Source organism: Shimia aestuarii (assembly GCF_022814865.1).
In the GTDB taxonomy this organism is placed as follows: Bacteria; Pseudomonadota; Alphaproteobacteria; order Rhodobacterales; family Rhodobacteraceae; genus Shimia; species Shimia aestuarii_A.
This window is the reverse complement of record NZ_JAKVRD010000012.1, coordinates 56991-99639: the sequence shown is the minus strand read 5'-3', so window position 1 is coordinate 99639 and position 42649 is coordinate 56991. Positions and strand designations below refer to the sequence as shown.

Sequence of the window (42649 nt, the reverse complement as noted above, 5' to 3'; positions counted from 1 at the left end):
GCCCCACCCCTTGGAATACGGCCACCGCCCCCTCCCCAAAGAGCTCGAAAACGCCCTTCCCAGCGCGGTCACAATCGAGGATTTATTCAGCGGTCGCGGATATGCTCGGTTCTGTGAAAGCGGCGTGGTCAGAGACTATATCAGAGACTATTCCGCCTTAATTGGCACTTTATGCGCCTTGCTCGCCAACGCGTTTTCGCCTCGCGACGGCATCTCCCTCGCAGGTGGCGTCGCCCGCTCCGTCCTGACTGCGGCCCCCGCCGCTTTCGCCGAAAGCTATCACGCGCATTTCGCACCGCAGGACCCTATCCCGCCAGTCTCTCTGATCCTGTCAGACGACGCAGCGCTCCTCGGCTGCCACGCGGCCCTTAGCCAAACACAGCGCGTCGCACGAGGTTGAGCGCCGCCAACAAAAGCACCACGAGGGTTGCCCGCCGAAAGCTCTCCTGATCGATGCGGTCATGGATACGCCCACCGATCCACATCCCCATCACGGCGGGCGGCACAAGGCTCAGCGAGAACAGGAACGTCGCCCAATTCAACACCCCCGAGGCGATATGCGCGAAGAAAAGCGCCACGGCCCCAAGCCCATAAATCACGCCCTGCACGCGGATTTGCTCGGTTTTCTCCGTATTGAGCGCCGTCAAGTAGAGCACCGTCGGCGGCCCCCAAACCCCCGAGATTCCGCCAATCACCCCGGCAAACCCGCCGATCAGCACCTCGAGCCGCGCTGAGGCCGCCTCGAGATGCAGGCGCAGGCCAAACAATTGCACCAGCACGAACACCGCCACAGGCGCCCCGATCAGAAGCAGCATGATATCCCCTGGCAAGGCCCGCACGAATTGTGCCGAGACCAGGAGCATGACAAACCCCGCCCCAAGGAACACACGGAATTTGCGCACTGACGCAATCGCCGCACTGCTGCCCTGTCTCAAGGATTGCATCCCGTTGGTGACAAGCGTCGGAACGATCAGCCCCGCAAGCGCAAGCTCTGGCGCCATGATCGAGCTAAGGCCGGAGATCAGGATCATCGGCATGGCAAAACCCACCATGCCCTTGACCACCCCGGCGCCAAGGGCGATGGCATAGGCAAGCCCAATGAGCGCGAAAGACATGTCGGAGAAGATTGTTTCCATCCCCAAGCTATATGTCCGTTAGCGCCGCAGCGCAAAAAATCAACGCGCAACAAACGAACAAATACCTGCAAAGCTTGGCATTAATGTTGCGCTGCATGTGCGAAAGAGCTATGTCACACTGCAGCAAGATGAAGGACATGATTCATGGCCCATGACGGACAGGACCTGACGATGACAAACTCCGCTCTTCTCCCCGACCTGACGGCACTCACCGCCGCCTCGGTCGCCCCGGCAGAGAAAATTCTGGAAACCGCAACCGACGCCCTGCGCGCGCTCGTGACCGAAGATGGCCGCGTCTCCGCTGGCCTGATCGAAGCCAACCAGGCGGCTGCACACGGCCTGTCGTGGCTCGCAACCTACGTTGAGGCGCTGCGCCAGATGCAGAAATGGTCCGAGCGCCTCGCCGAAGACGGCAAGTTCGGCAAGATGGAACAACTGATCCTCCAGATCGGCTTTGGCGAGTACCTGAACCACATTTCCGGCGGCATCCCGATGAGCCAGAACGAAATGTTCCGCCTGACCGACCTTGGGCTTGGCCTCGATGCGCTCGCCCCGCTACAAACCGACGCGATACAGACCCTGATGACCAAGGGCAACACGCAGGCCGCGCGCATGGAGCTCGTCGCCCTGATGCAGGACAACGCAGGCCATGCCACCTTTGGCGCCACCGGCCTCGACGAAGACCTCGAGATGATCCGCGAGCAATTCCGCCGCTACGCCGACGATCGCGTCGTCCCGAACGCCCATGAGTGGCACCTCAAGGATGAGTTGATCCCGATGGAGATCATCGAGGAACTCGGCGAGATGGGCGTCTTCGGCCTGACCATCCCCGAAGAATATGGTGGGCTTGGCCTTTCCAAAGCGTCGATGGTGGTCGTCTCCGAAGAACTCTCACGTGGCTATATCGGCGTCGGGTCCCTCGGCACGCGCTCTGAAATCGCCGCAGAGCTTGTCGAAGCAGGCGGCACGGAAGAGCAAAAACAATACTGGCTGCCGAAATTCGCGTCTGCCGAAATCCTGCCGACCGCCGTCTTTACCGAACCGAATACCGGCTCCGACCTTGGGTCTCTGCGCACCCGCGCTGTGAAGACCGAGGATGGCAACTGGGAAGTGACGGGCAACAAAACCTGGATCACCCACGCGGCCCGCACCCATGTGATGACGCTTCTGGCCCGCACCGACCCGAACACAACCGACCACCGCGGCCTGTCGATGTTCCTCGCCGAAAAGACACCGGGCACGGACGAGAACCCGTTCCCGACCGAAGGCATGACCGGCGGCGAGATCGAAGTCCTCGGCTATCGCGGCATGAAGGAATACGAGCTTGGCTTTGACGGCTTCAAGGTCAAGGGCGAGAACCTCCTCGGCGGAGAAGAAGGTCAGGGCTTCAAACAGCTTATGAAAACCTTTGAAGCGGCCCGTATCCAAACCGCCGCCCGCGCCATCGGTGTGGCCCAGAACGCGCTTGAGGTTGGCATGCAATATGCCGAAGACCGCAAGCAGTTCGGCAAATCCCTCGTCAACTTCCCGCGCGTCGCAGGCAAGCTCGCGATGATGGCCGTAGAGATCATGATCGCGCGTCAGCTCACCTACTTCTCCGCATGGGAGAAAGACCACGGCCACCGCTGTGACCTCGAGGCCGGGATGGCGAAATTGCTCGGTGCCCGCATCGCATGGGCCAGCGCCGACAACGCGCTGCAGATCCATGGCGGCAACGGCTTTGCCCTCGAGTATCAGATCAGCCGCATCCTCTGTGATGCGCGAATCCTCAACATTTTCGAAGGCGCCGCAGAGATTCAGGCACAGGTTATCGCCCGCCGCCTGCTCGGTTAAACCGCTCGAAATCGCTAAGAACAAGGAGACCCCGGCCGTTGTGCCGGGGTTTTCTTGTGATTCCGCCACAGTTTTTCTGCAACTGCACAATGCGGCAATGCTGCACTTGCACAATGGGCCGAATCTCCCTTACCCCTAAGGCATGGCATCGACACGTCTCTCTCCCGATAGCTGGATCAACGCTGGCTTTCATGCGCTCGTCGCGCAAGGGTCTTCCGCTCTCAAGGCCGAAGCCCTCGCTCGGGGTTTGAAGACGACCAAAGGCTCCTTCTACTGGCACTTCAAGGATGTGCCTGCCTTCCATGAAGCCATGCTACGGCACTGGGAAGATACGAGCCTGCACGCGCTCGATGTGGCATTGCATAGCGAAGGCACTCCGGTGCAACGCCTGCGCCACTTCGCCCAAGCCGACCCCCGCGCCGCGAATGGCCTCGCCACGCACGGCACCGCACTTGAGCCTGCAATCCGTGCCTGGGCGCATGAGAACGCGACAGCGGCAGAGGCCGTCGCCCGCGTCGATGCGCGCCGGATGGAGGCGCTCGACCATCTCCTAGCAGAGATCGACCTCTCCAACCCTGAGCTGTCCCGTATCCTCTACGGCGCCCGCCTCGGCATGGCCGAGATGTCGGGCCGTGATGGTGTCGACAATGAAAACGCGCTCGGCACGCTGGTGGACTTGATCCTCGCACTTTATGGTTGAGCCATGTTGCGCTTTGCCCTTGCCTTACTTTTCGCCCTGCCTCTCTCAGCCTGTTTTCAGGATGAAACCGTGACCGGCTATGGCGGGGATCGTCTCTGGGACTTGACCGAAATTGATGGCGCCCCCTTCACGCACCGCGCCACCCTGCGCTTTGAAGAGGGTGGCAACGTCTCCGGACAGGCCCCCTGTAACCGCTTCTTCATGCGCCAAACAGCGCCCTATCCGTGGCTTGAGTTTAGCCCGATCGCCGGGACAAAGATGGCTTGCCCGGACTACAAGGCCGAAGCCGCCTACCTCGACTCCCTGCGCGAGATGACCCTTGTCGAGATCAGCGGTGATGTGATGATCCTAAGCAATGAGGCCGGGCGCAAGATGGTGTTTAGCGCGGCAGAAGCCGACGGCTGAAGGCGTCCACCAACCGTCCACGCACCTCTGGCAACGGCTTGTGCCCGAGCTCCGGCGCAAGCTTTTGTTCGAGGAAATACCCTGTCGTCTGAAGCGCAATGAGGATTTCTTCGTCCTCGGCATCGCCCTGCCCAAGAAGGCACGGCGGCAAGGGCAACATCCGATCCGCCCATTCCCCTGCCCCTTGCGCCGACACGGCGCGCCCGCTCTTGGGCGAGACATAGCATAGGCCCTCCGTCGCCCCCGTCACCGCGCAGACACTCAGGTCAAGGCCGAACCCCAACTCCTCAAGAAGTGCCTGTTCCCAGCGCAAGTAGGCCAACGGCCAGACTTCGCCATGACCAAGCAAATCGAGAAGCTGTTCGCTACGTTTGTAAAGCTTCGGGTGCGGTTCGCGTTCAGGCAAGCAAAAGGACAATAGCCCGGTCACCGCGTTCAGCCCGGCCAATGACATACGGTCCGACAAGACAGCAGCCCGGCTGCGCACCGGCTCAACAGTGAATGACCCAATATGCGCCTCAAGCCGTGCTCGCCACGCCACATCGACCTGTCCGCCCGGTTGAAGAATCGGTGTCATCTTGCGGCTCGTTCCGCCCCGCACCACGCCCGCGTGACGCCCATGATCCGGCGTGAACACATCAAGGATCACCGAGGTCTCGCCGTGTTTGCGACAGCTCAGAACGATCCCCTCGTCTCGCCAATCCATCAGGCTTCCAACCCCGGCTCGTCGAGCATGTGACGCCCCTGCCGATCCTCAACCTCAACGACCCAGACATCCGGGTCGAATTCCCGCTGCCGGCCAAGCGCGGCATCGACCGACGCCTCGTCCCCGTCGGCAAGGACAACCCACTTGCGGTCCCCGGACATAAGATCGAAAGAGCGCTGATAGGCAACGGCCTGCCCGTCAAGCGTTGCGAGTTTCACAAGAACCGCGCCCGCCGTATCATCCCCATGCGCCACAACATAGGCCGGTATCCCGGCAAACTCGAGCCGCGCCATATAGGCCTGAACCCAGAACTTCGCGGCGAGCCGGCTCATGCATTCCCGTCGCGGAAATCGAGCCCCATCTCGGAGTAGCGCTCTTTTTCCTCAAGCCAGTTCGGACGCACCTTCACCTGAAGGAACAAGTGGACCTTGCGCCCAAGAAATTCCTCAAGTTCTTCCCGCGCCGCCTTGGACACGGCCTTGATCGTCTCGCCCTTGTTGCCAAGCACGATGCCCTTATGCCCGTCGCGCGCCACATAGATCAGCTGATCAATCCGCGCCGAACCGTCCTTGCGCTCTTCCCAGTTCTCGGTTTCCACGGTGAGCTGATACGGCAATTCCTGATGCAAGCGCAGCGTCAGCTTCTCGCGCGTCATCTCGGCGGCGATCATCCGCATCGGCAGGTCCGCAATCTGATCCTCCGGGTAGAGCCACGGCCCTTCGGGAAGTTCCTCTGCAAGCCATTCCTTCAAGTGCTGCGCCCCATGCCCCTTCTCGGCGGAGATCATGAACGTTTCGGCAAAGGCGAAACGCTCATTAAGGTCTTTCGCCAATCCGAGAAGCACCTCGGACTTCACCTTGTCGATCTTGTTGATGGCAAGCGCGACCTTGCGGCCCTTGGGCAATTCGGCAAGCCCCTCGAGGATCGTCTCGACGCCTTCTGTCACACCGCGATGCGCCTCGATGAGCAGGACAATGATATCCGCATCCGCCGCCCCACCCCAGGCTGCCGCGACCATCGCGCGATCAAGACGCCGGCGTGGGCGGAAAAGACCGGGCGTGTCGACAAAAACAAGCTGGCTCTCTCCCTCGAGCGCCACGCCACGAATGCGGGCGCGGGTCGTCTGAACCTTATGGGTCACGATAGACACTTTCGCCCCCACCATGCGATTGGTCAGGGTCGATTTGCCTGCATTGGGCTCGCCGATTAGGGCAACGAATCCGGCACGTGTGGTCATGTGAGGCCTTCCAGGATGACGTGAAGACGTGTTCCTAGACGATAGCCGCGGCAGGCGCCATAGGAAAGCGCCTTAGCCCTGCTCGAGCCGCTCCAGAAGCGCCTTTGCCGCCGCCTGCTCTGCCTTGCGCTTGGAGGTATCGCTCGCTTCGGCGCTTTCGCCGCTATCAAGGCGCACAACGATGTTGAAGACCGGTGCATGATCTGGTCCCGACCGATTCAACATCTCATAGGTTGGTGGCTTCATGCCTCGCCCCTGCGCCCATTCCTGAAGGCTGGTCTTGGGGTCGCGGGCATCGGCCTCGACCTGATGCACCCGCGCGCCCCAAAGCCGGATCACCATGGCCTTGGCCGTCTCGAACCCCGCATCAAGGTAGACGGCCGCGATCAGCGCCTCCATGGCATCGCCAAGAAGGGCCTGTTTTCTTCGCCCACCCGAGAGCATTTCGGACCGGCCAAGTTTCAGCGCATCGCCAAGCGCGATTTCCCGCGCCACATCGGCGCAGGCTTCTTTACGCACCAAAGCGTTGAACCGCGGGGCAAGTTGGCCTTCCGTAGCCTTGCGATCCTGCGCCAAAAGCGCCTCGGCCATAACAAGCCCAAGAACCCGGTCCCCAAGGAACTCGAGCCGCTGATTGTCGTCGCGTGTCGGTGACGACATCGAGGAATGCGTCACTGCGCGCACAAGAAGCTCCGGGCGGGAAAACTCGTGCCCGATCCGCGCCTCGAGCGCCTTCAGCTCCGCCGCAAGTTTCACTGGATCGCCTTAAAGAACCGATCGCCGCGCCATGTCCAGAAGAAGAACATGGACCGGCCCGCCGAGGAGAACATGACGCGATCCGCGCGCCCAATCAGGTTCTCGTAGGGCACGAACCCAACCCCACGCGCCACTTGCGGCACCCGGCTATCGGTCGAGTTGTCACGGTTATCGCCCATAAAGAAGTAGTGCTTCTCAGGCACGGTATAGATACCGGTGTTGTCCGAAGATTGGTTGGTGATGTTGAGGATCGCGTGTTTGACACCGCCCGGAAGCGTCTCGATCTGACGTTCCTTGAGACATTGGCCGCCATCGCCCACCGGCCCGTTGGCACAACGCGGGCGCAAGCCTTGCGGCCCCTGTGGCCCGGCCGTCTCTTCAAAGATGCCGCCATCCTCAAGCTCGACCGGCTTGCCATTGATCTGCAGCACGCCCGCGATGACCTGAACCTTATCCCCCGGCAAGCCTACAAGGCGCTTGATATAGTCGAAGCCGGTCGCCGGATGGCGGAACACCACGACATCACCACGCTCGGGTTCGGAGCCGAGGAACCGCTTGTTGTCCCCGTCGAAGACACCACAAAGGGTCTTGGCGTCGATATTGACCCCGAACTGCGGCAGGCGCACGGACGGGCAGGACGCATAGGAATAGCCATAGGCGAACTTGTTGACGAAGAGGAAATCCCCGATCAACAAAGTGTCCTTCATCGACCCCGAGGGAATCCAGAACGGCTGAAAGAAGAGAGTCCGGAACACACCTGCGATCAGGAGCGCGTAAACGACTGTTTTGACGGTCTCGATGAACGCGTTCTGCTTCTTGGCTTCGCCTGCCATATGCCTGCCTCTCGGGGTGCTGAATGATGCGGTTTACATGCGGCTCAGGCGCTCAGGTGTCAACCCAACTGCGCGAGAGGCCGCGCCTCGATGACGACAAAGGCCTGTGCCCAAGGGTGGTCGTCGGTGAGCGTGACGTGAATGATCGCCTCATGCCCGTCCGGTGTCATGTCGCGCAGACGCTCTGCTGCCCACCCCGTGACCTCCATCACGGGCTGTCCCGTGCGCAGGTTTGAGACCGCCATATCTTTCCAGCTGATCCCCATGCGAAGTCCGGTGCCAAGCGCCTTAGAACAGGCCTCTTTCGCGGCCCAGCGTTTCGCATAGGTGCCAACGCTGTCTCGTCGCCGCTCTGCCTTGGCCTGTTCGACCTCGGTAAAGACGCGGTTGCGGAACCGATCCCCGAATCGATCGAGCGTGTCGGATATCCGGTCGATATTGGCGAGGTCCGTGCCGATTCCGAGGATCATCTCAGGCCCGCGCTTCGTCCATGAGGCGGCGCATTTCCTTCAGCACCGGCTCCAACCCGACAAAGATCGACTCGGCAATCAGGAAATGCCCGATATTGAGTTCGACAACCTCCGGGAAGGCCGCGATCGGCTTCACCGTGTCATAAGTCAGCCCATGCCCGGCATGGACCTCAAGGCCAAGCGAATGCGCATAGCTCGACATCTCGCGCAGCCGCTCCAACTCGGCGTCGCGCTCTTTGAGACGCCCTTCGTAATGCAGGTCGCAATAGGCCCCGGTATGCAGTTCCACAACCTGCGCCCCAATCCGCGCTGCCGACTCGATCTGCGGCTTGTCCGCGGCGACGAACAATGACACGCGGCACCCCGCCTCGCGCAAAGGCGCGATGAAATCACCGATCCGATTTTCTTCGCGCGCGACCTCGAGACCGCCTTCCGTCGTCCGTTCCTCGCGTTTCTCCGGCACGATGCACACCGCATGCGGCACATGGCGCAGCGCGATCTGCTGCATCTCCTCGGTCGCCGCCATCTCAAAGTTGAGCGGCACCGTTAGGTTTTCCATCAAGGCATCAATATCTGCATCGAGGATATGGCGACGATCTTCGCGCAAGTGCGCGGTGATGCCGTCCGCACCCGCTGCCTCGGCCATCTTGGCCGCCCGAACCGGGTCCGGATAGGCACTGCCGCGCGCATTGCGCACCGTGGCCACGTGATCGATATTCACCCCTAGTCGCAGCATCTCGCAGCTCCCCTGTTTCCTGTTGCTGGAAATCTAGTGCGACGGCTCTCCGGGCGAAACCCGTTTCTCAACCTCGACCGTTTTCTTCTTCGGCCCGCAAGGCAGCCTGTTGCCGCGCCCGTTCGCGCAGCGCTGCCATTTTCTTTTGAATCTTGGCCGTGCGCCGTTTCTGATAGGCGCGGATGACCGGCACACTGATGTAGTAGGCTACGGTTCCGGCAATGATGCCGGGAAGGATTCCACCAACGAGATAGGGAAAGAACACTTCGTTCCAGAAAAGCCGCAAGGCCGTCCAATCCGCATCGCGATCCGTAAAAAGCGCACCAACATTGCGCCAAAGGTCGAGCCCCGCATGCGCGAATTTCCCAACGAGCGAGCGATGCGCGCCTTCGTCGAACTGCGTCCCAAGAAGGAAGTGCCCCGTCTTGAGAGAGATGACACCAATTGGCAGATAGGTCAGCGGATTGCCAAAAAACGTCCCAAGCAGCGCCGCAAGAAGATTTCCGTTAATCAGGCGTGACACCAAGGCGGCGACGACAAAGTGCATCCCGTAGAACGGCGTGAATGTCGTAAAGACCCCTGCCCAAATGCCCCGTGCGATGAATTCGGGCGTACCCGGCAGCCGGCGCAGGCGATGACGCACATAGTAGAACGCGCGGGTCCAGCCCCCTTTGGGCCAGAAGAAGTCGAACACGATCTGGTAGATCGGTCGCTTGTCCCTTCGCTTGAAGACCACCTTTGTGTGTCCCTTGCTACTTTGATCCCGCCGACACCTTTGCAAGGCTGGGGTCTCTGTATCGTTCTATCTCTGCCACATCACTCTCGGCCGCAAGGGCCATCATGAGCGAATGCAGGTGCTCTGCATCTCTTAGATCAACATGCACCAAAAGACGGTAAAAATCGGGCTTCCTGTCGACGAATTCGAGGTCCGAGATATTCGCCTTGTTCTCGCCGATCAGCGTGCAGATCCGCCCAAGGACACCCGCATCGTTGCCAATCGTGATGTTGAGCATCACCGTATAGACAGCCTTGTGCTTGCCCGAGCTCCAATGCAGGTCGATCCAACGATCTGGCTGTTCCTCGTAATTACTGAGAGACTCGCAATCAATCGCGTGCACCACAACGCCTTGGCCACGATAGGTGATGCCGACGATCCGCTCGCCCGGCAGCGGCTGACAGCAGGGCGCGCGGTGGAAACTCTGGCCTTCTGAGAGGCCGATCACAGCGCGATCGCTCGCCACCTCGTCGCCCTCTTCCGGCACGAGGTCGGGATAAACCGCCTGCACGACCTCATACGCCGTAAGCTCTGCGCTCCCCATCCGTGCCAAAAGCTCGTCACGATCCTCAAGGCGCAAAGTCTGCGCCGCCATGTCGAGCGCCTTGTCCGTCGCCTTCTTGCCAACATGTTCGAACGCCGCCCGAGCAAGTTCGCGCCCAAGCTTGATGAACCGTTCCTTGTCGACCTCGCGCAACGCGCGCCGGATCGCGGAACGCGCCTTGCCCGTAGTCGCAATGTCGAGCCATGTCGCCTGTGGCGCCTGGCCTTCTGCGGTGATGATCTCGACCGACTGGCCGTTCTTGATACGGGTCCAAAGCGGCACGCGCATGTGGTCGATCTTTGCCCCGACACAGGCATGGCCGATCCGCGTATGGATTGCATAGGCAAAATCGAGCGGCGTCGCCCCACGCGGAAGTTTGACGACTTCGCCCTTGGGCGTGAAACAGAAAACCTTGTCCGAATACATCTCGAGCTTCACCGCCTCGAGGAATTCGTCGTGATCATCCTCAGCACTGAACTGCTCGGCCAGCGTGTTGATCCACTTTCCCGGATCAACGGCAAACGGGTTCTCCCCGCGCACGCCGTCCTTATAGGACCAGTGCGCCGCAACCCCGGACTCGGCCACGTCATGCATCTGCTGCGTGCGGATCTGCACCTCGACACGGCGACCATTGCGCCCCGAGACCGTTGTATGGATCGACCGGTAGCCGTTGGATTTTGGCTGGCTGATGTAATCCTTGAACCGGCCCGGCACCGCGCGCCAGCGCAGATGGATCGCCCCAAGCGCCCGGTAGCAATCCACCTCGTTCTTGGTGATGATCCGGAAGCCGTAGATATCCGAAAGCCGCGAGAACCCCTGATCCTTCGCCTGCATCTTGCGCCAGATCGAATAGGGCTTCTTGGCGCGGCCAAACACCTCCGCCTCGATCCCAAGCTCCGCGAACTCCAACCGCATGTCATTGGTGATCCGCTGGATTACATCCCCGGTTTCTTTCTGCAGCGTGATAAAGCGGCGCATGATCGACGCACGCCCCTCGGGGTTGAGCACCTTGAACGCGAGGTCTTCAAGCTCTTCGCGCATCCATTGCATCCCCATGCGCCCTGCAAGGGGGGCAAAGATATCCATGGTCTCGCGGGCCTTCTGCACCTGCTTCTCCGGGCGCATCGCCTTGATCGTCCGCATGTTGTGCAAACGGTCGGCGAGCTTCACAAGGATCACGCGCAGGTCTTTCGACATCGCCATGAAGAGCTTGCGGAAGTTCTCGGCCTGTTTGGTCTCGCTTGAGGAAAGCTGCAGGTTGGTCAGCTTTGTGACCCCATCCACGAGCATCGCAACCTCATCCCCGAACCGCGTCGCGACTTCGGAATACGAGGCCTTGGTGTCCTCGATCGTGTCATGCAAAAGCGCCGTGATGATCGTCGCATCGTCAAGATGCTGCTCGGTCAGGATACAGGCGACTTCGATGGGATGGGAAAAATAGGGCTCTCCGGAATGCCGGGTCTGCCCTTCATGCATCTCGCGGCCAAAATCATAGGCCTCGCGGATGAGCTTTTCATTGGTCTTCGGGTTGTAGGTGAGAATGCGTTCAACGAGCTCATCAACCGGGAAAAGCTCGAATCTGTCTTCCATTCTCTCCTACCGACGCCTCTCGCGCTTAGCCTTGGCCTTGCGCTTCCATGAGGGCGCGAAGGAGTTTTTCTTCTGACATGTCGTCTTCGGCAGGCGCATCGCTTTCGGCACCCATGAGAAGCGCCATGCGATCCTCTTCCGGCTCGTCGACCTCGATCTGGGTCTGGTAGCTCTCGATGAGGCGCTCACGCAGTTCATCCGCAGTCTGGGTCTCTTCCGCGATCTCACGCAGACTCACGACAGGGTTTTTGTCGTTGTCCCGGTCCACGGTGATCTCCGCACCAGAAGACACTTCGCGCGCACGGTGTGCGGCAAGCATCACAAGTTCGAAGCGGTTCGGAACCTTGTCGACGCAATCTTCAACGGTCACGCGGGCCATGTGGGACTCCATTCAGTCTGGGACGGGTCAGAAACCGAGTATCTAAGAGGGATGGGCGACGAAGACAACCCCACAATCGCCTGATTTCAAAGGGGCCGAACCTCTTTTCGGGCGCTTTCGGGCAATGCAGCAAGCATTTCGGCAACGCTTTGCCCAAAAACCGGGTGAATCCAGTCCGGCGCCACATCATGCACGGGCACAAGGACAAAGGCCCGCTCGTGCATCCTAGGATGTGGAAGAATCAGTTGCTCCGGGGTGGCTTTCATCTGGGTGTCGAGATCAAGATCACGCCATGCGGCGTATGTATCCTGATCCGGCAAGACCTGCGCCCCGCCTGCGATCAGGTCGATGTCGAGTGTCCGCATACCCCAACGCTGCTGCCGGGCACGCCCGAACGCCGCTTCGATCTCGTGCAACCGGTCAAGTAGCGCGCCCGCGTCAAGCGGGCTTTCCACAAGCGCCGCCGCGTTGATGTAGTCCGGCCCTGCACCCGGCGGAAAACAGGGCGTCTCGTAGAGGCGGCTCGAATCAACCAGCCGCATCCCCTCGCCATCCAGCATTTTTAGCGCCGCACGGAGCGTTTCTTCGGGCGAACCCTCCTCCGAAGGCAAGTTTCCGCCGAGTGCAAGTATCCAAAGATACATCTTATCCATTGTTTTTCCTGTTTCAGGGGTCAAACCGGGGTGTTCTTTAGCTTGCAGCCCCCTTTAAAACCACTACCCTTATGCGATGTCGGCGCGCGCTTCCTGAACACTCACTGGATTTTTTCGTGTGCGCCGCGACATTAGAAAGGGACTTTTTATGTTTTACAAAGACGAACGGCTCGCGCTGTTCATCGATGGCTCAAATCTATACGCCGCAGCAAAAGCACTCGGATTTGACATCGACTACAAACTCCTGCGGCAGGAGTTTATGCGACGTGGCAAGTTGCTGCGCGCGTTCTACTACACGGCGCTTCTGGAGAATGATGAATATTCACCGATCCGCCCGCTGGTAGACTGGCTTCACTATAACGGCTTCACCATGGTGACCAAACCGGCCAAGGAGTACACAGACTCCCAAGGACGCCGGAAGGTCAAGGGGAACATGGATATCGAGCTTGCTGTGGACGCCATGGAGCTCGCGCCGCATGTGGACCATATCGTGCTGTTTTCCGGAGATGGGGATTTCCGGCCGCTGATCGAAAGCCTTCAACGGCAAGGCGTGCGCGTGTCTGTGGTCTCCACGATCCGTAGCCAACCGCCGATGATCTCGGATGAGCTGCGCCGTCAGGCCGACAATTTCATCGAGCTTGATGGACTTCGTGAAGTGATCGGCCGACCGCCGCGCGAAACGGCCCCGGCCGAACGCGAACCGGCATATAGCGCCGACTAATGAAACCGGGGCCGCGCGCCCCGGTTTTTCGTTTGTCCCGCGCCTATTCGTTGCGCGCGTTGTGGGCCTCGACAATCTCCTCTGGCCAGGTGCTCTTGATATAGGCGAGCACCTCGACAATCTCCTGATCACTCAGAACCCCGTCGAACCCCGGCATATTGCTTTCGTAGTCTCCACCGACAAGCGCCTCTGGCCCGTACTTCGTCAACCTGAACAGAACCATGTCCGGATGATGCCACGTATGCCCCGAAGGATCGTGCGGCGGGGCAGGCAGGCGTCCGTCCGGCCCCGGCTGACGCCAGTTCTTTTCCCCCTCAAGCCGATCTCCATGACAGCTTGCACAGCTGTCCGCATAGACCTGTGCACCCCGCTCAACAGCAGCGCCATCGCGGTAGGGCAGAAACCCTTTGCCCTCCGCATGGGCCATCATTCCAGCCCCTCCAGATAGCCCCATAAGAGCCCCAGCCAGCACACAACAGGCCTTCCACATCGTCGGTATCCTCCACTATTTGCGCTCAAGCCATAGAACCTTCCCATAACTGGAAGGCCAATCACGAGTTCGCGACCGGCGCAGGCTGGACGTTGGAGGGTCAAACCCTTACCTCTGTGCCAAGGACGAAAGGACGCGCGCATGACCAAACCCGCCCTGACACTTTACCTCGCCGCTCCGCGCGGCTTCTGCGCGGGTGTCGACCGCGCAATCAAGATCGTCGAGATGGCGCTCGAGAAATGGGGGGCGCCGGTCTATGTCCGACACGAGATCGTGCACAACAAGTTCGTCGTCGATAGCCTGCGCGAGAAAGGCGCGGTCTTTGTCGAGGAACTGTCCGACTGCCCCGATGACCGCCCGGTGATCTTTTCCGCCCACGGCGTGCCCAAGCTCGTCCCCGCCGAGGCCGAGCGGCGCAACATGGTCTACGTCGATGCCACCTGTCCGCTTGTCTCGAAGGTGCATATCGAAGCCGAGCGCCATTCCGAGAACGGCCTCCAGATCATCATGATCGGCCATGCCGGACACCCCGAGACCATCGGCACCATGGGCCAACTCCCGGATGGCGAAGTCCTCCTTGTCGAAACCGAGGCTGATGTCGAGACCATTGAGGTCCGTGATCCCTCGAAACTCGCTTTCGTGACCCAGACAACCCTTTCCGTCGACGACACGATCGGCATCGTCGCGGCCCTCAAGGCCCGCTTCCCCGAGATCGTCGGTCCGCACAAAGAAGACATCTGCTACGCGACCACCAACCGCCAAGAAGCGGTCAAGGAAGTCGCGCCCAAGGTCGATGCGATCCTCGTGGTCGGTGCGCCGAACTCGTCCAACTCCCGCCGCCTTGTCGAAGTGGGCGCCAAGAACGGCTGCGCCTATTCGCAACTCGTGCAGCGCGCCGAAGATATCGACTGGCGCGCGCTCGAAGGCATCCGCGCGATTGGCATCACCGCTGGCGCCTCCGCGCCCGAAGTCCTCGTCAACGAAGTGATCGACGCCTTCCGCGACCGTTTCGACGTGACCGTCGAAATCGTCGAAACCGCCGTGGAACGCGTGAACTTCAAGGTGCCGCGGGTCCTGCGCGAAACCGCCTGATATTGACCGCGCACGCCATACCGTGTCAGCTGCCCGGAACATATTTCTGATCCCGAGGCGCCCATGATCTCCGCTCAATTCCTGCTGACGGCCCTTGTCGTCGTCATCGCCCCCGGTACGGGTGTCATCTACACGCTCGCCATGGGCATCGGCCAAGGTCACCGCGCCGCGCTCTGGGCCGCACTCGGCTGCACCTTCGGGATCGTGCCGCATCTCGCGGCGGCGACACTCGGCCTCGCGGCTGTGCTCCACACGTCGGCGCTTCTGTTCAACGTGGTGAAATTCGCCGGCGTCGCTTATCTGCTCTACCTCGCGTGGTCCGCGCTGCGCTCCGGTGGTGCGCTCTCGGTCAGCGCCGAGACCCGCTCCCGCCCCGGCTTTGCCATCGCCCGCCGTGGCGCACTCATCAATATCCTGAACCCAAAGCTCTCGGTCTTCTTTCTCGCGCTTCTGCCGCCATTCCTCTCTGGCAACCCGGCCACCGCCACCCTCGAGATGACGGCGCTCGGCGCGGTGTTCATGGCCCTGACCTTTGGCGTCTTCGTCCTCTACGGCCTCTTCGCCGCCAAGGCCCGCGACCTTCTTCTCGGAAGCGCGCGGGTGATGAGCTGGCTCAACCGGGGCTTTGCCGCGATCTTCGTCGCGCTTGCGGGCCGCCTCGCCCTCGAACGCGCATGAGCGATCGCGAGACCCTCGCCGTCTACGATGCACAGGCTGCCGACTATGCCGCCCTGACCGAAAGTGAAGCGCGCGACAAACAGCTTGCCGCCTTCATCGCCGACATGCCGCAAGCGGGCCATGTGCTCGACCTTGGTTGCGGCCCTGGACACTCTGCCGCGGAAATGGCGCGGCACGGCCTGAACGTCACGGCGACGGATGCCTCTGCCGAGATGGTCTCCCTCGCTGCCGCGCATCCCGGCGTCACTGCCCATCAGGCCACGTTCGACGAGATTGCAGGCCATGCGCTCTATGATGGCATCTGGGCAAATTTCTCCCTGCTCCACGCCCCGCGCGACGCCATGCCCCGCCACCTCGCCGCCATCGCCCGAGCCCTGAAACCCGGCGGTCGGTTCCATATCGGGGTCAAGACCGGCACAGGCTCGAGGCGTGACGCGCTCGGGCGGCTCTATACCTACTATACCGAGGACGAACTGACCGCCCTCCTTGCCGATGCGGGCCTGTCAGTCTTTGCTACGAATCGCGGCACCTCCAAGGGGCTCGACGGCGCCATGGCGGGATGGATCACCCTTGCCGCCCGTGCCTGACGCGCGCACCCTCGCCGTCTACCGCCGCGCCGCCCGCGCCTACGCCAAGAACGGCACTCTTCCCGTAGATGTGGATCAGGGCGCAGACGTTGCGGCTTTCCTCTCACTTGTTCCAAAAGGCGCCCATGTGCTTGACCTCGGCTGCGGCCCCGGCCAATGGGCCGCGCGGCTTGTGGCCGAAGGCCTTGTCGTCGATGCGATCGACCCGTGCCCCGAGATGGTCGCCCTTGCCACCGCCCGGTTCGGGATCACTGCGCGCGAAGCTACGCTCGCCGACCTTCCCAAGACCGCCGCCTATGATGGGGTCTGGGCCAATTTTTCGCTGCTGCATGTCCCGCGCAGCGCCCTGCCGGATCATCTCTCACATATCCGCGCCCTGCTACGTCCCAAAGGTGCGCTCCACATCGCCATGAAGCTGGGTGCGGGCGAGTCCCGCGATGCCTTCGACCGCTTCTTCACATACTACCGCGAAGAGGACCTCGCCGCGCATCTCGAGGCAGCCGGGTTCACGATTTCACATATCCGACGCGGCAATCGCCACGACCGCTCTGGCGATCCGGATACCTTCGTTGTAATGACCGCCCATGCCTGATCTCTTTGCCTATACCGACGGAGCCTGCTCCGGAAATCCCGGCCCCGGCGGCTGGGGCGTTCTTATGCGCGCCAAAGAGGGCGACACCGTCCTCAAGGAACGCGAGCTTTCTGGCGGCGCCCCCGGCACCACCAACAACCAGATGGAACTCATGGCCGCGATCAGTGCGCTCGAGGCGCTCACCAAGCCCTCGACCATCACCATTGTGACCGACTCCACCTATGTGAAGAACGGGGTGACGGGTTGGATTCACGGCTGGAAAAAGAACGGTTGGAAAACCGCGGCCAAGAAACCGGTCAAGAACGCGGAGCTTTGGCAACGCCTCGACGCCGCGCAAGCGCGCCATGATGTGACATGGGAATGGGTCAAGGGCCACGCGGGCCACCCCGAGAACGAACGCGCCGATGAACTCGCCCGCGCCGGGATGGCGCCGTTCAAACCCTAGGTCTCAGGCAACGTCGCGCGCTGCCTCCGACGCAGGGGCATCAAGCTGGGCAAGCGCTTTGAGGAAGGTCTTGCACTGTTGCTCGCGCCGGGCCTTCCGCGCCATCCGCTGTGCCCAATCAAGCGCCGCCTCGTGGTGCCGGGCAAGCGCCTCATCCTGCGCCAGAAGACGGCGACGATAAGCTTCCGCGGCAAAGAACTTCTCGGCCAAGGACGTGTCTTCCTCGTCGTTCTTGTCGAACTTCTTCCAATAGCCCATTTCGATCGTGCCCTTGAAATGATTGGCACGTCCGCGACGCTGCTTGTTGAGGAAAGCATCGAGTGACCGCAGCGCATAGTGGTTCAACTGTGCGCCCTCATAGCCATAGTGATCGCGCAGATGAAGCGCGCCGCCCTTGTCATCCTCGAGAACCCGCGTGCCATCCGGCAGGATCCAATGGATCGGCGCATGGTTCTTGGCAAGGAACGGGCGGTGAACCCCCATGCGGTTGAACTTCGTCTTGTCATTGCGAAAGAGCGTCTTGAAGAACCGATGTTCGCCCGGCTTGCCCTCGGCTGGTTGCGCTTTGGTGAACTGCCTTGGCACGCTTTCGCCGGTGATCTTTTCGACCCCTGCATTGCCGAAAATACGCCAGGGGAAGGAAATCGCATCCGCCTCGGGATGTTCTGCGATCAAATCCTGAAACGTCCCGTCGCCGACCTTGATATCGAGGAACTCATCGACATCGACAACAAGGATCCAATCCGCCTCGCGCACCGCCGGTTCGTGTTCCGCCCACATGAGCGCGCTTTTATGCGGCCCGCGCCGCATCACCCGATTGAAACGGTGATGTACCTCGCCCATGCAATTGAGCCGCCGCAGGATGTGATCCGTCGGGTCCGACACGTCGTTGGTAAACACGACGATATCCGTTGCTCCGAGGGTTCTGTAATGCGCCACCCAGTCGAGGATATAGGCTCCCTCGTCTTTCATGGTGGACACAACGGTTACTTTCGGCGCGGATGTTCCGCGCCCCAAGCCTATGCTCGCCACTGCTACTGCCTCATATGTCACGCGGCTCATTTGAACGGCCGCTTTTTATGAGATTCAGTGTAACGCCTGTGATTCGCTGCGTAAAGCGTCGGCTCGGATTACTTGCGGAAATGGGTCGGCACGATGGCCAAAGACCCCACAGAGGCAATGATCGCATTGAGCCCCGGACTGCCGAAACTGATCTGGAACATTCGGCTCACCATGAAGAACAGGAACGCGCCACCCACACAGATGATGATCGACGGGATATAGCCATTGCGCGTGAACCCAGACCGTTCCGAGGCATAGCCGATGATCCCCGCGATCACGACCGTACCGAAAAAGGTAAAGAACATGGGCTGTCTCCCGCCTAGAGCCGCGTGCCCTTGGCAACGGCAAAACCGCGCTGGAACACATCCGCATCCTGCGCGCCCTTGCCCGCCCGTTGCAAGCGCAGAAGCTGCACGGCTCCCTCGCCGCAAGCCACGGTCAGCGCATCGTCAAGGACTTCGCCCGCCGCTCCGGCGCCCTCGACACACCGCGACGCGAGAAGCTTCACGCGCTGGCCCTCGATTTCACACCACGCACCGGGAAAGGGCGAAAGGCCACGGATCTTGCGATCCACCTCGACCGCGGGCGCGTTCCAATCGACTTGCGCTTCGGCCTTGTCGATCTTCGCGGCATAGGTAACACCGTCCTCGGGCTGCACCTCCGGTTCGAGATCATCAAGCGTCGCAAGCGCCTCGACAATCGCCGCCGCGCCCATGTCCGACAAACGGTCGTGCAACTCTGCGGTCGTCTCTTCCGCCCCGATCTCCGTCGCTTTGCGTAGCAACACAGGCCCGGTATCAAGCCCCGCTTCCATCTGCATGATACAAACGCCCGTCTCGTCATCCCCCGCCATAATCGCACGATGGATCGGTGCCGCACCGCGCCAACGCGGCAACAGGCTTGCATGGATGTTAAGGCAACCCTTCTTCGGCGCATCAAGAACCGGTTGCGGCAGGATCAACCCATAGGCCACGACAACCGCCACATCGGCGCCCAGCGCGGCAAACTCCGCCTGCGCCTCTTCCCCTTTGAGAGACACCGGGTAACGCACCTCAAGGCCAAGCGCCTCGGCCCGCGCATGAACCGGCGTCGGACGCTCTTTCTTGCCGCGTCCCGCCGGACGCGGCGGCTGGCAATAGACGGCGGCGATCTCGTGCCCCGCCTCCACAAGCGCATCCAGAACCGGCACGGAGAACTCCGGCGTGCCCATGAAAACAATCCGCATGGCCTTCCTCCTACCGCGCCTTCTGTGCCCGCTTGAGAAGCATCGCGCGCTTCGTCCGGCTCAGGTGGTCGAAATACATCTTGCCGTTCAGGTGGTCGATCTGGTGCTGCACGCTCGTCGCCCAGAGGCCGACGAAATCCTTTTCCACGGTCGCGCCATGTTCATCCATATACCGCACGGTGACGGCGCGCGGTCGCTTGATCGTCGCCCAGACACCGGGAAGGTTCGGGCTCGCCTCGTCATGTTCGCGAAGTTGCACGCTCGCATGAAGGATTTCCGGGTTGGCCATCCGCACAACCTGACCGCGCTCTTCGCTCGCATCGACGACGGCAAGCCGCTGCATCACGCCAATCTGGTTCGCGCCCATACCGACGCCCGGCATCGCTTCCATCGTATCGACAAGATCATCCCACACCGCGCGCTCTGCGTCGGTGATTTCTTCAACCGCTGCCGCCGCCGTGCGCAACCGCTTGTCAGGCCACGGGATACAGGTCCGCACCGCCACGGATCAGTCCCTCGCCCGCTCGCGTTTCATCTTCTGCGACTTGCGCGTCATCATCTGCCGCTTCATCGGGCCGAGATAATCAATGAAAAGCTTGCCGTTGAGGTGGTCGATCTCATGCTGCACACAGGTCGCCCAAAGCCCGTCAAAGTCCTTTTCCTGCGGATTGCTGTTCTCGTCGATCCAACCCACGCGCACCTCTGCCGGGCGCGTGACCTCGGCGAATTGCTCTGGGATCGAAAGACACCCCTCCTCATAGGTGTTGAGATCTTCGCTCTTGTCGAGGATTTCGGGATTGAACATCACCATCGGCTCTGGATCGCCGTCCTTGACGCAATCCATGACGATCAAACGATCCAGAACCCCCACCTGCGGTGCGGCAAGCCCGATACCGGGCGCATCATACATGGTTTCAAGCATGTCCTTGGCCAGTGCGCGCAACTCGTCCGACAAATCGGACACCGGCGCACAGACCTTCTTGAGACGCGGGTCGGGGTGAATGAGGATCGGCTTCAGCATGGCCTTCATCTAGGCCAAGCCAACAAGGGTTGCAACGCCCCTTGCGCCCGCCGGTCAATCCGCTAGCGTCACCCTGTTCAACAGCAAGGGACGCGTGAGACATGAACTTCGACGAGATCATCAACCGGTATGGAACCCACTCCGTCAAATGGGACATGATGGAGAAGCTCTATGACGTTCCTGCATCTGACGGTCTCGCTATGTGGGTCGCCGACATGGATTTCCGCCCACCGCAATGCGTCTCTGACGCGCTGCAAGCCATGGTCGATCATGGCGTCTATGGCTATTACGGCGACGATACGGCCTACCGCGAGGCGATCACCTGGTGGATGCAGACGCGCCACGGCTGGACGGTCGACCCCGCCCATATCTTTACAACTCACGGCCTCGTCAACGGCACAGCCATGTGCGTCGATACCTACACCGAACCGGGCGATGGCGTCGTCCTTTTCACCCCGGTTTACCACGCCTTCTCCCGCGTCATCAAAGCTGCCGGGCGCGAGGTCGTGGAATGTCCGCTCGTCAACAATGACGGTCGCTACGAGATGGACTTCGCCGCCTACGACACGATGATGACCGGTGCCGAGCGCATGGTCATCCTCTGCTCGCCCCACAACCCCGGCGGCCGCGTCTGGACTAAGGACGAACTTCAGGGCGTCGCCGATTTCTGCAAACGCCACGACCTGATCCTCGTCTCCGACGAAATCCACCACGATCTCGTCTATCCCGGCCACAGCCACATCGCGATGCCCCTTGTCGATCCGACGATCCTCGACCGGCTCGTGATGATGACGGCGACAACCAAGACCTTCAACATCGCCGGTTCCCACTCCGGCAACGTCATCATTCCCGACGACGCCCTGCGCGCAAAGTTCGCCGCCCGCATGGCGGGGCTCGGCCTCTCGCCGAACTCCTTCGGCCTTTTCATGGCCGAGGCCGCCTATTCTCCCGAAGGCGCAGAATGGGTCGATGCGCTGATGCTCTACCTTGATGGCAATCGCCAACTCCTCGACAGCGCGATCAACGCCATTCCGGGGATCCGATCCATGAACCTCGAAGCCACCTACCTAAGCTGGGTCGACTTCACCGACACCGGCATGGCCCCGCCCGAATTCATCGACCGGGTTCAGAAACAAGCCCGCATCGCCCCCAACCACGGCGACACTTTCGGCTCTGGCGGCGAAAATTTCCTGCGCTTCAATATCGCCACGCCCCGCGCCCTCGTCGAACAAGCCTGCGAGCGCCTGACCGAAGCCTTCTCGGACCTGCAATAACCCGCACAAGACAAGAGGCGGCCAGATTGCTCTGACCGCCTCTTCATCTCTCTACCAAATGCCCTAGCTCTGATCGGCGATGAGCGCAGTGGGCTGGTTCTCACCTTTAAAATAGTCCGCAGGCGGCTTGTCCTCGGCCACGGTCGAGCGCTTGAACTCGTAATGCATCACGTCGCCATCTTCCTCGGAGGCCACGATGAGGCATTGATAGACATGCCGCCCCCCGTCGTAGAGATCGACCAATCCGCGCAGGTGCGGCGCATCCTCGATATCAAGGGTAAACCCGTTCTCGCGATATTTCAGAACGCGAAACGACTGGCCATCGGCCTCGACCCGCATCTTGCTGCTCTTGCGCAAGCTCTTCTTGCGGGCCGCATCAAGCCCCGCCTGCACTTCCTTAGGAACCCATGTCGACATATCGCGTTCTCCATACTTGTCCGCAGGGTCACGGCCAAAGCGATTCCCGTCAACCGCCCACCTGTGCATTGACGCGCAGTTCCCCTGCGCCCTGTTGCGTTTTCACCGCACCCTTCGCGCCCTACCTCTTGGGACAACAGAAAGGAGACCATCATGGGTTTGCTCGTCGACGGTCAATGGACCGACAAATGGTATGACACAAAGGCGACGAACGGAAAGTTCGTGCGCTCTGAATCGCAATTTCGCAACTGGATCACCGCCGATGGCGCGCCCGGCCCCTCTGGCGAAGGTGGCTTCAAGGCCGAAAGTGGACGCTATCACCTCTATGTGTCCTATGCCTGCCCCTGGGCACACCGAACCCTGATCTTCCGCGCCCTGAAAGACCTGACCGATCATATCAGCATTTCAGTCGTGCATCCCGATATGCTTGGTGAGGGCTGGACATTCCAAACGGATGCGTATGGTGCAACCGGCGATACCCTCCTCGGCAAGACCTTCGCCCGAGAGATCTATACAGAGGCCGATCCCGTCTATTCCGGGCGCGTCACGGTGCCGATCCTTTGGGACAAGACGCGAAAGACCATCGTCTCAAATGAAAGCGCCGAGATCATTCGCATGCTCAATTCGGCCTTTGACGACCTGACCGGCAACCGAGAGGACTACTGGCCCAAGCCGCTTCGCGACGAGATCGAAGACGTCAACGCGCGCATCTATGACACGGTCAACAACGGCGTTTACAAATCCGGCTTTGCCACCACACAGGCCGCCTATGAAGAAGCCGTCTATCCTCTCTTTGAGACCCTCGACTGGCTCGAAGAGCGACTCTCCAAGTCGCGCTATCTCATCGGCAATCGCCTGACCGAAGCGGACTGGCGCCTTTTCACGACGCTGATCCGCTTTGATCCGGTCTATCACCTGCATTTCAAATGCAATCGTCGGCGTCTCATCGACTATCCGAACCTCTGGGCCTACACGCGAGAGCTTTTCCAACATCCGGGCGTCGCCGACACGGTCAACATGGATCACATCGTGCGCCACTATCACTATAGCCACGATACCATCAATCCGAACCGCATCCTGCCGATCAACCCCGAGATCAACTACTGGGAATCGCACGGTCGCGAAAAGATGGGCGACAAGGATCAGGGCGTCGCGGCGTAATGTTCAACCATAGCGGCGATGTCCTCGGGCGGTGTGCTTGATTGCACGAACGCACAGGCGTTGGCGCTATGGCGAAAAATGGATCCATCGGAAAAGAACGAGGTGTTGGTGACAAAGAGCACCCGCGCCTCGGGACGCCGGTATGAGGCGAAATCCGAAATCGCAAGCGCCGCGCCTTCCTCGATCACGAGATCAAGGACAATGATATCAAAGGGCCGCATCCGCAGGGCATGAATCGCCGTGGCCTCACAGGTGACGAGGTCAACCTCGGCCCCAAGCCTTTCCAAATGCCGTTGCCAGAGCCGACCCAAATCTGGATTGCTCTCTACAATCAGAACCCGCATGTCATCTCCTGCGACAGTCGGGCCAAACACAACCAATCCATAGATACCGGGCCCGCGCCTTACCAGACTCCTAACAAATGATTAATTTTGGATTAACCGAGGCGCGTGGGGGCCTGTAATTCTTGCACTCGCCCCCCATTCCCGCGACAACGCACCTGCGCCCGAACCGGATAGTTTGCACAGGTTGAAGTCCCATGAGCCACGCCTCCCTCCTCGCTCTCGCCTTGCTTCTCGATGCAGCCCTTGGCGAACCGCGCTGGCTCTGGTCTCGGGTGTCGCACCCGGCTGTGCTGCTTGGGCGCGCGATTGGATGGGCCGACGCGCGGTTCAATGAGGGATCATCGCGCAAGGCCAAAGGTGTTGCCACCATCGCAGCCCTGACACTGGCCATGCTGGTCCTCGGCAAACTCCTCGCCGCCTTCGGCTGGCTACCTGAGATTTTGCTTACGGCAATCCTTCTCGCCCAACGCTCGCTTGTCGATCACGTCCGTGCCGTGGGCGATGGTCTGCGCCTGTCTCTTGGCGAAGGCCGACGCGCCGTGTCGCGCATCGTCTCGCGCGATACCGAAGCGATGGACGCCGACGCCGTCTCCCGCTCTGCCATCGAATCCGCCGCCGAGAACCTTTCCGACGGTGTCATCGCCCCGGCCTTCTGGTTTCTTGTCGCGGGTTTGCCCGGCCTCTTCGTCTACAAGGCCATCAACACCGCCGATAGCATGATCGGCTACCGCACCCCACGCCACGAGGAATTCGGCTGGGCCGCGGCGCGCTTTGACGATCTGCTGAACTGGCTTCCCGCCCGCCTGACCGCGCTCATGATCGGCGCAACGCATAATGTCCTCTCCGATTGGCCCGCGATCCGCACCGACGCGCGCCTGCACCGCTCTCCCAATGCCGGATGGCCCGAATCCGCCATGGCCCGCGCCCTTGGCGTCGCCATCTCCGGCCCCCGCGCCTATGACGGCGAGATGCGCGACTTTCCCTTCGTCAACGCCACGGGCCGCCGCAACCTCGGCCCCGACGAGATCGACGCCGCCTGCACCGCGCTTTGGCGGACATGGGCCGCCGCCCTCGCCCTGACCGCCCTCCTTGCTCTGATCTAATCATTGTCCGCGCGGCCCTGCCCCTGCTAGGCTCGCCGCAAATCGTTCACGAGGATCTCATGCGTTTTACTCTCTTCATCGCCGCGCTCGCGCTTACCGCCCAATCCGCCCTCGCCGCGACACCCTGTGGCGGTTCCTTCTCGGGCTTTGTCCAGGATCTCAAGTCCGAAGCGGTGTCGCGCGGCTATGCACAATCCACGGTGAACAATTTCTTCGCCTCCGTCCGCCAGGACCCCCGCACCCTCAAGGCCGACCGTGCGCAGGGCGTCTTTCAAATGCCCTTCCTCGACTTCTCACAACGCCTCATTAGCCAAAACCGCATCAATGTCGGCCAATCCAAGGCCAAGACCTACGCCAACACCTTCTCCCGCATCGAGAAAACCTACGGCGTCTCGCGCGGCGTCCTCTTGGCGTTCTGGGCTTTTGAGACGGACTACGGCGCGTTTCAGGGCGACTTCAACACGCTCAATTCCCTTGTGACGCTGGCCCATGACTGCCGCCGCCCGCATCTCTTCCGCCCTCAGGTTTTCGCCGCGCTCGAGCTTTACAAACACGGCGATTTCAGCCCAACCAAAACCACAGGCGCCTGGGCGGGCGAGATCGGCATGGTCCAGATGCTCCCGCAAGACATTCTCGAGAACGGCGTCGATGGCGATGGTGATGGCCATGTCCTCCTCAAAACCTCCGCCCAAGACGCCCTCATGTCCGGCGCCAAGATGCTCTCGCATCTCGGTTGGCGCAAAGGCGAACCGTGGCTACAAGAAGTGACCGTCCCAGACTCCATGGACTGGTCCCTCTCTGGCCTCCAGACCACGATGAGCACCTCCGACTGGTCCCGCCTCGGCATCAAGCCGCGCTCGGGCAAGCTCGCCAACCTGCCTGCGTCCTTGATCCTGCCGCAGGGGCGCAAGGGGCCGGCCTTCCTCGCCTACCCGAACTTCAACGTCTATTTCGAATGGAACCAGAGCTTTGTCTACGTGACCACCGCCGCCTATTTCGCAACCCGCCTCGAAGGCGCGCCGCGCTATGACGCTGGCAATCCCGAACCGGGCCTTTCAGGCGGCCAGATGAAACAGCTTCAGCGCAAGCTACAGGCCCGCGGCCATGATGTCGGCAAGATCGACGGCATCCTTGGCGCAGGCACCCGCGCCGCCGTGCGCGCCGAACAAATGCGCCTCGGCCTGCCCGCAGACGCTTGGCCCACGGCCACGCTTCTCAACCGCCTCTGAAAAGCGGAAACAAGGCCCGGAGCCAGAAATGCACTCCGGGCCTTTGCCTTAGTGCTCAAACACCATCCGAACCGCGACCGGTGTGACACGCGTGATGCCAGAAAGACCCGCGAGATCCTTCAACGTGTCAATCCCGCCATCAAGGCCAAGATCCGCAGTCGAGAGCATGATGAAATCCGCGGTCGTGACGAGAACCCGATCCTCCGCCAGCCGCACGACAAGCATCTCTGCCTCGACATCCGCCTGCATGCCCATGAGGGAAAGGCTCCCTTCGAACCCGGTCAACATGGTCTCACCAACCGCAAGCGCGCTCACCGCGCCCATATCGACCGTTCCCATCAATTCAGCCGTGGTCGCGCCCTTGAACACATGCTCTGCCATGCGCTCGTTGCGGATGTCGATATTCGTCTCGACCGACGTGAGATCAATCATGATCGACACGTCTCCCGCCTCGGAAACGCTACCGCTGACGCCACTGAAATGATGAACCTCCCCGGTCTCGTTCCCCTTTACCGACCCGAAAGCCACGCTGGATTGCGCATCCACGGACCGCCACACCATATGCCCATCGGCCAATGCCATCCCCGCAGCCAGAATACCGGCGGCGGCAAATCCAAGAATCTGTTTCATTGAAATACTCCTCCTATCGCGCGGGCAAAATGCCCATGCGAAAATCATGCCGCTTCCCGAATCTTTGCTCAACGATTCTATAAAAAGGAGATGTCTCAGTCGCTTAACGTGCGAGACCCTGGCCAAATGGCCTAGGCCACCATCGACTCCGCCGCCTTGAGGTCAACCGACACAAGCTGCGAAACGCCCTGCTCGGCCATGGTCACACCGAACAGGCGATCCATCCGCGCCATGGTCACAGCATGGTGCGTGATGATGAGGAAGCGCGTATTGGTGCGGCGGCACATCTCGTCAAGAAGATCACAGAACCGCGTCACGTTCGCATCATCAAGCGGCGCGTCGACCTCATCGAGAACACAGATCGGTGCCGGGTTGGCAAGGAACACCGCAAAGATGAGCGCCAGCGCCGTCAGCGTTTGCTCCCCCCCCGACAACAGGCTCAGCGTCGAGAGTTTCTTGCCCGGCGGCTGGCACATGATCTCGAGCCCCGCCTCGAGCGGGTCATCACTCTCGACAAGAACAAGGTTCGCCTCGCCACCACCAAACAGGTGCCGGAACAACAAGGTAAAGTTTGAATTGACCTGCTCGAACGCTGTCAGGAGACGTTCGCGCCCCTCTCGGTTGAGGCTTGCGATCCCGCCGCGCAGGGTCTTGATTGCCTCCTCCAAATCCGCCTTTTCGGTCACAAGCGCATCATGCTCTTCCTGAACCGCCTTGGCGTCTTCTTCGGCACGCAGGTTCACCGCGCCAAGGCTATCGCGCTGCCGCTTGAGACGGTTCACATCCGCCTCGATACCATGGCTGTCCGGCATCGCATCCGGCGTCACGCCAAGCCGCTCAAGAAGCGCAGCAGGCGAAATCTGTTGTTCCTCGTAGATCCGCTCTGCCGCGAAGGAGACCGTTTCGCGTGCCGCATCGGCCCGCGCCTCGGAACGCGCCCGCGCCTCGCGCGCCTCACTGGCCGCTCGTTCCGCGTCTCGTTCGGCATGTTCCGCCTCGCGCAGCGCGGTTTCCGCCTCGGCCAACGTGTCCGCCGCCTTGCGCCGCCGCGCTTCGGCCTCTTCGATCGCATCGCTTAGTTCGGCACGCTTCGCCGCGATCTCGTCCGGCGCACTACCGGCTTCCTTGAGTTCGGCTTCCGAGGAGGTTTTGCGCTCGGCCAATTCGCCGATCCGCTTCTCCGCAGTCTCAAGACGATGGCGCCAACCGCTGATCTCTTTGGTGATCTCCTGGCTTCGCTTGAGCCGGGCCTCACCTTCACGCCGAAGCTCATCCTGCGCCGAGCGTTTGGACATCATGGTGATCCGCGCCGCCTCGACCGTCATCTTGACGTCTTCCACGCTTTCACGGGCCGCGTCGAGATCGCCAAGATCGCTGAGGGCCTTTTCGGCCTCTGCAACCTGCGCCCGCGCGCCCATCGCGTCTTCTTCGTGCCGCGCCACCGCAAGGCCCAGGGATTCCAGCTTCCCTTCGGCAAGGTTGCGATCCGCCTCTGCCCGGCTCAGCGCGCGATTGGCATCCGCCACGGCCCGGTCTGCTGCCTGTCGCGCCTGACGCGCTGCCTTGTCGGCCTCGGCCAAGTCACGCAGCCGCGCCTGAAGCGTTTCATGCGCCTGCACCGCGCCATCGGCCCGCGCCGTCGCCCGCGCAAGCTGCTGTTTCAATTCTTCGAGACGGTTCAGCTGTTGAAGCCGCAGCGCGGCTGCGCTCGGCGCATCCTCGGCCCAAGCGCGATACCCATCCCAACGCCAAAGATCCCCCTCGAGCGAGACAAGCCGCTGGCCGGGTCTCAGGAGCGGCTGAAGCCGCATCGCATCCTCTGCCGCGACAAGCCCGATCTGGCTCATCCGCCGCTCAAGCACCTCCGGCACAGACACATGCGCGACAAGCGACGGCACCCCATCAGGAAGCGCCTGCGCCTCGTCATACGCCGGAAGCACATGCCAGCCAGACGGCCCGTCTTCGTCCACTTCCGGCGCCCGAAGATCATCCGCCAGTGCCGCGCCAAGCGCCTTCTCAAAGCCCTGCTGGACCTGCAAACGGTCGAGGATTTGCCCGCCTTCGGCCGTATCCCGTTCAACAAGCTTGGCAAGCGCCGTGACCTCGGCCCGCAACGCGTTCAACTCGCCCTCGGCCTCTGACCGTTCGGCCCGCGCATCGGCCTCGCGGCCCTGCGTCTCCGCCCGCTCTTCTTCGGCCCGCGAAAGCGCCACTTCCGCCGCCTCTGCGGCCTGAACCGCTGTCGCCTCCGCGGTCTTCGCGGTCTCGAAATCCTCCGACGCCTTCACCAGTGCCGCCTTAGAGACATTGACCGCATCCCGCGCTTTGCCAGCCTCGGCCTCGCTCTTTTCAAGCGTCTTGCGCGTATCATCAAGGAACCGGTGCGCCGATTGGTGCCGCGCCGCAAGCCGCGCCACATCCTCGGTCAGCTGCGACAGTTCGCTCTCGCGCTCTTGCAACAGGCTCGCGGCCTCGCGCGCCGCTTCCGTCGCCACCTCGAGCTTTTCGTTGTGACCTTCCCCGGCCTTGGCGATTTCCGCGGCTTCCCATTCGAGCCGCTCGATCGTCTCGCCCGCGTCGCGGTTGAGCCCCGCTTCGCGCTCCATATCCTTGCCAAGCTGCTCGATCCGGTTCTGCAACGTCTCGATGATCTGACGCGCGTGTTCTTCCTGATCGTTGAGCGTATCGCGCTGCACCTGAAGCCGCTGCAACACAGCCGCCGCAATCGCTTCTTCCTCGCGCAAGGGCGGAAGCGCATCATCCTTGGCCTGCCGCGTCTTGGCTGCCGCCCGCGCCGCGCCCTCTGCCTGTGCCGCCGCCGTGGTCCGCTCGCGCAGTTCCTCGTCCGACTTGGCCCGCGCCTCATCCGCTTCGCGCCAGCGTCGATAAAGGAGCATCCCCTCTGCCTGCCGCAACTCTTCGCCAATCGCCCGATAGCGCGCCGCCTGTTTCGCCTGCCGCGCAAGCTGCGCCAGCTGGGTCGCCAATTGCTCGATCACATCATCGACACGCGCAAGGTTGCTCTCGGCCCCCTTGAGCTTGAGTTCCGCCTCGTGCCGCCGCTGATACAGCCCTGAAATCCCCGCCGCTTCCTCAAGGATACGGCGCCGGGCTTTCGGCTTGGCGTTGATGAGTTCCGAAATCTGACCCTGCCGCACGAGAGCGGGCGAATGCGCACCCGTAGAGGCATCGGCGAATAGCATCTGCACATCACGCGCCCGCACGTCCTTGGTATTGACCTTATAGGCCGATCCGACATCGCGCGTGATCCGGCGCACGATCTCGAGCGCATCATCCTCGTTGAACCCCGCCGGGGCCAGCCGCTCGCTATTGTCGATATGAAGCGACACCTCGGCAAAGTTGCGCGCCGGGCGTGTCGCCGCCCCGGCAAAGATCACGTCTTCCATCCCGCCGCCACGCATCGCCGTCGGACGGTTCTCCCCCATCACCCAACGCAGCGCTTCCAGAAGGTTCGACTTTCCACAGCCATTCGGCCCCACGACCCCGGTCAACCCGTCCGCAATGACAAGGTCGGTCGGATCGACAAAGCTCTTAAAGCCGGTCAGTCTGAGCTTGGAAAAACGCAAGGCGTTACGATGTCCCCGTGATTCTGATCTATCGCTCAAGCCTGCCCAAGCAGATATGCCAGAGTCAACGATGATCCACAGGATATGCCCCCAGTACCCAAGTTATCCACAAGATATTGCGGAAATCCGCCGCCCTTCCTTCCTCTTGCGAGAAATATCCCGGGGTGAATTGGCCGCCTGCGGCCAAGAGGGGCGGCGCCCCTGACCCTGCACAATCTGGACAGCGGCGCGCGCGCCTGCCATTCATAGCGCCATCAAGACCTCCTACCGCGAAAGGCAGTCCCATGTCCGACATCAAGGTTCTTCCCGGTGATCCGCGCGATCCGCAGGCGACTGCCCTCCTGCGTCAAAGCCATGCCCTGATGCAGACGCTGTTCGAGCCCGAGGAGAACCACTTCCTTGATATCGACGAGCTTTGCGTGCCGGCGATCCGCTTTTTCGTTGCCCGCGAGGGTAAAGACGCGCTCGGCTGTGTCGCGCTGGCCAACAAAGGCGCCTATGGCGAGATCAAATCCATGTTCGTCGATCCCCGCGCCCGCGGCAAAGGCATTGCCCATCACCTGATGCGCAAGATCGAGGAAGAAGCCCGCACCCAGGGCCTGCCGACAGTGAAGCTCGAAACTGGCGATAAGCTGACTCAGGCGCATAGCCTGTACAAGGCGCATGGATATACCGATTGCGGTCCCTTCGGCGATTACGAGGCCAACACCACCTCGATCTTCATGACCAAAGACATCAGCGGCACGCCCTAGCCCGGACCATAGCCAATCTCGGCAAGGTCATCCGGCTTGCCGCATTTGAGGCGCGCAATCATAAGCGCCGCATCCCCACGAATGGTCTTCACAGGGCAACCATAGGCCCGCTCAACCGCGATCTCCGCCCTCCGGCCAAGCTGTTCGCTAAGGCGCGGTGCCCATTCTCGATTGACGCGGATCACTTCGACAAGCTTGCCGTTGCGCCGCATGACAAAGCGGCTTCCCTGAACCTCGGCCCGCACCGGTTCGGCCCCCATGAAATGGGGTGCCGGCACCGCGCAGGCCGAGACGATCAGGAGGGACATGAACAAGAACCTGAACATGCCCAAGCTTGCCGCGAAAACGTTAATCAACCGTTATCAACCGCCCTCTGCGCGCGAATGACGCATTTGTATTCTATATTTCGAATATATATTACATTCCAAATACAGCATATTAATGGAGTCCCCCATGACGACCCCCTTCAAACGTCCGGCGGATACCTATTCGCCGCTCTACTTCCTCGCCTCGCTTGGCGCCGGTGGCCTCTCGGTCACCTTCTTCATGTTCCTGTTCTTCTGGGTGCCACACCCGAACCAACCTGTGCCAGTTTTCGAAGACATCTGGGCTGCCTTCTCGCAAGGCATGCTGCCGCTTCAGGCCGCCATCCTCATCGCATGGGCCGGGATTGCCGTCTTTGCGTTCCTCAACGTGAAATACCTGCTTTGGAACCTCTCCGCACTCTCGGCCTTCAAAAAGACCGAGGCCTACACGACCTTGCGCAATTCCAATGCCGAAACCACCCTCCTCGCCGGGCCGCTTGCCGCCGCGATGACGATCAACGCGCTATTCATCGTCGGCATGGCCTTTGTGCCGATGCTCTGGACTATCGTCGAATACCTCTTCCCGATGGCCATGGTCGCCTTCGGCCTCGTCGGCCTCTGGGCGCTGCGCCTGATCGGGGATTTCCTTGGCCGGGTGCTCTCGCAGGGCGGCCTCTTCGACGTCACCGCCCACAATAGCTTTGCCCAGCTTCTCCCGGCCTTCGCGATCTCCATGGTCGGCGTCGGGTTCGCAGCCCCCGCTGCGATGAGCACGACTCCCGCGACGGTCGCCATCGCGCTGGTGATATCGACCTTCTTCGCCGTGGCCGCTGTGATCTACACGCTGCTCGCCGCCGCGACCGCCTTTGCCTCGATGCTGCACTACGGCACCCACAAGGAGGCCGGGCCGACCCTCATGGTCATCGTGCCCATCGTCACCATCCTGTCGATCCTCTTCCTGCGTCAGGAGCATGGTCTCCACGTGACTTTCGGCGTGCACGGCGCGGAAGGCGAGACGATGATCTTCCTCGCGCGGATGCTCTCGGTGCAGGTCGTCTTCCTCGCGCTTGGCCTCCTCGTGATGCGCCGTCAGGGCTATTTCGCCGACTTCGTGCTCGGCCCGAAAACCTCGCCCGGCTCCTACGCACTCGTCTGCCCCGGCGTCGCCTTCGCGGTGTTGATGCATTTCTTCATCAACAAGGGACTGGTCGCCTCCGGGGCCATCGACAAGTTCAGTGTGGTGTTCTGGATCCTGACCGCGATCGCCATCGCCTCGCAGGTGCTGATGATCGCCCTCGTGATCCGCCTCAATCGGCAGCATTTCGGCAAACCCGCTCTGCCCGAGGCTGTGCCCGCCGAATAGCCTTTTCCATACGGAAACCAAAAAGGGCGCCTCCGGGCGCCCTTCATGCGTTTGCACCCCCCGCAAGCCGCACCACCGCGATACAGACGCAATACCGACGTGATACCGACGTTGGGTTTCGCCGCTTTCGCCCCCTTGTTCACGGCGCCGCAACGTGGTCAAATCATCTGACCAATTAACGGAAGAGCCCAACATCATGCCCTTTCAGAAAGTCCAGACCGAGAAGCTTTCGACCTCCGTCATCCGGCAAATCGAACAGCTGATCCTGCGCGGCATCCTGCGCCCCGGTGAGCGCCTGCCCTCCGAACGCGAGCTTGCGGATCGCCTTGGCGTGTCACGCCCGTCTTTGCGCGAAGCCATTGCAGAACTTCAGGAAAATGGCCTTCTCGTCTCGCGCGCCGGGGCCGGAGTCTTTGTCGCCGACGTCCTCGGAAGCGCTTTTTCCGAGACACTGGTGCGGCTTTTTGCGAACCATGACGAGGCGGTGTTCGACTACATTTCCTTCCGCCGCGACATGGAAGGCCTCGCCGCCGAACGCGCCGCGACCCGCGCCTCTGACACCGACCTCAAGGTGATCGACGCCGTGTTCGAAAAGATGGAAGCCGCCCACGCCAAACGCAACCCCGCCGACGAAGCCCGCCTCGACGCCGACTTCCATCTCGCCATCATCGAAGCCAGCCACAACGTCATCATGCTGCACATGATGCGCTCCATGTATCAGCTTCTGCGCGAAGGGGTGTTCTACAACCGCTCCGTCATGTTCAAGCAACGCGTGACCCGAAGCGATCTTCTGGAACAGCACCGGGCGATCAACACCGCTCTACAGGCACGCGACCCCGAAGCCGCCCGCGCGGCGGTAACGGCGCATCTCGACTACGTAGAACAATCGCTCTTCGACCATCAGAAAGCCGAACGCCACGAGGCCGTCGCCAAGCAACGGTTCGAACATGAAAAGCGGCGCTAACCCCTTGATTGAAAAGACTGTCAGCCCGCGACCTTGAGAACGATCTTGCCGATGTGCCCGCTGCTTTCCATCCGCGAATGGGCGGCGGCGGCGTTTTCAAACGCGAATTCGCTATCCATCACGGGCGCCACGCGCCCCGCGTCGAGAAGCGGCCACACCTTTTCGCGCAAGGCCTCTGCGATCCGCGCCTTGGCAAGGTCGCTCTGCGGGCGCAAGGTCGATCCGGTCACGGTAAGGCGACGGGTCATGATCTGGGCAAAATTCAACTCGACCTTCGGTCCGGTGAGAAACGCGATTTGCACCAACCGCCCGTCATCCGCGAGGGTCTTGATGTTACGTGGGATATACGAACCGCCCACCATGTCGAGGATCAGGTCTGCCCCACCTTCAGCGCGCAGCACCTCGACAAAATCTTCGTCGCGGTAATTGATCGCCCGCTCCGCCCCAAGTTCAAGGCAGGCCGCGCATTTATCCTCGGTCCCGGCGGTCGCAAAGACCCGCGCGCCGAACACGTTAGCAAGCTGGATCGCAGTCGTTCCGATTCCGCTCGACCCACCATGCACGAGGAACCGTTCGCCAGCCTGAAGACCACCGCGCTGGAACACGTTGGACCAGACGGTAAAGAACGTCTCTGGAAGGCAGGCTGCTTCTTTGAGCCCCATGCCCTTGGGGATCGGCAGGCAATGCGCCGCCGGAGTCAGAACGTATTCTGCATAGCCCCCACCGGGCAGAAGCGCACAGACCTCGTCGCCTTCGGACCATTCGCTGACCCCTTCGCCCACGGCAACAATCATGCCCGACGCTTCAAGCCCCGGAAGATCGCTTGCGCTCGGCGGTGGTGCATACATCCCCGCCCGCTGCAGCGCATCGGGACGGTTCACACCGGCATAGGCAACCTTGATAATGACCTCTCCCGCCCCCGGCTGCGGCACGGGCCGTTCGCAGGGTTTGAGGACATCCGGCCCTCCCGCTTCGGTGATCTCGATTGCGCGCATGGTCTGGGTCATCGTCTGCTCCTCGGGGTGTCGTTGCCTTGGCATAGCACCCCGCCGCAGCCGCGAAAACCCGTCAGCCGCGCCTCAACCCCGCCACTGCCCCGGCATATCCCGTTTGGCACCCGGTGCTTTGATCCCGTCCAAAATCGACAGAGGCCCTTGCATCAGCTTGCCAAGACGGCTCTTGCGGAATCCGGCCTTGGCCTTCTCGAACTGCATCACGTTCTCGATCCGCCGATCGAGGAAGGCCCAAGTCTCGGCATGTCCGTCGCTCTCATCGCCAAGCCAGTAAAGGATCGTCGAGCTATAGACCGCCGAAAGCGTCATCCGTTTGGTGTACCAATTCACATCATCGGACGTATCGCCAAGCGCGTTCCAGATCGCATCGCATGTCTCCCAGACAAGCTGCGCCCCCGTGGCGGCGTATTGCGGCAGGGAGAAAAGCGTCGTGCCACGGCGCACCGCCTCTTTGTCCTCCACCGCTTCGAGACGGAACCGCACCAGAACGGCGACCTTCTCGCTATAGCGTAGCTCCGACACATCTTCGGCCTCGAACCGTTCGATCATCGCGGCATCCCCGCGCTTATGATAGGCAATGGCAAGATCCACCGCACCACGCGGACAGAGCGCATGTGCCAGTGCCGAATCCATGCCACTATCGGCAATCGCCGCTTCGAATGTCGCATCGCTCCAGCCGTCAAACGCCACATGCGCAAGCGCGGCATCGAGCAGGGTTTGCTTGGGGTCAGCGTCGGACATTTAGGGCCTCCTTTGAACTCCACATCATACTAGACAAAGATAGGGCGCTTTGCTATACGGCCACCTCCTGCAATTTCCTTGCAACTCAAACTTAGAAAGGTGGTGAAAACCACATGCAGGTTAGTGTTCGCGACAACAACGTCGATCAGGCGCTCCGCGCCCTGAAGAAGAAGCTCCAGCGTGAGGGTGTCTTCCGCGAAATGAAGCTCAAGCAGCATTTCGAGAAGCCGTCCGAGAAGAAAGCACGCGAAAAAGCTGAAGCGATCCGCCGTGCCCGTAAACTGGCACGCAAGAAAGCCCAGCGCGAAGGTCTCCTCTAAGAGATTCGAGCTTTGGACACAAAAATTCGGCAACCCCCGAGGCATCCGCCCGGGGGTTTTCGTCTTTTAGGGAAGCGCGCACAGCCGCCCCTGCCCTGACGCACAGACAGCCCCCCTCCCATTCCTGCTGAAAATGCCTACATTCGAGCAGGACACAATTCTGACAGGGTGCGAAAACCATGAGCGATACCTATACCCCCCCGAAAGTCTGGACTTGGGAAAGCGAGAGCGGCGGCCGCTTTGCGAGCATCAACCGCCCCATCTCTGGCCCGACTCACGACAAGAAACTCTCCGTGGGCAAACACCCGCATCAGCTTTACTCGCTGGCCACGCCGAACGGCGTAAAGGTCACGGTGATGTTCGAGGAACTCCTCGCCGCAGGGATCAAAGAGGCCGAGTATGACGCGTGGCTGATCAATATCGGTGATGGCGATCAATTCGGCTCGGGCTTTGTCGAGGTCAACCCGAACTCGAAAATCCCCGCCCTGATGGATCACACCACGACGCCCCCGACCCGCATTTTCGAATCCGGCGCGATCCTGCTTCACCTCGCCGAGAAGTTCGATGCCTTCCTGACCAAGGACCCTGCCAAGCGCCCCGAGATGCTGTCTTGGCTATTCTGGCAAATGGGTAGCGCGCCGTATCTCGGCGGTGGTTTCGGCCATTTCTACGCCTACGCCCCCGAAAAGTGGGAATACCCGATCAACCGCTTCGCGATGGAAGTCAAACGCCAGCTCGACGTGCTCGACAAGCGCCTTGCCGAGGTGCCCTACCTTGCCGGTGAAGACTACACGATCGCCGACATCGCCAACTGGGCCTGGTATGGTCAGCTCGCCCTTGGCCGCCTTTACGAAGCCGCCGAGTTCCTGAGCGTGCATGAATACAAGAACGTCGTCCGTTGGGCCGAAGAAATCGACTCGCGCCCCGCGGTGCAGCGTGGCCGCATGGTCAACCGTGCCTTCGGTGATCCGAAAACCCAACTACACGAACGCCATGACGCAGGCGATTTCGACACCAACACGCAAGACAAGATCGCCCCGGAAGACTCCTAAACCAGGTCTTCCAGGATCATCTCGCTCGCCTTCTCGCCGATCATTATGGTCGGCGAGTTGGTGTTGCCGCTGGTGATCGTCGGCATGATGGACGCATCCACCACGCGCAAACCGCCGATCCCCCGCATCCTGAGGCGCGGATCTAGCGGCGCAGCCTCGTCTGCCCCCATCCGCACCGTGCCGACCGGGTGAAAGATCGTTGTGCCGACATCTCCGGCCGCCTTGACCAATTCTGCATCGTCCTGCGCAGTGATCCCCGGCTTCATCTCTTCGGGGCTGTACTTCGCCATTGGCCCCTGCGCCATGATCTCGCGCGCCTGACGGATCGCAGCGATGGCCACGGCCCGATCGCCCTCGGTGCTGAGATAATTCGGCGCGATTTCCGGTGCATCTTCGGGGTTCGGCGAGGTGATCCGCACATGCCCCCGGCTCTCTGGCCGCAGGTTGCAGATACTCGCCGTCATCGCCGGAAAATCATGGAGGGGCTGCCCAAACGCCTCGAGCGAGAGCGGCTGCACATGATATTCTAGGTCGGGCGTCTCAAGGCCGGGCCGCGACTTGGTAAACGCCCCAAGCTGCGACGGCGCCATCGACATCGGTCCGGAACGTTTCAACAAGTATTCCAACCCGATCTTCGCCTTGCCAATCAGGGAGTTCGCCATGGTGTTGAGCGTCTTCGCCCCGTCGAGCTTCCACGCACAGCGCAATTGCAGGTGGTCCTGTAGGTTCGCGCCGATCCCGTCGATCTCGTGCCGTACCGCGATGCCGTGGTCCTGAAGAACCGCCCCCGGCCCAATGCCCGAAAGTTGAAGGATCTGAGGCGAGTTGATCGCCCCCGCCGAAAGGATGACCTCGCGCCCCGCGCGCGCCTCTTTCAGTTCGCCGTTCTGGCGATAGGCCACACCGACAACACGCCCCTCTTCGATCAACAGGCGCTCGGTCCGCGCATGCACTTCAATCTTGAGCTTGGACTCGCGCACCGGACGCAAGAACGCCTTGGAGGTATTGAGGCGCCAGCCATCGCGCTGGTTGACCTTGAAATACCCGACACCCTCGTTGTCGCCTGTGTTGAAATCATCAGTGCGCGGCACACCCGCGGCCTCTGCCGCCGCCATCCAGTCGTCAAGCACATCCCAACGCAGGCGTTGGTTATCGACCCGCCACTCACCGCCCGCTCCATGCATTACGGAAGGGCCATCCATATAGTCCTCGGCCCGCTTGAAGAGCGGCAGCACGTCGTCCCAGCCCCAGCCGGGATTGCCCAGCTGCCGCCAACCATCGTAATCCGCCGCCTGCCCACGCAAGTAGAGCATCCCGTTGATCGATGAACAGCCGCCAAGTCCCTTGCCGCGCGGGTAGAGGAGCGACCGTCCATTCAACCCCTTGTCCGGCGCGGTCTTGTACATCCAATCGGTGCGCGGATTGCCGATGCAATAGAGATATCCCATCGGAATATGGATCCAATGGTAGGTGTCGCGCCCGCCCGCCTCGAGTAGCAGAACCTTATGCCCCGCCTTGCTCAGGCGATTGGCCACGACACACCCGGCACTGCCCGCGCCGACAATGATGAAATCCCATGTCATGATGTTGCGTCCTCCGCCAACAAGCATGCCACCATCTCGCTCTGCGCATCGGCCAATGGCGCGATCACGTTGAAATGATGCTCTCCCTCGGTGACAACATGGCCGCAGCCCCACGCCTCCGCAAGCCAGCGCGCCTGATCAAGGAAAGCAGGGCGCTCATCCCCACCGACCCAAACCGTCACAGCCACATCCGGCAGGGGCGCCCCTAGCACAGGGCTTTCCACGGCGGCGATATCTTCTGTGATCCCGAGGTCCGCGTTCATCGACGTCTGCATGAGCGGACGAAGGTCCGCGACCGGCGAGATCGGCATCACATGGCGCAACCTCCCGGCAACCGCCTCTGGCAACACGCCCGGCATTGCCATTCGTGCCACGAGATGCCCGCCCGCCGAATGCCCGGCCAAACAGATCGGCCCATCCACACGCTCTGCCGCCAGCGTGACGGCCTGCGCAATTTGTGCCGTGATATCGGGAATGCCGACGCTCGGGCAAAGATCATAGGATGGCATCGCAACGGCCCATCCCTTCGCCACTGCGCCCGCCGCCAAATGCGACCAATAACTCCGGTCAAACCGCAGCCAATAGCCCCCATGCACAAACACCACGAGCCCCTTCGGCGTGCTCTCAGGCAGGAAAAGATCCATCACATGCCGTTCGCCCGGACCATAGGCAATCGCGATTTCGCTTCGCGTCGCCTTGCGAAACGCGTCGGCTTCAGCTTGCCACAAGTCTGGAAATCGCGCCGCATCCGGTATGTAGGCCGCGTTGGCATAGGCGTCGTCGAGGGTCATTCGCATATCCTTGGTCCGAAAATTAACTCATACTGGACTCATACCCTCGGCTGGACAAGACCACCGCCAAGTGGTTTTCATCTGCCAACGCAAAAGGGGAGCGAGCCATGCTAGATACCGTCACTGATCTGAAATCACTTCTGAAAGACCCAACCCTTCTTGAGACCCGCGCCTATATCGGCGGTGAATGGGTCGATGGTGCAAACGGGACTTTCGAGGTCACCAACCCTGCCCGCGGCGATGTTATCGCCAATGTGGCCGATCTTGACCGCGCACAGGTGGCCAATGCCATCGCCAAGGCCAACGCCGCTCAAAAGGACTGGGCCAAGTGGACCGGTAAGGAACGCGCCGCCGTTCTTCGGAAGTGGTTTGACCTGATGATGGAAAATCAAGCCGACCTCGCGACGATCCTTACGGCCGAAATGGGCAAGCCGCTCGCAGAAGCTGCGGGCGAGATCGCTTATGGCGCCTCCTTCATCGAATTCTTCGCAGAAGAGGCCAAACGCATCTACGGTGAAACCATCCCGGGCCACCAGCGCGACAAGCGCATCACGGTCATCAAACAACCAATCGGCGTCGCCGCCTCGATCACACCGTGGAACTTCCCCAATGCGATGATCACCCGCAAGGCCGGCCCGGCCCTCGCCGCTGGCTGTGCCATGGTTGCCCGCCCCGCCGCCGAAACCCCGCTCTCGGCCATTGTCCTTGGCGTGCTTGCCGAACGCGCGGGCATCCCGGCGGGCGTTCTCAACATCGTGCCCTCCTCGCGTGCGAGCGAGATCGGCAAGGAGTTCTGTGAAAACGACGCGGTGCGCAAACTGACCTTTACCGGCTCGACCGAAGTTGGCCGCATCCTCCTGCGTCAGGCCGCGGATAGCGTGATGAAATGCTCGATGGAGCTTGGTGGCAACGCGCCCTTCATCGTCTTTGATGATGCCAACCTCGACGATGCCGTCGAAGGCGCGATCATGTGTAAATTCCGCAACAACGGCCAGACCTGCGTCTGTGCCAACCGCATCTACGTGCAGGCCGGCGTCTATGACGCCTTCGCCGAGAAACTCAAGGCACGCGTGGCCGCGATGAAGGTCGGCGATGGCCTCGAACAAGACACCGCCTTTGGCCCGCTCATCAACGAAGACGCCGTTGAAAAGGTTCGTGAGCATATTGCCGACGCCCAGTCCAAGGGCGGCGAGGTGATCCTCGGCGGCAACCCGTCGGAACTTGGCGGCACCTTCTTCCAGCCGACCATCGTCACCGGAGCCACGACCGAGATGGCCTTTGCCACGGACGAGACCTTCGGCCCCCTCGCCCCGCTCTTCAAATTCGAAGACGAGGACGATGTCATCGCCATGGCCAACGATACGATCTTCGGCCTTGCCTCCTATTTCTACGCAAGCGACCTGAGCCGCGTCTACAAAGTCGCCGAAGCGCTGGAATACGGGATCGTTGGCGTCAACACCGGGATCATCTCGACCGAGGTCGCCCCCTTCGGCGGCGTCAAGCAATCCGGCCTCGGCCGTGAAGGAAGCCATCACGGCATCGATGAGTTCCTCGAGATGAAATACATCTGCATGTCGGTCTAATCCCGCGCGTGCGAACCTTCTCCCCGCGGGCCGGCCTTAGGCAGATCCGCGGGGAAACAAAGCAACCGCCATCGGCGCAAGATGTGTCTCTAACAAGGCCGTCTCCGCCTGACTAAGCCCAACGGCCTCAGCAAGAAAATCGACCGCCACCCCAAGGTCTTCGGTCACAAGGCTCTGCGTTTCCCCCGACAGCCCCGAAAGCTCAGAGTAGGTGTTGGCCATACGCACCGCCGCCTGCGACGAAAGCCCCTCAACAAGATACGCCACAGTCACGTGCGTCACGCTCTCATCGAGAACGGACTTCTTCATCATGTGGCGCCGGATATCTGCAGAGGAAATCTGGCTGACATCCACCTCCCGCAGATCGAAGAGCACTGGACGGCCGATCCCCTTGGCCTCTTCCGCGCCATACTCTTCAACGATGAGACGAAAGAGCTGCTCAAGGGTGAAGGGGTCACGCGCCCGCACGATATGCAGCCCGAACTGCTCCAGATACTCATGCTCCACCATGGAAATGCGTCCTTCAGAAAGAAATTTCTCAATAAGTTAGCGCCAAGACTAGATCGGGAAACCGCAATCTACCAAGAAGAAAGCCGAAAAGCTGTTCTTCAGCTTTTGAGATTCTTTCCAAGGATTGACCTGCGCCATGCGTCATACTCAATGTGATGCTTATGAACCTCTCCGACGAAGCCCTCGCCGAAGCGGCGGCACATGGTGACAAAGCGGCGTTCTCGGATCTTCTGGAACGCCACTACGATCGTGTCTTCGCGTTCGCGTTTCGCCTCACCGGAGGGCGCACCGAAGCCGAAGACCTAACCCAGGACATCTGCGCAGCGCTACCGTCAAAACTCCTGCGCTTCGAAGCGCGCGCACGGTTTACGACATGGCTTTACCGCGTCGTGCTCAACGCCGCCCATGATCGTCGCCGACGCCAAGAAGCCCATAGCCGCGCCGCTGAAGGATGGGGCGACTGGGAGATCGCCCGGCAAGCCGCCAACGCTGAAACCGACGCCCGGATCGACTGGCTCACCGAAGCGATGCGCGCCCTGTCTCCCGACCTGCGCGACACGCTCGCCCTGATCCTTGATGACCTGACCCATGCTGAGGCTGCCGAGGTTCTCAACATCTCCGAAGGCACCGTAAGCTGGCGCCTCTCGCAAGCCCGCAAACACCTGCGCGCCCTGAAAGAAAAGGAGGACACCGCATGAGCGACGACCTCGACTTCAACGACCTGAAACACGCGATGCGCGCCGCAACGCCTTCCCCCGACGCCAGGAAACGCGCCGAAAACATCGCCCTTGCCCAAGAAAATTTCGACCGCCTCCAAGGATCGGCGGATGACGCACGTCCTACCTCTGATGCCCGCAAACCGGGCCTGTTCAGAGGAGTAATGACCATGTTGAAATCCATTCCCGCCAAAGGTGCCCTCGCCGCCTCCACGGCTCTTGCCGCGGTTGGCCTTGTGCTTGTCCTGCCCGTCCTGCAAGAGCCCCCCGCCCCGCTCAAACTGCGCGACACGGCCAAAGACGACGCCGTCGCTATCGAGGAAATGGAAGCGCCCCTTGTCGAGCCCTCCATCGCCCCCATGGCAAAATCCGCGCCGCAACGCTTTGCCACTGGCCTCAGCGCGCCCGAAATCCGCCCGATGCCGCCGCTCTCCGATTCCGAAGCCTACCCAGAGACCGATCCGAACCCGCTCAAGGTCACGGCGGAAAGCCCCGTCTCGACCTTCTCGGTCGATGTCGACACCGCCTCTTACGCGGTCCTGCGC

Annotated in this window: 49 protein-coding genes and 1 pseudogene (1 of these 50 running past the window's edge); 22 read left to right on the top strand and 28 right to left on the bottom strand. The window is 61.3% G+C overall.

What is annotated here, in order from left to right; all coding sequences use genetic code 11:
* Window positions 1-400, top strand: a pseudogene (locus MK745_RS13030) (hypothetical protein); the annotation flags it as partial.
* On the opposite strand, the gene MK745_RS13025 reads toward MK745_RS13030, so the two are convergent.
* Window positions 369-1136, bottom strand: coding sequence for a sulfite exporter TauE/SafE family protein (locus MK745_RS13025; protein WP_243613740.1), 768 nt, complete (start codon window positions 1134-1136; stop codon window positions 369-371). The pseudogene MK745_RS13030 and the gene MK745_RS13025 sit on opposite strands and share 32 nt — an antisense overlap.
* A gap of 144 nt (window positions 1137-1280) precedes the next feature.
* Here MK745_RS13025 and MK745_RS13020 point away from each other — a divergent pair, with 144 nt between their 5' ends.
* From MK745_RS13020 to MK745_RS13010, 3 genes are all read left to right on the top strand, one after another.
* The gene (locus MK745_RS13020; protein ID WP_243613735.1) at window positions 1281-2969 is read left to right on the top strand and encodes an acyl-CoA dehydrogenase family protein; all 1689 of its coding nucleotides are present in this window, start codon (window positions 1281-1283) and stop codon (window positions 2967-2969) included.
* 142 nt (window positions 2970-3111) lie between these two features.
* Window positions 3112-3669 carry a TetR/AcrR family transcriptional regulator gene (locus tag MK745_RS13015; protein WP_243613734.1) on the top strand — a complete coding sequence of 186 codons (558 nt, stop codon included), beginning with the start codon at window positions 3112-3114 and terminating at the stop codon, window positions 3667-3669.
* 3 nt (window positions 3670-3672) lie between these two features.
* On the top strand, window positions 3673-4074 hold the full coding sequence (locus tag MK745_RS13010; protein ID WP_243613733.1) for an META domain-containing protein: 402 nt from the start codon (window positions 3673-3675) through the stop codon (window positions 4072-4074).
* Here the strand turns inward: MK745_RS13010 and recO are convergent.
* From recO to folK, 11 genes are all read right to left on the bottom strand, one after another.
* Window positions 4049-4780: a DNA repair protein RecO gene (gene recO, locus MK745_RS13005; protein ID WP_243613732.1), complete on the bottom strand. Its 732-nt coding sequence runs from the start codon at window positions 4778-4780 to the stop codon at window positions 4049-4051. The two genes, MK745_RS13010 and recO, sit on opposite strands and share 26 nt — an antisense overlap.
* The gene (locus MK745_RS13000) at window positions 4780-5112 is read right to left on the bottom strand and encodes a DUF1491 family protein (protein ID WP_243613731.1); all 333 of its coding nucleotides are present in this window, start codon (window positions 5110-5112) and stop codon (window positions 4780-4782) included. Before MK745_RS13000 ends, recO begins: the two co-directional genes overlap by 1 nt.
* Window positions 5109-6017 (bottom strand): GTPase Era, encoded by a 909-nt coding sequence (gene era, locus MK745_RS12995; protein ID WP_243613730.1) that lies wholly within the window; start codon window positions 6015-6017, stop codon window positions 5109-5111. Before era ends, MK745_RS13000 begins: the two co-directional genes overlap by 4 nt.
* 72 nt (window positions 6018-6089) lie before the next feature.
* Window positions 6090-6773 (bottom strand): ribonuclease III, encoded by a 684-nt coding sequence (gene rnc, locus MK745_RS12990; protein WP_243613729.1) that lies wholly within the window; start codon window positions 6771-6773, stop codon window positions 6090-6092.
* Window positions 6770-7606 carry a signal peptidase I gene (lepB, locus tag MK745_RS12985; protein WP_243613728.1) on the bottom strand — a complete coding sequence of 279 codons (837 nt, stop codon included), beginning with the start codon at window positions 7604-7606 and terminating at the stop codon, window positions 6770-6772. Before lepB ends, rnc begins: the two co-directional genes overlap by 4 nt.
* A gap of 59 nt (window positions 7607-7665) precedes the next feature.
* The gene (acpS, locus tag MK745_RS12980; protein ID WP_243613727.1) at window positions 7666-8076 is read right to left on the bottom strand and encodes a holo-ACP synthase; all 411 of its coding nucleotides are present in this window, start codon (window positions 8074-8076) and stop codon (window positions 7666-7668) included.
* Window position 8077: 1 nt separating this feature from the next.
* Window positions 8078-8812, bottom strand: coding sequence for a pyridoxine 5'-phosphate synthase (locus MK745_RS12975; RefSeq protein ID WP_243613726.1), 735 nt, complete (start codon window positions 8810-8812; stop codon window positions 8078-8080).
* 67 nt (window positions 8813-8879) lie between these two features.
* Window positions 8880-9548: a DUF2062 domain-containing protein gene (locus MK745_RS12970; protein WP_243613725.1), complete on the bottom strand. Its 669-nt coding sequence runs from the start codon at window positions 9546-9548 to the stop codon at window positions 8880-8882.
* Window positions 9549-9564: 16 nt separating this feature from the next.
* Complete coding sequence (locus MK745_RS12965) at window positions 9565-11721, bottom strand: RelA/SpoT family protein (protein ID WP_243613724.1); 2157 nt, start codon at window positions 11719-11721, stop codon at window positions 9565-9567.
* Window positions 11722-11746: 25 nt separating this feature from the next.
* Window positions 11747-12100, bottom strand: coding sequence for a DNA-directed RNA polymerase subunit omega (rpoZ, locus tag MK745_RS12960; protein WP_243613723.1), 354 nt, complete (start codon window positions 12098-12100; stop codon window positions 11747-11749).
* 86 nt (window positions 12101-12186) lie between these two features.
* Window positions 12187-12753: a 2-amino-4-hydroxy-6-hydroxymethyldihydropteridine diphosphokinase gene (folK, locus tag MK745_RS12955; RefSeq protein WP_243613722.1), complete on the bottom strand. Its 567-nt coding sequence runs from the start codon at window positions 12751-12753 to the stop codon at window positions 12187-12189.
* Between the two features lie 148 nt (window positions 12754-12901).
* On the opposite strand from folK, the gene MK745_RS12950 reads away from it, so the two are divergent.
* Window positions 12902-13474, top strand: a complete 573-nt coding sequence (locus MK745_RS12950; protein ID WP_243613721.1) for an NYN domain-containing protein — start codon at window positions 12902-12904, stop codon at window positions 13472-13474.
* A 43-nt stretch (window positions 13475-13517) separates the two neighbouring features.
* Here the strand turns inward: MK745_RS12950 and MK745_RS12945 are convergent, their stop codons facing one another.
* The gene (locus tag MK745_RS12945) at window positions 13518-13904 is read right to left on the bottom strand and encodes a c-type cytochrome (protein ID WP_431978975.1); all 387 of its coding nucleotides are present in this window, start codon (window positions 13902-13904) and stop codon (window positions 13518-13520) included.
* Window positions 13905-14105: 201 nt separating this feature from the next.
* Here MK745_RS12945 and ispH point away from each other — a divergent pair, with 201 nt between their 5' ends.
* The 5 genes from ispH (at window position 14106) to rnhA (ending at window position 17358) form a co-directional block, all read left to right on the top strand.
* The gene (ispH, locus tag MK745_RS12940) at window positions 14106-15056 is read left to right on the top strand and encodes a 4-hydroxy-3-methylbut-2-enyl diphosphate reductase (protein WP_243613720.1); all 951 of its coding nucleotides are present in this window, start codon (window positions 14106-14108) and stop codon (window positions 15054-15056) included.
* 63 nt (window positions 15057-15119) lie between these two features.
* Window positions 15120-15734 (top strand): LysE family translocator, encoded by a 615-nt coding sequence (locus tag MK745_RS12935; RefSeq protein ID WP_243613719.1) that lies wholly within the window; start codon window positions 15120-15122, stop codon window positions 15732-15734.
* A complete protein-coding gene (locus MK745_RS12930) occupies window positions 15731-16321 on the top strand; it encodes a class I SAM-dependent methyltransferase (RefSeq protein ID WP_243613718.1) in 591 nt (196 codons plus the stop codon). Before MK745_RS12935 ends, MK745_RS12930 begins: the two co-directional genes overlap by 4 nt.
* A complete protein-coding gene (locus MK745_RS12925) occupies window positions 16314-16913 on the top strand; it encodes a class I SAM-dependent methyltransferase (protein ID WP_243613738.1) in 600 nt (199 codons plus the stop codon). The genes MK745_RS12930 and MK745_RS12925 overlap by 8 nt, the downstream gene beginning before the upstream one ends.
* A complete protein-coding gene (gene rnhA / locus MK745_RS12920; protein WP_243613717.1) occupies window positions 16906-17358 on the top strand; it encodes a ribonuclease HI in 453 nt (150 codons plus the stop codon). The genes MK745_RS12925 and rnhA overlap by 8 nt, the downstream gene beginning before the upstream one ends.
* 3 nt (window positions 17359-17361) lie before the next feature.
* On the opposite strand, the gene MK745_RS12915 is transcribed toward rnhA, so the two are convergent.
* The 5 genes from MK745_RS12915 to def (MK745_RS12895) all read right to left on the bottom strand — a co-directional run bounded on the left by MK745_RS12915 (window position 17362) and on the right by def (MK745_RS12895) (window position 20666).
* Window positions 17362-18420 (bottom strand): glycosyltransferase family 2 protein, encoded by a 1059-nt coding sequence (locus MK745_RS12915; protein WP_243613716.1) that lies wholly within the window; start codon window positions 18418-18420, stop codon window positions 17362-17364.
* Window positions 18421-18488: 68 nt separating this feature from the next.
* Window positions 18489-18725, bottom strand: a complete 237-nt coding sequence (locus tag MK745_RS12910; protein WP_243613715.1) for a hypothetical protein — start codon at window positions 18723-18725, stop codon at window positions 18489-18491.
* 14 nt (window positions 18726-18739) lie between these two features.
* Window positions 18740-19645, bottom strand: a complete 906-nt coding sequence (gene fmt, locus MK745_RS12905) for a methionyl-tRNA formyltransferase (protein ID WP_243613714.1) — start codon at window positions 19643-19645, stop codon at window positions 18740-18742.
* Window positions 19646-19655: 10 nt separating this feature from the next.
* Window positions 19656-20150, bottom strand: a complete 495-nt coding sequence (gene def / locus MK745_RS12900; RefSeq protein WP_243613713.1) for a peptide deformylase — start codon at window positions 20148-20150, stop codon at window positions 19656-19658.
* A gap of 3 nt (window positions 20151-20153) precedes the next feature.
* On the bottom strand, window positions 20154-20666 hold the full coding sequence (gene def, locus MK745_RS12895; protein WP_243613712.1) for a peptide deformylase: 513 nt from the start codon (window positions 20664-20666) through the stop codon (window positions 20154-20156).
* 101 nt (window positions 20667-20767) lie between these two features.
* Between def (MK745_RS12895) and MK745_RS12890 the strand changes: the two genes are divergently transcribed.
* Window positions 20768-21940, top strand: coding sequence for a MalY/PatB family protein (locus MK745_RS12890; RefSeq protein WP_243613711.1), 1173 nt, complete (start codon window positions 20768-20770; stop codon window positions 21938-21940).
* A gap of 63 nt (window positions 21941-22003) precedes the next feature.
* Here the strand turns inward: MK745_RS12890 and MK745_RS12885 are convergent, their stop codons facing one another.
* On the bottom strand, window positions 22004-22357 hold the full coding sequence (locus MK745_RS12885) for a hypothetical protein (RefSeq protein ID WP_243613710.1): 354 nt from the start codon (window positions 22355-22357) through the stop codon (window positions 22004-22006).
* Window positions 22358-22510: 153 nt separating this feature from the next.
* On the opposite strand from MK745_RS12885, the gene MK745_RS12880 reads away from it, so the two are divergent.
* On the top strand, window positions 22511-23518 hold the full coding sequence (locus tag MK745_RS12880) for a glutathione S-transferase family protein (RefSeq protein WP_243613709.1): 1008 nt from the start codon (window positions 22511-22513) through the stop codon (window positions 23516-23518).
* On the opposite strand, the gene MK745_RS12875 is transcribed toward MK745_RS12880, so the two are convergent.
* Window positions 23500-23862 (bottom strand): response regulator transcription factor, encoded by a 363-nt coding sequence (locus MK745_RS12875; protein WP_243613708.1) that lies wholly within the window; start codon window positions 23860-23862, stop codon window positions 23500-23502. The two genes, MK745_RS12880 and MK745_RS12875, sit on opposite strands and share 19 nt — an antisense overlap.
* 194 nt (window positions 23863-24056) lie before the next feature.
* Here MK745_RS12875 and cbiB point away from each other — a divergent pair, with 194 nt between their 5' ends.
* On the top strand, window positions 24057-24965 hold the full coding sequence (cbiB, locus tag MK745_RS12870) for an adenosylcobinamide-phosphate synthase CbiB (RefSeq protein WP_243613707.1): 909 nt from the start codon (window positions 24057-24059) through the stop codon (window positions 24963-24965).
* Between the two features lie 59 nt (window positions 24966-25024).
* On the top strand, window positions 25025-26194 hold the full coding sequence (locus MK745_RS12865; protein ID WP_243613706.1) for a lytic murein transglycosylase: 1170 nt from the start codon (window positions 25025-25027) through the stop codon (window positions 26192-26194).
* A gap of 48 nt (window positions 26195-26242) precedes the next feature.
* Here MK745_RS12865 and MK745_RS12860 read toward each other — a convergent pair whose 3' ends face one another.
* Together MK745_RS12860 and smc are read right to left on the bottom strand one after the other, a co-directional pair.
* Window positions 26243-26824, bottom strand: a complete 582-nt coding sequence (locus MK745_RS12860; RefSeq protein ID WP_243613705.1) for a YceI family protein — start codon at window positions 26822-26824, stop codon at window positions 26243-26245.
* A 131-nt stretch (window positions 26825-26955) separates the two neighbouring features.
* Window positions 26956-30411 (bottom strand): chromosome segregation protein SMC, encoded by a 3456-nt coding sequence (gene smc, locus MK745_RS12855; RefSeq protein ID WP_243613704.1) that lies wholly within the window; start codon window positions 30409-30411, stop codon window positions 26956-26958.
* Between the two features lie 284 nt (window positions 30412-30695).
* Between smc and MK745_RS12850 the strand changes: the two genes are divergently transcribed.
* The gene (locus MK745_RS12850) at window positions 30696-31163 is read left to right on the top strand and encodes a GNAT family N-acetyltransferase (protein ID WP_243613703.1); all 468 of its coding nucleotides are present in this window, start codon (window positions 30696-30698) and stop codon (window positions 31161-31163) included.
* Here the strand turns inward: MK745_RS12850 and MK745_RS12845 are convergent.
* Window positions 31160-31471, bottom strand: coding sequence for a hypothetical protein (locus MK745_RS12845; protein WP_243613702.1), 312 nt, complete (start codon window positions 31469-31471; stop codon window positions 31160-31162). The genes MK745_RS12850 and MK745_RS12845 overlap by 4 nt on opposite strands.
* Window positions 31472-31616: 145 nt before the next feature.
* Here MK745_RS12845 and MK745_RS12840 point away from each other — a divergent pair, with 145 nt between their 5' ends.
* Window positions 31617-32831, top strand: coding sequence for a TsoY family (seleno)protein (locus tag MK745_RS12840; protein ID WP_243613701.1), 1215 nt, complete (start codon window positions 31617-31619; stop codon window positions 32829-32831).
* A 196-nt stretch (window positions 32832-33027) separates the two neighbouring features.
* Window positions 33028-33795, top strand: coding sequence for a FadR/GntR family transcriptional regulator (locus MK745_RS12835; RefSeq protein ID WP_243613700.1), 768 nt, complete (start codon window positions 33028-33030; stop codon window positions 33793-33795).
* A gap of 20 nt (window positions 33796-33815) precedes the next feature.
* Here the strand turns inward: MK745_RS12835 and MK745_RS12830 are convergent, their stop codons facing one another.
* The gene (locus MK745_RS12830) at window positions 33816-34802 is read right to left on the bottom strand and encodes an NAD(P)H-quinone oxidoreductase (RefSeq protein ID WP_243613699.1); all 987 of its coding nucleotides are present in this window, start codon (window positions 34800-34802) and stop codon (window positions 33816-33818) included.
* 72 nt (window positions 34803-34874) lie between these two features.
* The gene (locus tag MK745_RS12825) at window positions 34875-35549 is read right to left on the bottom strand and encodes a COQ9 family protein (RefSeq protein ID WP_243613698.1); all 675 of its coding nucleotides are present in this window, start codon (window positions 35547-35549) and stop codon (window positions 34875-34877) included.
* Between the two features lie 113 nt (window positions 35550-35662).
* Here MK745_RS12825 and rpsU point away from each other — a divergent pair, with 113 nt between their 5' ends.
* Together rpsU and yghU are read left to right on the top strand one after the other, a co-directional pair.
* On the top strand, window positions 35663-35869 hold the full coding sequence (gene rpsU / locus MK745_RS12820) for a 30S ribosomal protein S21 (protein WP_005614280.1): 207 nt from the start codon (window positions 35663-35665) through the stop codon (window positions 35867-35869).
* Between the two features lie 179 nt (window positions 35870-36048).
* Window positions 36049-36921, top strand: a complete 873-nt coding sequence (gene yghU / locus MK745_RS12815) for a glutathione-dependent disulfide-bond oxidoreductase (protein ID WP_243613697.1) — start codon at window positions 36049-36051, stop codon at window positions 36919-36921.
* Here yghU and MK745_RS12810 read toward each other — a convergent pair.
* Both MK745_RS12810 and MK745_RS12805 read right to left on the bottom strand, forming a co-directional pair.
* On the bottom strand, window positions 36918-38504 hold the full coding sequence (locus tag MK745_RS12810) for a GMC family oxidoreductase (RefSeq protein ID WP_243613696.1): 1587 nt from the start codon (window positions 38502-38504) through the stop codon (window positions 36918-36920). The genes yghU and MK745_RS12810 overlap by 4 nt on opposite strands.
* Complete coding sequence (locus MK745_RS12805) at window positions 38501-39295, bottom strand: alpha/beta hydrolase (RefSeq protein ID WP_243613695.1); 795 nt, start codon at window positions 39293-39295, stop codon at window positions 38501-38503. Before MK745_RS12805 ends, MK745_RS12810 begins: the two co-directional genes overlap by 4 nt.
* A gap of 107 nt (window positions 39296-39402) precedes the next feature.
* Between MK745_RS12805 and MK745_RS12800 the strand changes: the two genes are divergently transcribed.
* The gene (locus tag MK745_RS12800) at window positions 39403-40878 is read left to right on the top strand and encodes an NAD-dependent succinate-semialdehyde dehydrogenase (protein ID WP_243613694.1); all 1476 of its coding nucleotides are present in this window, start codon (window positions 39403-39405) and stop codon (window positions 40876-40878) included.
* Between the two features lie 36 nt (window positions 40879-40914).
* On the opposite strand, the gene MK745_RS12795 is transcribed toward MK745_RS12800, so the two are convergent.
* Window positions 40915-41388 carry a hypothetical protein gene (locus tag MK745_RS12795; RefSeq protein WP_243613693.1) on the bottom strand — a complete coding sequence of 158 codons (474 nt, stop codon included), beginning with the start codon at window positions 41386-41388 and terminating at the stop codon, window positions 40915-40917.
* Between the two features lie 161 nt (window positions 41389-41549).
* Between MK745_RS12795 and MK745_RS12790 the strand changes: the two genes are divergently transcribed.
* Window positions 41550-42086: an RNA polymerase sigma factor gene (locus tag MK745_RS12790; protein ID WP_243613692.1), complete on the top strand. Its 537-nt coding sequence runs from the start codon at window positions 41550-41552 to the stop codon at window positions 42084-42086.
* On the top strand, window positions 42083-42649 hold the start of the coding sequence (locus MK745_RS12785) for a vWA domain-containing protein (RefSeq protein ID WP_243613691.1). It continues 1284 nt past the right edge of the window; 567 of the gene's 1851 nt are visible here — the first part of the coding sequence; it begins with the start codon at window positions 42083-42085; the stop codon falls past the right edge of the window. The genes MK745_RS12790 and MK745_RS12785 overlap by 4 nt, the downstream gene beginning before the upstream one ends.

Excerpts from the sequence above, each read along its gene's own strand:
- MK745_RS12880 (WP_243613709.1), top strand. The coding sequence starts at position 22,511 with ATGGGTTTGCTCGTCGACGGTCAATGGACCGACAAATGGTATGACACA.
- MK745_RS12865 (WP_243613706.1), top strand. The coding sequence starts at position 25,025 with ATGCGTTTTACTCTCTTCATCGCCGCGCTCGCGCTTACCGCCCAATCC.
- def (WP_243613712.1), bottom strand. The coding sequence starts at position 20,666 with ATGCTGAAGCCGATCCTCATTCACCCCGACCCGCGTCTCAAGAAGGTC.
- rnhA (WP_243613717.1), top strand. The coding sequence starts at position 16,906 with ATGCCTGATCTCTTTGCCTATACCGACGGAGCCTGCTCCGGAAATCCC.
- ispH (WP_243613720.1), top strand. The coding sequence starts at position 14,106 with ATGACCAAACCCGCCCTGACACTTTACCTCGCCGCTCCGCGCGGCTTC.
- MK745_RS12890 (WP_243613711.1), top strand. The coding sequence starts at position 20,768 with ATGAACTTCGACGAGATCATCAACCGGTATGGAACCCACTCCGTCAAA.
- MK745_RS12825 (WP_243613698.1), bottom strand. The coding sequence starts at position 35,549 with ATGTCCGACGCTGACCCCAAGCAAACCCTGCTCGATGCCGCGCTTGCG.
- folK (WP_243613722.1), bottom strand. The coding sequence starts at position 12,753 with ATGGATAAGATGTATCTTTGGATACTTGCACTCGGCGGAAACTTGCCT.
- yghU (WP_243613697.1), top strand. The coding sequence starts at position 36,049 with ATGAGCGATACCTATACCCCCCCGAAAGTCTGGACTTGGGAAAGCGAG.
- MK745_RS13000 (WP_243613731.1), bottom strand. The coding sequence starts at position 5,112 with ATGAGCCGGCTCGCCGCGAAGTTCTGGGTTCAGGCCTATATGGCGCGG.
- rpoZ (WP_243613723.1), bottom strand. The coding sequence starts at position 12,100 with ATGGCCCGCGTGACCGTTGAAGATTGCGTCGACAAGGTTCCGAACCGC.
- MK745_RS12860 (WP_243613705.1), bottom strand. The coding sequence starts at position 26,824 with ATGAAACAGATTCTTGGATTTGCCGCCGCCGGTATTCTGGCTGCGGGG.
- MK745_RS12945 (WP_431978975.1), bottom strand. The coding sequence starts at position 13,904 with ATGATGGCCCATGCGGAGGGCAAAGGGTTTCTGCCCTACCGCGATGGC.
- MK745_RS12795 (WP_243613693.1), bottom strand. The coding sequence starts at position 41,388 with ATGGTGGAGCATGAGTATCTGGAGCAGTTCGGGCTGCATATCGTGCGG.
- MK745_RS12850 (WP_243613703.1), top strand. The coding sequence starts at position 30,696 with ATGTCCGACATCAAGGTTCTTCCCGGTGATCCGCGCGATCCGCAGGCG.
- MK745_RS12965 (WP_243613724.1), bottom strand. The coding sequence starts at position 11,721 with ATGGAAGACAGATTCGAGCTTTTCCCGGTTGATGAGCTCGTTGAACGC.
- MK745_RS12950 (WP_243613721.1), top strand. The coding sequence starts at position 12,902 with ATGTTTTACAAAGACGAACGGCTCGCGCTGTTCATCGATGGCTCAAAT.
- MK745_RS12800 (WP_243613694.1), top strand. The coding sequence starts at position 39,403 with ATGCTAGATACCGTCACTGATCTGAAATCACTTCTGAAAGACCCAACC.
- rpsU (WP_005614280.1), top strand. The coding sequence starts at position 35,663 with ATGCAGGTTAGTGTTCGCGACAACAACGTCGATCAGGCGCTCCGCGCC.
- MK745_RS12790 (WP_243613692.1), top strand. The coding sequence starts at position 41,550 with ATGAACCTCTCCGACGAAGCCCTCGCCGAAGCGGCGGCACATGGTGAC.
- fmt (WP_243613714.1), bottom strand. The coding sequence starts at position 19,645 with ATGCGGATTGTTTTCATGGGCACGCCGGAGTTCTCCGTGCCGGTTCTG.
- MK745_RS12875 (WP_243613708.1), bottom strand. The coding sequence starts at position 23,862 with ATGCGGGTTCTGATTGTAGAGAGCAATCCAGATTTGGGTCGGCTCTGG.
- MK745_RS12975 (WP_243613726.1), bottom strand. The coding sequence starts at position 8,812 with ATGCTGCGACTAGGGGTGAATATCGATCACGTGGCCACGGTGCGCAAT.
- MK745_RS12930 (WP_243613718.1), top strand. The coding sequence starts at position 15,731 with ATGAGCGATCGCGAGACCCTCGCCGTCTACGATGCACAGGCTGCCGAC.
- MK745_RS12810 (WP_243613696.1), bottom strand. The coding sequence starts at position 38,504 with ATGACATGGGATTTCATCATTGTCGGCGCGGGCAGTGCCGGGTGTGTC.
- recO (WP_243613732.1), bottom strand. The coding sequence starts at position 4,780 with ATGGATTGGCGAGACGAGGGGATCGTTCTGAGCTGTCGCAAACACGGC.
- MK745_RS12910 (WP_243613715.1), bottom strand. The coding sequence starts at position 18,725 with ATGTTCTTTACCTTTTTCGGTACGGTCGTGATCGCGGGGATCATCGGC.
- MK745_RS13025 (WP_243613740.1), bottom strand. The coding sequence starts at position 1,136 with ATGGAAACAATCTTCTCCGACATGTCTTTCGCGCTCATTGGGCTTGCC.
- MK745_RS12885 (WP_243613710.1), bottom strand. The coding sequence starts at position 22,357 with ATGTCGACATGGGTTCCTAAGGAAGTGCAGGCGGGGCTTGATGCGGCC.
- MK745_RS12830 (WP_243613699.1), bottom strand. The coding sequence starts at position 34,802 with ATGACCCAGACCATGCGCGCAATCGAGATCACCGAAGCGGGAGGGCCG.
- lepB (WP_243613728.1), bottom strand. The coding sequence starts at position 7,606 with ATGGCAGGCGAAGCCAAGAAGCAGAACGCGTTCATCGAGACCGTCAAA.
- MK745_RS12840 (WP_243613701.1), top strand. The coding sequence starts at position 31,617 with ATGACGACCCCCTTCAAACGTCCGGCGGATACCTATTCGCCGCTCTAC.
- MK745_RS12845 (WP_243613702.1), bottom strand. The coding sequence starts at position 31,471 with ATGTCCCTCCTGATCGTCTCGGCCTGCGCGGTGCCGGCACCCCATTTC.
- MK745_RS12835 (WP_243613700.1), top strand. The coding sequence starts at position 33,028 with ATGCCCTTTCAGAAAGTCCAGACCGAGAAGCTTTCGACCTCCGTCATC.
- acpS (WP_243613727.1), bottom strand. The coding sequence starts at position 8,076 with ATGATCCTCGGAATCGGCACGGACCTCGCCAATATCGACCGGATATCC.
- MK745_RS12805 (WP_243613695.1), bottom strand. The coding sequence starts at position 39,295 with ATGACCCTCGACGACGCCTATGCCAACGCGGCCTACATACCGGATGCG.
- MK745_RS12935 (WP_243613719.1), top strand. The coding sequence starts at position 15,120 with ATGATCTCCGCTCAATTCCTGCTGACGGCCCTTGTCGTCGTCATCGCC.
- cbiB (WP_243613707.1), top strand. The coding sequence starts at position 24,057 with ATGAGCCACGCCTCCCTCCTCGCTCTCGCCTTGCTTCTCGATGCAGCC.
- MK745_RS13020 (WP_243613735.1), top strand. The coding sequence starts at position 1,281 with ATGGCCCATGACGGACAGGACCTGACGATGACAAACTCCGCTCTTCTC.
- MK745_RS12915 (WP_243613716.1), bottom strand. The coding sequence starts at position 18,420 with ATGAGCCGCGTGACATATGAGGCAGTAGCAGTGGCGAGCATAGGCTTG.
- MK745_RS13015 (WP_243613734.1), top strand. The coding sequence starts at position 3,112 with ATGGCATCGACACGTCTCTCTCCCGATAGCTGGATCAACGCTGGCTTT.
- MK745_RS13010 (WP_243613733.1), top strand. The coding sequence starts at position 3,673 with ATGTTGCGCTTTGCCCTTGCCTTACTTTTCGCCCTGCCTCTCTCAGCC.
- era (WP_243613730.1), bottom strand. The coding sequence starts at position 6,017 with ATGACCACACGTGCCGGATTCGTTGCCCTAATCGGCGAGCCCAATGCA.